Origin of the sequence: Nostoc paludosum FACHB-159 (genome assembly GCF_014698835.1) — a bacterium.
Classification (GTDB): Bacteria; Cyanobacteriota; Cyanobacteriia; order Cyanobacteriales; family Nostocaceae; genus Nostoc; species Nostoc paludosum.
Map to the genome: position 1 here is coordinate 1 of NZ_JACJTU010000042.1, position 57,671 is coordinate 57,671.

At 41.6% G+C, this 57,671-nt stretch carries 50 protein-coding genes, 2 tRNA genes and 1 pseudogene (1 of these 53 running past the window's edge); 27 read left to right on the forward strand and 26 right to left on the reverse strand.

Annotation, left to right across the window (positions count from 1 at the left end):
* Positions 1–107, reverse strand: a pseudogene (locus H6H03_RS29490) (photosystem II D2 protein (photosystem q(a) protein)); the annotation flags it as partial.
* Between the two features lie 360 nt (positions 108–467).
* Complete coding sequence (locus H6H03_RS41505; protein ID WP_277926192.1) at positions 468–593, reverse strand: hypothetical protein; 126 nt, start codon at positions 591–593, stop codon at positions 468–470.
* Positions 594–670: 77 nt separating this feature from the next.
* Here H6H03_RS41505 and H6H03_RS29495 point away from each other — a divergent pair, with 77 nt between their 5' ends.
* From H6H03_RS29495 to H6H03_RS29510, 4 genes are all read left to right on the forward strand, one after another.
* Positions 671–1,240: a photosystem I assembly protein Ycf4 gene (locus H6H03_RS29495; RefSeq protein WP_190958610.1), complete on the forward strand. Its 570-nt coding sequence runs from the start codon at positions 671–673 to the stop codon at positions 1,238–1,240.
* Positions 1,241–1,444: 204 nt separating this feature from the next.
* Entirely contained in the window at positions 1,445–2,260 is an 816-nt protein-coding gene (locus H6H03_RS29500; RefSeq protein ID WP_190958611.1) for a peptidylprolyl isomerase, read from the forward strand.
* An 85-nt stretch (positions 2,261–2,345) separates the two neighbouring features.
* The gene (locus H6H03_RS29505) at positions 2,346–3,551 is read left to right on the forward strand and encodes a beta-ketoacyl-ACP synthase (RefSeq protein ID WP_190958612.1); all 1,206 of its coding nucleotides are present in this window, start codon (positions 2,346–2,348) and stop codon (positions 3,549–3,551) included.
* 124 nt (positions 3,552–3,675) lie between these two features.
* A complete protein-coding gene (locus tag H6H03_RS29510; RefSeq protein WP_190958613.1) occupies positions 3,676–4,965 on the forward strand; it encodes a Glu/Leu/Phe/Val family dehydrogenase in 1,290 nt (429 codons plus the stop codon).
* A gap of 117 nt (positions 4,966–5,082) precedes the next feature.
* On the opposite strand, the gene H6H03_RS29515 is transcribed toward H6H03_RS29510, so the two are convergent.
* Together H6H03_RS29515 and H6H03_RS29520 are read right to left on the reverse strand one after the other, a co-directional pair.
* Positions 5,083–6,198 carry a Gfo/Idh/MocA family protein gene (locus tag H6H03_RS29515; RefSeq protein WP_190958614.1) on the reverse strand — a complete coding sequence of 372 codons (1,116 nt, stop codon included), beginning with the start codon at positions 6,196–6,198 and terminating at the stop codon, positions 5,083–5,085.
* A gap of 190 nt (positions 6,199–6,388) precedes the next feature.
* Positions 6,389–6,862: a hemerythrin domain-containing protein gene (locus H6H03_RS29520; RefSeq protein WP_190958615.1), complete on the reverse strand. Its 474-nt coding sequence runs from the start codon at positions 6,860–6,862 to the stop codon at positions 6,389–6,391.
* 238 nt (positions 6,863–7,100) lie between these two features.
* Between H6H03_RS29520 and H6H03_RS29525 the strand changes: the two genes are divergently transcribed.
* The 6 genes from H6H03_RS29525 (at position 7,101) to minE (ending at position 12,785) form a co-directional block, all read left to right on the forward strand.
* Positions 7,101–7,565, forward strand: coding sequence for a DUF29 domain-containing protein (locus H6H03_RS29525; protein ID WP_190958616.1), 465 nt, complete (start codon positions 7,101–7,103; stop codon positions 7,563–7,565).
* Positions 7,566–7,763: 198 nt separating this feature from the next.
* Positions 7,764–8,426: a hypothetical protein gene (locus H6H03_RS29530; RefSeq protein ID WP_190958617.1), complete on the forward strand. Its 663-nt coding sequence runs from the start codon at positions 7,764–7,766 to the stop codon at positions 8,424–8,426.
* A gap of 247 nt (positions 8,427–8,673) precedes the next feature.
* Entirely contained in the window at positions 8,674–10,008 is a 1,335-nt protein-coding gene (locus H6H03_RS29535; protein ID WP_190958618.1) for a four-carbon acid sugar kinase family protein, read from the forward strand.
* 352 nt (positions 10,009–10,360) lie between these two features.
* Positions 10,361–11,392, forward strand: coding sequence for a septum site-determining protein MinC (gene minC, locus H6H03_RS29540; protein WP_190958619.1), 1,032 nt, complete (start codon positions 10,361–10,363; stop codon positions 11,390–11,392).
* A gap of 259 nt (positions 11,393–11,651) precedes the next feature.
* The gene (gene minD, locus H6H03_RS29545) at positions 11,652–12,458 is read left to right on the forward strand and encodes a septum site-determining protein MinD (RefSeq protein WP_096537093.1); all 807 of its coding nucleotides are present in this window, start codon (positions 11,652–11,654) and stop codon (positions 12,456–12,458) included.
* 36 nt (positions 12,459–12,494) lie between these two features.
* The gene (gene minE / locus H6H03_RS29550) at positions 12,495–12,785 is read left to right on the forward strand and encodes a cell division topological specificity factor MinE (RefSeq protein ID WP_073640149.1); all 291 of its coding nucleotides are present in this window, start codon (positions 12,495–12,497) and stop codon (positions 12,783–12,785) included.
* A gap of 364 nt (positions 12,786–13,149) precedes the next feature.
* Here the strand turns inward: minE and H6H03_RS29555 are convergent, their stop codons facing one another.
* Entirely contained in the window at positions 13,150–14,370 is a 1,221-nt protein-coding gene (locus H6H03_RS29555) for a glutathione S-transferase family protein (RefSeq protein WP_190958620.1), read from the reverse strand.
* Positions 14,371–14,375: 5 nt separating this feature from the next.
* The gene (locus H6H03_RS29560; protein WP_190958621.1) at positions 14,376–15,032 is read right to left on the reverse strand and encodes a class I SAM-dependent methyltransferase family protein; all 657 of its coding nucleotides are present in this window, start codon (positions 15,030–15,032) and stop codon (positions 14,376–14,378) included.
* 334 nt (positions 15,033–15,366) lie between these two features.
* Between H6H03_RS29560 and H6H03_RS29565 the strand changes: the two genes are divergently transcribed.
* Entirely contained in the window at positions 15,367–16,422 is a 1,056-nt protein-coding gene (locus tag H6H03_RS29565; RefSeq protein WP_190958622.1) for an isopenicillin N synthase family dioxygenase, read from the forward strand.
* 277 nt (positions 16,423–16,699) lie between these two features.
* Here H6H03_RS29565 and H6H03_RS29570 read toward each other — a convergent pair whose 3' ends face one another.
* Positions 16,700–18,034, reverse strand: a complete 1,335-nt coding sequence (locus tag H6H03_RS29570; RefSeq protein WP_190958623.1) for a hypothetical protein — start codon at positions 18,032–18,034, stop codon at positions 16,700–16,702.
* Between the two features lie 881 nt (positions 18,035–18,915).
* Here H6H03_RS29570 and fmt point away from each other — a divergent pair.
* The gene (fmt, locus tag H6H03_RS29575) at positions 18,916–19,920 is read left to right on the forward strand and encodes a methionyl-tRNA formyltransferase (RefSeq protein ID WP_190958624.1); all 1,005 of its coding nucleotides are present in this window, start codon (positions 18,916–18,918) and stop codon (positions 19,918–19,920) included.
* 124 nt (positions 19,921–20,044) lie between these two features.
* Here fmt and H6H03_RS29580 read toward each other — a convergent pair whose 3' ends face one another.
* Positions 20,045–20,413, reverse strand: a complete 369-nt coding sequence (locus H6H03_RS29580) for a DUF6464 family protein (RefSeq protein WP_190958625.1) — start codon at positions 20,411–20,413, stop codon at positions 20,045–20,047.
* Between the two features lie 237 nt (positions 20,414–20,650).
* Positions 20,651–22,162: a hydroxysqualene dehydroxylase gene (locus tag H6H03_RS29585; protein WP_190958626.1), complete on the reverse strand. Its 1,512-nt coding sequence runs from the start codon at positions 22,160–22,162 to the stop codon at positions 20,651–20,653.
* Between the two features lie 187 nt (positions 22,163–22,349).
* On the opposite strand from H6H03_RS29585, the gene H6H03_RS29590 reads away from it, so the two are divergent.
* From H6H03_RS29590 to H6H03_RS29600, 3 genes are all read left to right on the forward strand, one after another.
* Positions 22,350–23,252, forward strand: a complete 903-nt coding sequence (locus H6H03_RS29590; RefSeq protein ID WP_190958627.1) for a class I SAM-dependent methyltransferase — start codon at positions 22,350–22,352, stop codon at positions 23,250–23,252.
* 386 nt (positions 23,253–23,638) lie between these two features.
* The gene (gene modB, locus H6H03_RS29595; protein WP_190958628.1) at positions 23,639–25,438 is read left to right on the forward strand and encodes a molybdate ABC transporter permease subunit; all 1,800 of its coding nucleotides are present in this window, start codon (positions 23,639–23,641) and stop codon (positions 25,436–25,438) included.
* A 325-nt stretch (positions 25,439–25,763) separates the two neighbouring features.
* The gene (locus H6H03_RS29600) at positions 25,764–26,246 is read left to right on the forward strand and encodes a nucleoside 2-deoxyribosyltransferase (protein ID WP_190958629.1); all 483 of its coding nucleotides are present in this window, start codon (positions 25,764–25,766) and stop codon (positions 26,244–26,246) included.
* A 245-nt stretch (positions 26,247–26,491) separates the two neighbouring features.
* On the opposite strand, the gene H6H03_RS29605 is transcribed toward H6H03_RS29600, so the two are convergent.
* From H6H03_RS29605 to H6H03_RS29620, 4 genes are all read right to left on the reverse strand, one after another.
* Positions 26,492–26,863 carry a four-helix bundle copper-binding protein gene (locus H6H03_RS29605; protein ID WP_190958661.1) on the reverse strand — a complete coding sequence of 124 codons (372 nt, stop codon included), beginning with the start codon at positions 26,861–26,863 and terminating at the stop codon, positions 26,492–26,494.
* A gap of 502 nt (positions 26,864–27,365) precedes the next feature.
* Complete coding sequence (locus H6H03_RS29610) at positions 27,366–28,502, reverse strand: cystathionine gamma-synthase (protein WP_190958630.1); 1,137 nt, start codon at positions 28,500–28,502, stop codon at positions 27,366–27,368.
* 13 nt (positions 28,503–28,515) lie between these two features.
* Positions 28,516–29,877 carry a cystathionine beta-synthase gene (locus H6H03_RS29615; protein WP_190958631.1) on the reverse strand — a complete coding sequence of 454 codons (1,362 nt, stop codon included), beginning with the start codon at positions 29,875–29,877 and terminating at the stop codon, positions 28,516–28,518.
* A 225-nt stretch (positions 29,878–30,102) separates the two neighbouring features.
* Positions 30,103–31,284, reverse strand: coding sequence for a pyridoxal phosphate-dependent aminotransferase (locus H6H03_RS29620; protein WP_190958632.1), 1,182 nt, complete (start codon positions 31,282–31,284; stop codon positions 30,103–30,105).
* Positions 31,285–31,599: 315 nt separating this feature from the next.
* Here H6H03_RS29620 and H6H03_RS29625 point away from each other — a divergent pair, with 315 nt between their 5' ends.
* Both H6H03_RS29625 and H6H03_RS29630 read left to right on the forward strand, forming a co-directional pair.
* Complete coding sequence (locus H6H03_RS29625; protein ID WP_190958633.1) at positions 31,600–32,199, forward strand: MBL fold metallo-hydrolase; 600 nt, start codon at positions 31,600–31,602, stop codon at positions 32,197–32,199.
* Positions 32,200–32,408: 209 nt separating this feature from the next.
* A complete protein-coding gene (locus tag H6H03_RS29630; RefSeq protein WP_190958634.1) occupies positions 32,409–33,671 on the forward strand; it encodes an NAD(P)/FAD-dependent oxidoreductase in 1,263 nt (420 codons plus the stop codon).
* A 102-nt stretch (positions 33,672–33,773) separates the two neighbouring features.
* Here the strand turns inward: H6H03_RS29630 and msrB are convergent, their stop codons facing one another.
* Together msrB and H6H03_RS29640 are read right to left on the reverse strand one after the other, a co-directional pair.
* A complete protein-coding gene (gene msrB / locus H6H03_RS29635; protein WP_190958635.1) occupies positions 33,774–34,268 on the reverse strand; it encodes a peptide-methionine (R)-S-oxide reductase MsrB in 495 nt (164 codons plus the stop codon).
* 224 nt (positions 34,269–34,492) lie between these two features.
* Positions 34,493–35,026, reverse strand: a complete 534-nt coding sequence (locus H6H03_RS29640) for an MgtC/SapB family protein (RefSeq protein WP_190958636.1) — start codon at positions 35,024–35,026, stop codon at positions 34,493–34,495.
* A gap of 279 nt (positions 35,027–35,305) precedes the next feature.
* Between H6H03_RS29640 and H6H03_RS41510 the strand changes: the two genes are divergently transcribed.
* The 6 genes from H6H03_RS41510 (at position 35,306) to H6H03_RS29665 (ending at position 40,636) form a co-directional block, all read left to right on the forward strand.
* Positions 35,306–35,440 (forward strand): hypothetical protein, encoded by a 135-nt coding sequence (locus tag H6H03_RS41510; RefSeq protein ID WP_277926193.1) that lies wholly within the window; start codon positions 35,306–35,308, stop codon positions 35,438–35,440.
* A gap of 84 nt (positions 35,441–35,524) precedes the next feature.
* Entirely contained in the window at positions 35,525–36,682 is a 1,158-nt protein-coding gene (ssuD, locus tag H6H03_RS29645) for an FMNH2-dependent alkanesulfonate monooxygenase (RefSeq protein ID WP_190958637.1), read from the forward strand.
* A 103-nt stretch (positions 36,683–36,785) separates the two neighbouring features.
* The gene (gene ssuE, locus H6H03_RS29650; RefSeq protein WP_190958638.1) at positions 36,786–37,352 is read left to right on the forward strand and encodes an NADPH-dependent FMN reductase; all 567 of its coding nucleotides are present in this window, start codon (positions 36,786–36,788) and stop codon (positions 37,350–37,352) included.
* A 270-nt stretch (positions 37,353–37,622) separates the two neighbouring features.
* A complete protein-coding gene (locus H6H03_RS29655; protein ID WP_190958639.1) occupies positions 37,623–37,862 on the forward strand; it encodes a hypothetical protein in 240 nt (79 codons plus the stop codon).
* Between the two features lie 31 nt (positions 37,863–37,893).
* Complete coding sequence (locus H6H03_RS29660) at positions 37,894–39,219, forward strand: FAD-binding oxidoreductase (protein WP_190958640.1); 1,326 nt, start codon at positions 37,894–37,896, stop codon at positions 39,217–39,219.
* A gap of 61 nt (positions 39,220–39,280) precedes the next feature.
* On the forward strand, positions 39,281–40,636 hold the full coding sequence (locus H6H03_RS29665; protein WP_190958641.1) for a (Fe-S)-binding protein: 1,356 nt from the start codon (positions 39,281–39,283) through the stop codon (positions 40,634–40,636).
* Positions 40,637–40,774: 138 nt separating this feature from the next.
* On the opposite strand, the gene H6H03_RS29670 is transcribed toward H6H03_RS29665, so the two are convergent.
* Positions 40,775–40,999: a hypothetical protein gene (locus H6H03_RS29670; protein ID WP_190958642.1), complete on the reverse strand. Its 225-nt coding sequence runs from the start codon at positions 40,997–40,999 to the stop codon at positions 40,775–40,777.
* Between the two features lie 657 nt (positions 41,000–41,656).
* Here H6H03_RS29670 and H6H03_RS29675 point away from each other — a divergent pair.
* The gene (locus H6H03_RS29675) at positions 41,657–41,878 is read left to right on the forward strand and encodes a hypothetical protein (protein ID WP_190958643.1); all 222 of its coding nucleotides are present in this window, start codon (positions 41,657–41,659) and stop codon (positions 41,876–41,878) included.
* A 97-nt stretch (positions 41,879–41,975) separates the two neighbouring features.
* A complete protein-coding gene (locus H6H03_RS29680; RefSeq protein ID WP_190958644.1) occupies positions 41,976–42,149 on the forward strand; it encodes a hypothetical protein in 174 nt (57 codons plus the stop codon).
* 136 nt (positions 42,150–42,285) lie between these two features.
* Here H6H03_RS29680 and H6H03_RS29685 read toward each other — a convergent pair whose 3' ends face one another.
* The 4 genes from H6H03_RS29685 to H6H03_RS29700 all read right to left on the reverse strand — a co-directional run bounded on the left by H6H03_RS29685 (position 42,286) and on the right by H6H03_RS29700 (position 47,888).
* The gene (locus tag H6H03_RS29685; RefSeq protein ID WP_190958645.1) at positions 42,286–44,475 is read right to left on the reverse strand and encodes a xanthine dehydrogenase family protein molybdopterin-binding subunit; all 2,190 of its coding nucleotides are present in this window, start codon (positions 44,473–44,475) and stop codon (positions 42,286–42,288) included.
* A gap of 219 nt (positions 44,476–44,694) precedes the next feature.
* Positions 44,695–45,651 carry a hypothetical protein gene (locus H6H03_RS29690; RefSeq protein WP_190958646.1) on the reverse strand — a complete coding sequence of 319 codons (957 nt, stop codon included), beginning with the start codon at positions 45,649–45,651 and terminating at the stop codon, positions 44,695–44,697.
* A gap of 727 nt (positions 45,652–46,378) precedes the next feature.
* Complete coding sequence (locus H6H03_RS29695) at positions 46,379–47,353, reverse strand: FAD binding domain-containing protein (protein ID WP_190958647.1); 975 nt, start codon at positions 47,351–47,353, stop codon at positions 46,379–46,381.
* Entirely contained in the window at positions 47,340–47,888 is a 549-nt protein-coding gene (locus H6H03_RS29700) for a (2Fe-2S)-binding protein (RefSeq protein ID WP_190958648.1), read from the reverse strand. Before H6H03_RS29700 ends, H6H03_RS29695 begins: the two co-directional genes overlap by 14 nt.
* A gap of 411 nt (positions 47,889–48,299) precedes the next feature.
* On the opposite strand from H6H03_RS29700, the gene H6H03_RS29705 reads away from it, so the two are divergent.
* Positions 48,300–49,490 (forward strand): FAD-dependent oxidoreductase, encoded by a 1,191-nt coding sequence (locus H6H03_RS29705; protein WP_190958649.1) that lies wholly within the window; start codon positions 48,300–48,302, stop codon positions 49,488–49,490.
* Positions 49,491–49,631: 141 nt separating this feature from the next.
* Here H6H03_RS29705 and H6H03_RS29710 read toward each other — a convergent pair whose 3' ends face one another.
* From H6H03_RS29710 to nadA, 6 genes are all read right to left on the reverse strand, one after another.
* On the reverse strand, positions 49,632–51,914 hold the full coding sequence (locus H6H03_RS29710; protein ID WP_190958650.1) for a peptidoglycan DD-metalloendopeptidase family protein: 2,283 nt from the start codon (positions 51,912–51,914) through the stop codon (positions 49,632–49,634).
* Between the two features lie 801 nt (positions 51,915–52,715).
* Positions 52,716–53,177 (reverse strand): tRNA (cytidine(34)-2'-O)-methyltransferase, encoded by a 462-nt coding sequence (locus tag H6H03_RS29715; protein WP_190958651.1) that lies wholly within the window; start codon positions 53,175–53,177, stop codon positions 52,716–52,718.
* A gap of 557 nt (positions 53,178–53,734) precedes the next feature.
* Positions 53,735–54,874, reverse strand: a complete 1,140-nt coding sequence (gene gshA / locus H6H03_RS29720; protein WP_190958652.1) for a glutamate--cysteine ligase — start codon at positions 54,872–54,874, stop codon at positions 53,735–53,737.
* A 684-nt stretch (positions 54,875–55,558) separates the two neighbouring features.
* Positions 55,559–55,630: transfer RNA gene (locus H6H03_RS29725), tRNA-Thr, on the reverse strand.
* A gap of 82 nt (positions 55,631–55,712) precedes the next feature.
* Positions 55,713–55,795: transfer RNA gene (locus tag H6H03_RS29730), tRNA-Tyr, on the reverse strand.
* 123 nt (positions 55,796–55,918) lie between these two features.
* Positions 55,919–56,893 carry a quinolinate synthase NadA gene (gene nadA / locus H6H03_RS29735; protein ID WP_190958653.1) on the reverse strand — a complete coding sequence of 325 codons (975 nt, stop codon included), beginning with the start codon at positions 56,891–56,893 and terminating at the stop codon, positions 55,919–55,921.
* 150 nt (positions 56,894–57,043) lie between these two features.
* On the opposite strand from nadA, the gene H6H03_RS29740 reads away from it, so the two are divergent.
* On the forward strand, positions 57,044–57,671 hold the 5' portion of the coding sequence (locus H6H03_RS29740) for a TIGR04168 family protein (protein WP_190958662.1). The gene runs 302 nt beyond the window's last position; the window shows 628 of its 930 coding nt (coding positions 1–628); it begins with the start codon at positions 57,044–57,046; its stop codon lies off the right edge, out of view.

Genomic DNA, 57,671 nt, shown 5'->3' on the forward strand with positions numbered 1-57,671 from the left:
AGTAATCCTGACCAACCTACGAATACAAAGCGATCGCGCTTGAGCCAGTCGTCTACTACGTCAAACCACCCTCTTGTACTTGGGGCGCGTCCAACTGCGATGGTCATCGGACTAAAATCCTCTTTTTTTACTAAAATTGCAACGTTTTTGAACCAGCGCCACCTTAAAGCTTTGCTTTCTCAGCGACTGCTGTGAGGAATTAACGTTTTTTTGACAATTTCAACAGCCTATAAAGCTACTGAATTTCTGAGAACTTGCTGTCTAGTGAAGTCAGCATTTCTCAGAGCTATGCCATTACACGTACCACTGGCTAGTAACTTAGCTTGTGGTAACTTAATGATTCTTAACTTATCATATTAGTTCGGTTTTGGCCAGACACACGCAAGCGGATCGGGTATTCAACACGAACGTATATTTATATATGAATATCAGAATTTTTACAATTTGACACAAGTTTTCTCAGAAATCTAAACAATTGTAATTGGGAATTGGGCATAGGGTATGGGGCATTGGGCATTGGGAGTTAGGAGTGGGGAGTTAAGAGTTAGGAATTTTCTCCTCCTCATCCCCATCCGCCATGCCCTATGCCCCATGCCCTAATCCAGTTGCAATATATCCCGATTCAATGGCAGACTTTTAAAGAGAGTATCTCACAGGCAATGGTAGTTCAATGACGGCATCAACAACGATTAACAAAGGCGATCGCCTGCTACATCAAAACGTTCTCGGTTCTCGTCGGTTTAGTAACTACTGGTGGGCAACTATCGTTACCTTAGGAGCAACAGGCTTTCTACTGGCTGGCATATCCAGTTACCTAAAAATTAATTTACTCATAGTTACCGATCCAACTCAACTGATATTCCTCCCTCAAGGATTGGTGATGGGATTATATGGCACTGCTGGCTTGCTACTAGCCACGTACTTATGGTTAGTGATTTTATGGGATGTGGGAGGCGGTTACAACGAGTTTAATCAGGAAACCGGGACATTTAAAATATTTCGTTGGGGATTTCCTGGCAAAAACCGTCGCATTGAAATTGATGGTCGCATAGAAGATGTTCAGTCTGTGCGAATAGCTGTCAAAGAAGGTATTAATCCCCTTCGTGCCCTCTATCTCCGCGTTAAAAATCGGCGAGATATACCCCTAACAAGGGTTGGACAACCATTATCTTTAACAGAGTTAGAAACAGAAGGCGCAAAGCTAGCTCGCTTTTTGGGAGTATCGTTAGAAGGGCTTTGAGGGACTGGGTACTGGGGACTGGTGACTGGGGATTAGGGGATGGGGAGTAGGAGTGGGGAGATGAGGGAGACAAACCAACTCAAAATTCAAAATTCACGCATTAAAAAACTTCTGCCTTCTGCCTCCTGCCTTCTGCCTCCTCTTTATCCAATGCTCAATTCCCTTTAAAAGGATAAGATACTTAAGTTGAATCAGTAACTAGCAATGCGGTTGAAAATTTCACAATTTTTGCTTTCTGTTGCGATCGCCAGTGCCTTGATGTTGGGAGCATGTTCAACACAGCAAGTCGCTTCTAATAGCACTTCTTCCCCAACATCGGCAGCTACCTCAAACGCAAGTGAGGCAACTACTAAGACAACTACTGAAGCAACGCCTGTATCTCAAAGTACTAATGAGAGTGTTCCTGGATTCGCCAATTTACCAAGGCTCGAAGGCAAGGCTACTGTAGTACTTACAGTTAAAGGCTCACCGATTACTATCGAAGTAGACGGTACAAATGCCCCAATTACAGCTGGCAACTTTGTAGATTTAGTGCAAAGAGGTGTCTACAATGGCTTAGCTTTCCATAGAGTCGAACGCGGAACTCCAGAACAACCCCAGCCTTTTGTGGTTCAAGGCGGCGACCCTCAAAGCAAAGACCCAAATTTTCCCGTAGATCAATTGGGAACGGGTAGTTATATTGACCCAAAAACGGGAAATGCTCGCTATATACCCTTAGAAATTAAGCCAAAAGGCTCAAATACACCGATTTACAATCAAACATTTGATGCTACTGCTCAACCGGTTGTATTGCCCCATAAGCAAGGTGCGGTAGCAATGGCGCGATCGCAACAACCAGACTCTGCTTCTTCACAGTTTTATTTTGCTCTAGCAGATATAGGATTCCTGGATGGTAAATACGCAGTATTTGGCAATGTTACTCAAGGCTTTGATGTAGTCAACAAAATTCAGCAAGGCGATCGCATTGACTCTGCTAAAGTTACCCAAGGTGCCGAAAATTTGAAAACACCAGCACAGTAAGAGGATAGAAAGCAGAGGGGACAAGGAGAATAATTCATCACTCTTGTAGAGACGCGATTCATCGCGTCTCCTAATTCCCAAATTTGTGAAAGTAGTTGTTACTGGTATTGGTCTAGTTTCTGCTTTGGGTGGAAGTTTAGAGGAAAGTTGGCAAAATTTGCTAGCAGGTAAATCTGGAATTAGATTACTTCAACCATTTCCAGAACTTAGACCATTTCCTATGGGTTTGATTGGTCAAAAGCCAACTGATTTGGCAATGCTAACTCAGTTGGTTGTTACTTCTGCTTTGCAAGATGCTGGCTTATTTCCACCTTTAGCGGATTGTGCTGTAGTTATTGGCTCAAGTCGCTCTCATCAAGCATCTTGGGAAGTCTTGGCGCGGCAGATGTATGAGGACACAGCCACTGAAAAAGACGCACAGAATTTCTCCTCGTCCCCGCGTCCCCGTGTCCCCGCGTCATGTTTAGAAAATTGGCTTGATACATTGCCTCACATGAACGCTATCGCCACTGCGCGACAAATTGGTGCGTCTGGGATAGTCTTGGCGCCAATGGTAGCTTGTGCTACTGGAATTTTATCTATTGCCCAAGCAGCTTTACTTATACAAACTGGGCAATGTCAAAGAGCGATCGCAGGCGCAGTGGAAGCACCAATTACACCTTTGACTTTGGCAGGATTTCAGCAGATGGGTGCTTTGGCAAAAACTGGCGCTTATCCTTTTGATGTCCATCGAGAAGGCTTAGTTTTGGGCGAAGGCGCAGCTGTGTTTGTCTTGGAATCAGCAGAGTTGGCAAAACAGCGTCAAGCAAAAGTGTATGGTGAAATTCTCGGTTTCGGCTTAACCAACGACGCATATCATACTAATTCTCCCGAACCTGAGGGAAAAAGTGCGATCGCTGCTATCAAACAATGTCTAGAACGTAGTTGTTTATCGCCAGCTGATATTAATTACATTCATGCTCATGGCACAGCTACCCAGCTAAATGACCAAATGGAGAGCATGGTAATCCAGCATTTGTTTCCCCAAGGCGTAGCAGTTAGCTCCACTAAGGGAAGCTCAGGTCATACACTTGGAGCATCTGGAGCCTTAGGTATGGCATTTTCGCTGATGGCTTTAAAGCATCAAATATTACCGCCTTGCGTTGGCTTGCAACAACCAGAGTTTGATTTAAACTTAATTACAGCAGCAAATCTCAGTAATATTAGCCATGCTTTATGTTTGAGTTTTGGCTTTGGTGGACAGAATGCAGCGATCGCTTTAGGAAAGCGATTGTCTAATGGCAACTTTTAATGCATATCTTCTTCAAGAAAACTGTAACAAAAACTACAAAATTCCTATTTTTCTAAAAAAGAGGGTAAGCTAGGCAATATATAAGATCCGGTTCGCGCAAAGACCGCGATTGGGAGAAAATTTTATGACTTTAGCATCTGTGTTGCCGTTGGAACCTGCTTCTCCAGCGCATATTTGTCCATTCGATCAAGCCTGTAGTTACCTCGAAGCTGCGGCTAAGGAATTAAGGTTAGATCCGGGATTGATAGAAATTCTCAGCCATCCACGCAAAGTGGTAACAGTTTCAGTTCCTGTGAAACTAGATAACGGAGAAATAAAAGTTTTCGCTGGACATCGGGTGCAGCACTCTGATGTTTTAGGCCCCTACAAAGGTGGAATACGTTATCATCCGGCTGTGACATTGCGGGAAGTTTCAGCCCTAGCAATGCTAATGACTTGGAAATGTGCCCTATTGGGTATTCCTTACGGTGGCGGTAAGGGTGGTATTGCGATCGATCCAAAACGTTATAGTGTTGGGGAACTAGAACGGATCAGCCGTCGTTATATCAGCGAGTTAATTAAAGATATTGGGCCTTCCGTCGATATTCCTGCACCAGACATGGGTACTTCTGCCCGTGAAATGGCTTGGATGATGGATACTTACTCCGTGAATGTCGGTCATGCTGTACCAGGGGTTGTCACTGGGAAGCCGCTTTCTGTCGGTGGTTCCAGAGGACGGGAAATGGCAACTGGGCGCGGGGCGATGATTATTGTACGAGAAGCGCTAGCAGACCAAGGTAAATCTTTGGTGGGAGTGCGAGTAGCCATCCAAGGTTTTGGTAATGTTGGCGGTGCGGCAGCTGAATTACTATATGAAGCGGGAGCGAAAATTATCGCTGTTTCTACGAGTACTGGGGGACTATTTTCCGAAGATGGTCTTGATATTCCCAAGTTAAAAGTCTACGCCGCCGAAAATCACAAGAGTATAGTCGGTTTTCCAGAAGCAGTAGCAATTAGCAATGCAGATTTATTAACTTTGCCTTGCGATGTCTTGATACCAGCAGCTTTGGAGAACCAAATCACTGAAGAAAATGCGAATCAGGTGCAAGCGCAGATTGTTGCGGAAGCGGCTAACGGCCCGGTGACTCTTGAGGCTAGCTTGTCCTTAGAGGCGCGGGGTGTGACGGTGCTACCAGATATTTTGGCCAATGCTGGCGGTGTAGTAGTGAGTTATTTGGAATGGGTGCAGGGTCTTTCTTACGTATTTTGGGATGAAGAACGTGTCAACCGCGAAATGGAACATTTGATGGTGCACGCTTACCGCCAAGTGATTCAGCAGTCGAAGAAACGGCAAGTTTCTTTGAGGTTGGCAGCTTATACACTGGGAGTAGGTAGAGTGGCTCAAGCCCTGACTGACAGGGGTCTTTATCCTTAAGGTTTAGGAATATGCAACGGTTTTCAATTAAATAGACGATATGAGTAGGGGCACAATATATTGTGCCCCTACAATAACTTTTGATTTGTGTGTGTCAAAGATACTTAAGCTTGATGACTAACCAGAAGGTGTAGCAGCATGAATTAAGTCTGGACTTTCGCCAGCAGGAGGACGCTTAATACTTTGAGATGATGTGGGACGTTGATGGCGAGCGCGAGTTTCTATTTTTACGGGTTGACCAATCTTAATTGACTCGTAAAGCGCTTGAATGATACTAACATCAATCAACCCTTCAATCCCAGATGGTTCTGGATCTTTATCTTCAAGAATACAATTAGAGAAGTAAGTGAATTCAGCTGCTAATTGATCGCGATCTTCAAAGGTACGCTCTTGAGTCTCACCATTAATTGTTAAGTAATGCTTGATTTCTCCCTGCCAAGGATAGGCAGGTTGTACTCGCAGATCTCCTTTAGTACCTACAATTTGATAAGTTGCAACACTAGCTGCCCCAAAGCTACAGGTAAAGGTTGCCAATCGTTCATTGGGGAAACGTAAGATGACACTAGTCATTTCTTCAACTTCGCTGAAGCGTTGTTCTCCCTTATTAGCAGCTACAGCAAATACTTCGATTGGTTCATCTTGAAATAGATAACGCGCAGCATTAATACAGTAAATGCCAATGTCGTCGAGCGTTCCACCACCTGTTACATTTCGTAGACGAATATTCCCTTCTTGTACTTGTTGAGTAAAAACAGAATTGAAAATTCGTGGTTCGCCAATTTGCTTTGAACGGAGAATTTCTACCGCTTGTAAATTTGCTTCTTCCAAATGTAAGCGGTAGGCAATCATCAGTTTCACGCCGTTATCATTGGCAGCTTTAATCATTTCCTCACATTCTTGTTCGGTGACAGCCATTGGCTTTTCACACAACACATGAATTGCCTGATTAGCAGCCCGTACAACGTATTCACGATGCAAGTGATTGGGCAAGGCAATATAAACTGCATCAACCTCACCACTTGTCAGACAGTTTTCATACTCTTCGTATGAATAAGTCAGTTTTATGCCGTACTTTTTGCTCAATTCTTCTCTTTTAGTGGGGTCATCAGAGACTAGTGCAACTAATTCTGAGTTTTCCGCGTGGGCAAAGGAAGGTAAAGCAGCATCTTGAGCAAACCAACCTAAACCAACAACAGCATAACGAATTTTACGCTTACCATTTGTAGCAGTCATTTTTGTACCTATTGATGAACAAATTTTGTGAATTTTAATGGACTAGCTATCAAAAAAATCTCGAATAAATAGCATTCCAAGTGGAAGACGAATAAATGTAAAGACACCAGATTGAGATTTACTGGTGCTTGCGAGTCGAGGTTTTAATTGTTTACAAGACTGATTTTGATGTGGAATTCTGAATGTTACATTATCTCGCTAAGGCGGCTTCAATTTCTGGTTCTAATTGAGCTTTAGTTTTCTGAAATTCCTGACCTAATTCAGTTAGCTCTTGCTCATCCATACACTCGCGGACAGCAGCAAAAATTTCGCTTTCTTCCTCTTCCACATGGTACTGAACTGCTTCTTTTAATTCACTCATTTTTTCTTTAAACTCAGGAGCAGTAGGCTTAAGAACCTTAATTTCTTCCAAAATTAAAGAAACTTCTTCATGCTCTTCTTCAGCTTCTTCAACATATTGTTCAGTTTCATCGTATTCTCGCAAAGCTGGGTAGAAGACTAATTCTTCAGTTCTAGCATGTAAATTCAGTGCTTTATATAGTTGATTGAAGTGTTCTTGTAATTTACTTCCCTTCGCTTTTTCAGCTTGTGCAAAAAGTTGCTCAACTTGACGATGCTCTGCTTCAATTAGTGAGAGAATGTCTGTTGCTTTAGTCTTAGCCATTTTTATCCCTCAGTAATAATCGATTTATAGGGCTGAAAATGTAGAGGTCGAACTATAGGTTCTCGTAATATTCTCAAAAATTTGACAAATTAAAACCTCATTCTTTTAGTAAGCTTTTGTTTAGACTTAAGGAATATTTATGGCATTGCAGCTTGACTGAAATTCATAACCTCGGCATGAGGGATAATGAGTATGTAGTATTAGCAGCCACAACTACTACTAGGAGCTAAACAAGTTTATGGTGATACAAATACAACCAACAACTCAGACTTTATACGACCAAGATTATTACCTTTGGCTGAGGACAACAATCAATCAACTTCGCGCAGGACAGTTTTCTGCTGTGGATTTAGATAATTTGCTCGAAGAATTAGAAACTATGGGTAGAAGCGAAAAGCGAGGGATAAAAAGTTTGTTGATTCGACTTTTTGAACATCTGCTTAAGCTTACATACTGGGATAGAGAACGGGAGCGAAATGAAGGGCATTGGAAGGGTGAAATTAGGACATTTCGTAGAGAGATTAAGGAGCGACTCAAAGAGAGTCCTAGTCTTAAGCCTTACATTTTAGAAATATTTGATGAATGTTATCAAGATGCAAGGACAGAAGCAAGCGATCGCTCTCAACTAGCTATTGACATATTCCCCGTGATACCCATTGGCTCTTTAGAACAAATTTTAGATGAAAATTGGTTTCCTGAGTGATGCCATTTGGCAAATATCACAATAATTAAACACCAGGCTAACTCAATGCCCGACTCAACGATGCATGGCTAAATTTAAATGTTCTGCCTATTCTCTAACGAAAGATTTAGTTTAAACATAAGTAACCACTTATTGCTTCTCTACCAAACCCGATTAAAATAAATACGCAACTTGGGTTTCCATAGGAGTTATCCAGCCGTGCAGCCGGACTTAATAGGCTTGGAAATTAGTAAAGGGGAACTGAGACGCTTGACTGGGTTCGACCCAGAAGACGTTTTTCGACCCTCTGTTTTGCGAGATCGCAAGAAGCGATTAGGGTTTTTGATTAATGAAATGCTGGTGACGCTGGCGCTAACGCCAATTATCGTTGGCTTTGTTTATGCGTTTATTATTTTGCCAACAATTGGGTCTTCAATTAAATTCGGAATTCTTTTACTAATTCTAGTGCCAATCCCGATATTGGTGGGGCGATCGCTCTGGCGACAGTTGACCTTTCCTGAAGCACTGACAATACTTTTAGATGAAGTTGATAAATATCATGACCTGGTTAGCGCCATAGATATTAATGACCAATTGGCAGCATCAGGAAACGTAGAAAGCAATATCCATGACCGAGATCGAGTCACAGCCGCCTTGCAACTAATTCGAGAAGATTTAGTCCGCGCTCTGAAAACGGAACGAATTTTGCGAGATAATAAAAATTTGCTTGCTAGTAATCAAGAGTTATTTGTCAATAATTTAGCTAGTCTCCAAGCTTTACAAGTTAGTAGTCAAGCAGGTGAATACGCTCAACTTTTAAATCAATCATTGCAGATTGCGATCGATGTGCAAGCAGAAATTAGAAAATTGCACAAAAGTTGAGTTGAGTTTTTCTCGGCTGATGTATGACAAGAGGCAAGAGGCAAGAGGCAATAGGCAATAGGCAATAGGCTTTAAGTCTCTTGGCGCTGGGGTTTTACCATCAGTTTATGTTCTCAACTATGGTTCAACTGCTATATTTCCTAAAAAAACCATCGCCTGATTGACCAATAATTCCTTGATGATAACAGCCCCCATAGCTTTGTGAAATCAATCCAAAATCCAAAATCTAAAATCCAAAATCATCTCAATGAGCAACAAACCCAAAATAATTGTCCTAGATGACGATCCTACAGGTTCTCAAACAGTCCACAGCTGCTTGCTACTAATGCACTGGGATGTGGATACTTTACGCAGTGGGTTACAGGATGATTCACCGATTTTCTTTGTGTTGACTAACACGAGATCCCTAACACCAGAGTCAGCTGCATCTGTGACCAAAGAAGTTTGCCAAAATCTGAAAATTGCTTTAAAAGCTGAAGGAATTGACGATTTTTTGATTGTCAGTCGCTCTGATTCTACCTTGCGCGGACATTATCCCATTGAAACAGATGCGATCGCTCAAGAACTCGGCCCTTTTGATGCCCATTTTCTCGTACCTGCATTCTTTGAAGGTGGACGCATTACCCGTGAGGGCGTGCATTATTTAATCATTGATGGTGTACCCACCCCAGTCCATGAAACAGAATTTGCCCGTGATTCGGTTTTCAGCTACCATCATAGTTACTTACCCAAGTACGTCGAAGAAAAGACCCAAGGACAAATTCAGGCTGAAGCAGTAGAACGGTTTCTCCTAGCTGATATTCGCGCTGGTAGTCTGGAACGCTTGCTAAAACTGAGTAATAATCAGTGTGCTGTCGTTGATGGTGAAACTCAAGCCGACCTCGATCGCTTTGCACTAGATATATTAACAGCAGCAAGCCAAGGTAAACGCTTTTTATTTCGTAGTGCTGCCAGCATTTTAACGGCTTTAGCCGCTTTACCTCCCCAACCCATCGCTGCTGAAAACATGGCACAGTACGTGCGCCAAGGCAAACCAGGTGCGGTGATTGTTGGCTCCCATGTGAAAAAAACTACTCAGCAGTTAGAGGCTTTGTTGCAAGTAGAGGGAACTGTGGGAATTGAAGTAGATGTAGCGCGACTACTCGATAATCAAACTAATCAATCGGCTGTACTCCTGGGAGAAATTCAGGAAAGTACGCGGTTAATACATGAGGGTGGTAAAACACCAGTGGTTTATACCAGCCGTCAGGAACTAAATTTTCAGGATGTCAAGACACGATTGGAGTTTGGAGCCAAGGTTTCAGCCTTATTGATGGATATTGTCCGCAGTTTACCATCTGATATCGGATTCTTGATTAGTAAGGGTGGCATTACCTCAAACGATGTTTTGAGTACTGGACTAGCTTTAACTTCAGCCCGCTTACTCGGTCAAATTTTACCTGGTTGTTCAATGGTGCTAACACCATCCAATCATCCCCAATTTCCCGATTTGCCTGTGGTGCTGTTTCCTGGTAATGTCGGTGATGCCGATGCTTTGGGAACAATTTTTCAACGGTTGACTAAAACAGCTTTAAGTGCTTAGTCAAGATAATAATCCTTTTGAACTACTCAGGTCTTTTTTGTCTAATAAGTCATTAGGCAGAATTAATGACACACATTATTTTTTGTTCCCCCAACCCTGTTCCTCTCTCCACAAATCAACTTATTTTTGTCCAACTATTTACTAATTAAAAGAATGATTGCAATATACAAAGCGCCCAAAATCTTATCTAATCAAGCTTTTTTGCCCAGACGCTACGCCTAGCTTGCTTCAACCTGGTAGTACACAATCGTAAATCTCAAATCCAAAATGTTATAAGGATGTTGTCGTATTTTGCAAACGATCTAATATTGGTAATTATTCGGTGTGTCCCTTGTCTTTTGGCTAGTATTGCATGACTTCTGATTCCACATTACCCAATCTAAAGTCAAATTCTGCACCTCCTAATGCAGAACCAAACTCTATTCATTCCCAGGTAGAGAAAAGTGCTAATGTTTCCGATTTAGAATCGGATTCTATCCTCCCGGATGCTGAGTTAAATTCTGTACTGCTGTATTTAAAATCCAATGCTGAGCTTGCGGATGTAGAGTCAACTCCTGCAAAGCCAGATATAGAGTCAAATTCCGCAAATTCTATATTGACTGATTTAAATAGCAGTGACTCACCATTAATAGCACAGCGGGTAAATCAGAATATTCAAGTCCAGCTGAAAAGTGAAGGGGGACGACTGTTATTAATTTTACCGCCGGAATCTCAAGTCCCTGCATCCGAAGTTAGTTGGTCTGATATTTGGCAGCAAACCAGACAGCGCCTGAACGCTGGCGATCGCTTCCGCATATCTAACACCCCCGTGCATCTAATGGCACAAGACCGACTAGTAGATGCCAGACAACTACAAGAACTCGCCGAAGCTTTAAGTGATGTTCAGCTGCGATTAGTATCAGTTTCGACTAGTCGTCGGCAAACTGCGATCGCTGCTGTCACCTCTGGTTACTCAGTCGAACAACTACAACCTGTAACTTCGCTAACTACAGAGCCAAAAGCTACAGCCATACCCCAGGCGGATGCCCTTTATTTGGAAATGACTGTACGCTCTGGAGTAGAAATTCGCCATCCTGGTACAGTAATTATCTTGGGAGATGTCAATCCAGGTGGTATTGTAGTTGCAGATGGAGATATTATCATCTGGGGTCGTCTACGTGGAATCGCTCATGCTGGTGCCGGAGGTAATCTTTCGTGTCTGATTATGGCCTTGCAAATGGAACCAACCCAATTGCGGATCGCAGATGCTGTGGCTAGGGCACCAGAAAAATCGCCGATGCAGTTATCTCCAGAGGTGGCACATATTACGCCCCAAGGAATTCGCATTGCTAGGGCTACTGATTTTTCCAGAAACCAATCGATCAAGACCGATAAGCAACCCTGAATATTTACTTAAAAGATTTAAGGATATCAGGATAAAACATAGCGATTTTCATGTAGATAGAATACACTACTTTAATCCATAGCCCTTTTCCTGTGGCAAAGTGTATTGTACATAACCGAAAAACGCTATAAAAAAGCACTCATAGCTGATTCTCGCCTTAGAGATTCAGACATTTCTTCATACTTGATACGATACTTCATACTTTATACTGCATTTACAGTTTTATATTTCCTGAACCCTCATTGACCGCATTTCTATCATGACTCGCATTATTGTGATTACCTCCGGTAAAGGAGGAGTGGGTAAAACCACCGTTTCAGCAAATCTGGGCATGGCTTTAGCCAAAATGGGCCGTCAAGTTGCCTTGGTTGATGCGGATTTTGGTCTGAGAAATTTAGATTTGCTGCTAGGGCTGGAAAACCGCATCGTCTATACTGCGGTGGAAGTCCTGGCAAGAGAGTGTCGTTTAGAACAAGCCTTAGTTAAAGATAAGCGGCAACCCAATCTCGTACTTTTGCCAGCAGCCCAAAATCGTTCTAAAGATGCAGTCACACCAGAACAGATGAAGTTATTGGTGAATGCATTAGCACAAAAATATCAATATGTAATTATTGATAGCCCCGCCGGCATTGAAAATGGATTTAAAAATGCGATCGGCCCGGCAAAAGAAGCCCTAGTTGTCAGCACACCAGAAATTTCCTCAGTTCGTGATGCAGACCGAGTAGTTGGATTACTAGAAGCACAAGGGGTTAAACGTGTTCATTTAATAATTAACCGCATCAGACCCGCAATGGTGCAGGCAAATGATATGATGTCAGTGCAAGATGTTCAGGAACTTCTCGCCATCCCCTTGATCGGGGTAATCCCTGACGACGAGCGTGTTATTGTATCTACCAATCGCGGCGAACCTTTGGTATTAGGGGAAACTCACTCTCTAGCTGGCACAGCCTTTGAGAACATTGCTCGGAGATTGGAAGGGGAAAACGTCGAATTTCTTGATATCGACTCCTCCCAAGATAACTTCTTCGTGCGTCTGAGAAAGTTGTTCTCGACAAAGATTGTTTAACTTAATTTCCCAGTCTCGGCCCTAGACCTATTCGTAATGATTGAACTTCTAGAAAAACTTTTTTCTCGTGGCCCTGATAGCAGTCGAACTCAAGTGAAACGTCGTCTGCAATTGGTCATTGCCCACGATCGCGCTGACATCGACCCCCAAACGTTGGAAAAAATGCGGCAAGAAATCCTAGATGTCGTCTGTCGCTATGTCGAAGTTGAGACAGACGGCTTAGAGTTTTCTTTAGAAAGCAACCAACGAACCACAGCTTTAATTGCTAATTTGCCCATCCGCCGGGTCAAAGGCGGCATACCTGAATGGGAAAGAGGTGATAAGTAGCCGTAATTTTAATCTTAGTATTTGTAAAATTAAAATCACGTTATAGTTTCAGCAAATAAAGTGCGTTCGCCTTAGTTTTAAGCATCACGAATTGCTTTAACTAGCTCGTATTTGTTAATTTTGCTACAAGCCTTAATATTCAACGCTTTCCCTGGTGATATATAGCAAGCAATAGGCAACAGGCTTGCGAAAGTTTCTTTGTCTGAGGATTTTACGAGCGCGTTATGTCCTAAACTATGCTTCAACTGCTATAGTCAAAAACCATACCCTTCGTGGGCATGGTTTTTCTAAATTACAAAATGGGCATAGATTTACTAACCAGATATCAAGAATATTTTAATTCTGAATTCTGAATTCTGCCCTCCTAATAAATAGATGCTAACACTTTATCTGCTGCTGCCCGAAATGCTGTTGCTGCACCAGCACTCATATCTCGCGGCGCACAGATGCGATTTCTCACATAGGCAAGAGTAATGGCTCCAACAGCAGCTGAGGTTGGATCTATACTTTCTTTTCCACCAACTCTACCCCAAGGTAATGGGACATTATTTCCATTAATTAGATAGTCTGCCAGCAATCTGAGGTGAAAATCAACTGCTTGTGCGATCGCCGAAATATCACCATTTGCTGCTAAAGCTTGCACCCCTGAATTTTTCAGAATATCTTTGATTGCAACTTCGTGGTTATCGCTCAGTCGTTCAGCTGCTTCTGCCCGATATTGGATTTCCTGGCTAGCTGCTGCGTCCAGTGGTAATGGATTTCCCACCGGTGATGCACCCCATCTACGGCGCAGAAGTAAATTATTTGTGGTGTCATCAGACTTCACCCTCTGATATGCAGGACGCTGATTGAGTGCCTCAAACCAAGCATTGATCCGGGGGAAGCGGGGATTTCCTTTAATGTGATAGTCGCGGTATACAGGCAAGTTAGCCGCTAATCTATCTAGATGAGGGCTATACATAATATCTACCAAGCTAAAACTTGAAACAAAGTAGGGGCCAGGATATTTACCCAAAGCTTGCTCAAGCTCATCTAATTTAGCTTCAAATGCTGCCTGGAAATTTGCTAACTCATCAGCATCTGTAGGCGTTTGTCTTAAAAATTTATAGGCAATCTCTCTAAATCCATTGGTTTCGGCATCTTCAACCCATTGTCTAGCAATAGCGTTTTCCTGTGGATCTTCAGGAAGTAGGGGGGGACTGCTAAATCGTTCTTCTAAAGCCAGGAGAATATCTTTAGATTCGTAGACTAACTTACCCTCAATTGTTGCACCAGGAACAAGGGCTGTGGGAACCAAGTCTATATACCACTGGGGCTTATTACTTAAATCGATGAATTCCGTTGTAAATGGAATTTCCTTTTCTTCCAGTGCAAACCAAACTCGTTCGCAGAAAGGACACCAGGAATTAGTATCTCGATAAAGCAGAACTGGCGGTTTTGTATTTGGGGAAAGTTTATCTAAACCGATGGGGATTGGTGCAGTAGAAGGAGATTGTCCTGGTCTTTTCACCCTACGAGCAGAAGTATTTTTTCTAGCAGTCTCTAACAGGTCTTCCCAGCTGGATATCGTATTTTGAATAGACATATTTTTTATCTCGCTTTATTAGCAACGCCAGAAAACACAAATAACTGTTGTTCTTTGGGTACAGTCAAATTTTCGCCAAGGTAACGGTGAATACCTACACCCATATTTCCTGTAGCAGTGATTTTGAAGTTCAATTCCTCAAATCCTGACGCAGCAAAAGTTTTTCGCACATTGTCAGAGTAGGGAATACCATTAGAATGCCCGCGAGTCCAGATAACAAAAGCACCTTGTTTGCTCAGAAAACTCAAGTTATCCAATAAGCGATTCAGTTCGCTTTCCTCAGGCAAATTACCAAAGACACCACACACAAGCACAATATCTGCTGGAACTGCTCCTACATAGTTAGCGGCGATAGTTGCATCACCATTGATAAACTCAATTTGTTTGCCTAAACCCAAAGACTCTATAGTTGCTCGTCCACGCTCAACTAGATTTGGATTTATTTCTACAAGTCGTGCGTAAACATCCTGCTTACGAGGGTGATTTTTTAAAGTTCCTAGTAAATCTCGTCCATCACCCGCGCAAACACTCACTATATGAATAGAGCCATCAGGTGATGCATTCAAACTATAACCAATATATTCCTGCACGATTTCTAGACGCTGTTGCAATACTGGCTCAGTGTTATAGAGGTCGTGCCATTCAAACCAGTCTCTTGGCATAAAGGCGATTCCCATTTTATGCAAATTACCGTAGAATAAAACTACGATAAATCGATAGATAATTAGTAGTTAATGAATGAACGCAGGCTACCATAGAACTCGATGTAAAATCAAGCCTTGTTAGAGTAGGTGAGGTTTAAGCATCAGATGGCGTTGGTAGATCGGGGATCGCGATCGCACTACCTTACCGACTAGATCCAATCAGCTTCACGCAAGTCCCAGAGCCTTTGGCGATCGCCGTATCGATCGAGATAAAATGTTTGACCAATGTGTGTGTACGCGATAATCGTGTTTAGATGAACCTAAAACCACACACAACCAGGAGGATAACAATATGAAAATCTCACCAGTTGTGGATAAAGAGCTTTCGCAGATTCCCATCATTGATATTAGCGCCTTGGTTTCTAGAACAGATGAACGCTACACAGTCGCTTCTCAAATTAAACAAGCATGTTGCGAGTGTGGGTTTTTCTATATCGTTGGACACGGTGTAGACGAGGATTTACAACAACGCTTAGAACTACTTAGCCGAGAATTTTTTGCCCAGGATTTAGAAAGTAAATTAAAAATCCGCATGGCTTTGGGTGGTAAAGCATGGCGGGGGTATTTCCCAATAGGAAGCGAATTAACATCCGGTAAACCCGACCACAAGGAAGGTATTTACTTTGGTGCCCAACTGGGAGAAGAACATCCACTAGTGCAAGATGGTACTCCCATGCATGGTTGTAACCTCTTCCCAGCTAATATTCCACTCTTCCGTGAGACAGTACTTGAATATATGGAGGCAATGACCCACCTTGGACACACGCTGATGGCTGGTATTGCTCTAAGTTTGGGACTGGAAGAATCTTATTTTGCTGACCGTTACACAGCAGACCCACTAATATTATTCAGAATTTTTAACTACCCTGCCTATTCATCGCCGTCAGATTCGGAAGATAAATGGGGAGTTGGCGAACATACTGACTACGGTATCCTAACTATTCTTAAACAGGATCATTCAGGTGGATTGCAGGTGAAATCAAAATCAGGCTGGGTTGCTGCATCTCCTATTCCTAATTCCTTTGTGTGCAATATTGGCGATATGCTAGAGCGAATGACGGGAGGTTTGTATCGTTCTACGCCTCATCGTGTTCAGAATTTGTCAAGCCGCCATCGCCTTTCGTTCCCCTTCTTTTTCGATCCAAATTTCAATGCTGAGGTGAAGCGGATTGAATTAAACGGGTTATTGATAAATGACGACAAAAAACAACGCTGGGATGGCGCTAGCGTTCACGATTTTCAAGGAACTTACGGTGATTATGTCTTGAATAAGGTATCTAAGGTTTTTCCAGAGTTGCAACGAACGGTTTTATCTAACAAAGTAATCGAGCCGGTTAATTTTAAGTAGAGCGATAGTCACTATAGATTAGGACATAATAGACTTCTTGCATAAATAATTTTTTGTCTCACGCAAAGGCGCAAAGACGCAAAGAAGAAGTCGAAAATAAGGACTTTTGCAAGAGGTCTAATGACAAGCTTGAATGCCAAGAATAGTAGGACTTTTACCTCCTGCCTCCTGCCTCCTGCCTCCTGCCTCTTGCCTCCTGCCATAGCTTTAAAGCTAAATAAAAAAATTCCCGTTGCCATCACAAGTGACAACGGGAGTTGAGCAAATTTTCTATCAACTATCGATAAGCAACTTGTGGGCCTGCCCAAATTTCTGTAACCTGTTTTCCGAAAGTAATAGGTTGGTCGTCCTCTGTTGTAGTGACAGTCTTGCCATCATTAGCAACTTTGACCAAAGGCCAGTTTTCCTCGCCTAGTTCGCCTGCACGAAATAGGACATGATCGGGTTGGCTTTTACTCCAACCTAACAAGACTGCAATCTTCTCATCGTCATTTTCCTCATTAGCGGGAGCAACAGTGTTAGCGCGATTTTTTTGCCGATCCCAAATCACGGCGCTATCTGTAGAATCACCTGTGTTAAATACGCCTTCAAATTTGCGTGCTAAAAAGCGATCGCCTTTTTCCGACCAACTAACAGGAACTAACACCCCAATCTGACCGCTGGTATCAGTTTCTTCTGCTGACATCGCCTTGAAAGCTTTGGCTTTTAATAGGGGATCGCTAACAGGAGTAGTTGAAGCCATCACCCACAATTTCTTAGTTTGCATATCTTGTACAAACAGAACGCTGGTGACACGGCTGTTATACATTTGGGGTTTTACTTCTAGTTGTACTCGGCTATAAACAGCATATTTACCATCTGGAGAAAGCACCGGTACGCTGCGGTAGTGGCGCACTCCAGAACCACCGTTAGAACTAATAGCCTCTTGAGTAGTTGTAATCCATTTCCAAGGAATAGGATGAGGACTACCAATGGGATCTATTTGTTCTGCTTGGGACTCATCAACTGGTTCAGGATTAGGTATTTCCGTTGTTATTGTTGGTTGTGGCTCTCTTAAAATTGGTGCTACTTGAGTTGCTATCAATGATTCAGTAAAAGGTTTTTCTGTAGGTAAAGAAATTTTTTCTTCTTTCAAAGATTTGATATTAGCAGCTTTGAGTTTTTGCACTAATTTAATTTGACCAACAGGAACATCTGTTAATGGTGCAAGTTCGACTTCTGCCAAAGGATCGGGAACATTTAAATTTAAATCGCGGCTTGAGAGAGAACTATCTGCTTGTGCAAAAGACTCAATTTTATACTCTTTATCCTCTGGTAATACTTGCGGTTCCCGAATAGCGCTGCTTTGTGTTGGCACAGAATCGAGTTCTTCTGCTGATGAGTTGACTCGATCTACTGTTAATGTCTCAGCTATCTCAGGTTCCCCAACTAAAGCTATTTCCTTTGATACAGGCTCAGATTCAGTAATTGAAGTTCGTTTAACTACTTCGGATTTTACTGGAGCCGAGTGACCGGATGCCCCTAACAAGGGTGCGATCAATATCACAACGACAACGTAATTGAGAAATGGTTGGGCGCGGAACCATCCTGACAGCAAAAGGGATTTAAGCATTTGTAGACTCTCTAGAGGGGCGGTTGCTTATGTGAGGAGCAATACCTATGCAGCAATGGAGCAGGCGATAATTATATGTATAACAAGAAACTAAAAGCTTTTACTAAATAATTTCTTCATTTGCAGAAAATGATAAAAAAGTATCATTAGGTACACCTTTTCTTTTTACATTACTGAATATTTTTTTCCGAAAATATGCGAGTATAGTAACTGTGCTGATAACTCAGTAGTTACTACAGATATCAGTTATGGTGTAGACAGAATTAATCACACCATAAAACCTGTGTTTAAGGGGTATTTAGCTTAAATTTCGAGCTAACTTATATAGCCAAGTTATAGCAGCTAAAATGCACTGTTGAAGTTCATGATAGCAATCGCTAGCAACCATCAACTAAAGCAGTTTACAGACTCTATTCAGTGCAAACCCCGGTAATGGTAGTGAGGCGTTACGTGAAAAGCTGGGAAAGCAGACACATAATACATCATACTCAGAAAATATTGCTGCCAGCAACCCTAAGTTATAAATTGCAATCTCAGGTACAGAAACACTTGGGACGCAATGCTTTTGTAAAAAAGCAAGGAAATTAAACGCTGAAATTTGGCAAAATTATCAGCACAAGAGCAATATCTACTGGGTAGATGTTCTAGAAACTCGCAAGCACGCAGACCTTTGAGCTAACTAGAGGGAGATGCAGCTTATATGAACTTTTATTGTTGCTAACTTAATGTAGTTAAGTTAATCAAGCAGTATATAGTTTCAACAAATACGATAACATCTTACCACCAAAGACCCAAATTATAAATATCTAACATAAAAGTTGTCACTTATCAGGGGCACACTTACCATTAACTAGTGATTAGTGACTAATGATTAATGGCGAATGAAAATCGTATTTTTTGGTACTCCCCAGTTTGCTGTCCCAACTTTAGAAAAGTTATTAGACAATTCCAAATTTGAGGTGTTGGCAGTTGTTACCCAACCAGATAAACGTCGAGAGCGTGGAAATAAACTGACTCCTTCACCTGTAAAAGCGATCGCCACTGCTCATAATTTACCAGTATGGCAACCAGAGCGGGTAAAGAAAGACACTGAAACATTGAATCAACTCAAACAATCAGATGCAGATGTGTTTGTTGTTGTTGCCTATGGACAGATTTTGTCCTCAAAAATCCTCAATATGCCAAAATTGGGTTGTATTAATGTGCATGGCTCGATTTTACCGAAATATCGAGGTGCAGCGCCGATTCAATGGTGTTTGTATAATGGTGAAACGGAAACTGGGATCACCACCATGTTAATGGATACAGGCATGGATACTGGTGCAATGCTCCAAATAGCTACTACACCCATTGAATTACTAGATAATGCCCAAGATTTAGCTCAAAGGCTGGCTGCAATTGGTGGAGATTTGTTGGTGGAAACTTTGTTGAAGTTGGAAAGTAAAGAAATTCAACCAATACCCCAAAATAATTTAGAAGCTACTTATGCACCTTTGATTCAAAAACAAGATTATGGTTTAGATTGGTCAAAAAGCGCTATCCAATTACACAATCAAATTAGAGGCTTTTACCCTAACTGCACAGCTAGCTTTCGTGACAACCCGGTAAAAATCACCGCTTCTGTTCCCCTTGCTACAAAAGGCGATCGCCAGCTACCACCAGAGTTACAAGAACTAATGCATAAATTACCTGATTTGTCAAATATATCAGATAGGCCAGGAGTTGTAGTAAGTATTGCTAAAGGAATTGGGGCAATTGTCCAAACTGGGGAAGGTTTGTTGCTGTTGCGAGAGGTTCAGCTAGCTGGTAAACGTCCCCAGTCCGGATGGGACTTTGTTAATGGTAGTCGCTTAACTTTAGGGGAAGTGTTTGGTATGGGAAGTTGAGGTACGGAGGGGTAGAGAGACAAAAAAGACAAGGAGAATAACTCCTCACTCCTAACTCTTGTACAGACGCGTAGACGCTCGAAGAGCGGCTTCTCCTAAGAGTATAATTGCGTCTGTGCACTCATCACGCACTCTTAACTTCTAAGTTTTCATAAAAGCGGCAAGATTCGCAAGGCCCATCTGGGTTGACTGCACAGCGAATGATTTCTGAATGGGCATTGTAGCGACAAGTTGCATCGCCAATTACCCAACGTCCTTCTACCAAACTTTTCTCCGATGGCCGTTTCGCAGACTGGACATAAATGGCAATATTATGCAAACGATAGCGTCCTGCCTTAAGTTGATATCGATGACGGCGTTCTAGAACCGCGTAGGTTTTACCTTCAAAATCCAGATAGTTTCCAGGTTGGGGTGTCCAATCAAGTTGCACTCTACCGAGGGACTCACGCGGATGCGTGAGAATCACCTCAGTTTGTAAAGAGTCTGGCTCCATAAGCTTATGTGATTTGATTTACATTATAAGGATGTTATCGCAATAACTTTCTTTAGCTTACCGAATTCAGATTACAATTAATAATTCACGATATAGCAGGCAATAGGGAACAGGCAACAGGTAACAGTCTTGAAAATCTGTTGGTTTCTTGATTTTACAAACAGTTTATGTCCTAAAGTATGCTTCAATCGTTATATTTGCAAGAAGTAGGGATGTACATCTGTACATCGCTAAAAGCTACGGCAACCAAAATTCAGGCAGGATAGATTTGGTAAAATCACGTACTGTTTGGTTGAGCGATCGCGCCACTTCTATATGCGCTTCATCCGCTTCCACAGGTAAAATCTCAGATGGCTGACCTTCTCCTAAATAAGACACCACCAAATTCGCCGCCTCTAAACCAGTAACGTAAGCTTTTTCTTGAGACCAGGAACCATGACGGTTAATAATCCAATCTCCACTCATAAACACATTCTCAAAACTGGTTTTAGCTTGCAACATATGACGGTAGCTACCAGGTGCAAAGTGAGTCACCGCTTGAGGTAGGCGAATTACACTGCTATCAATTAGCTTTGCTTGGCGAAATTCTGGTATGCAAGTTGCTAAATAACGCTGAACTATTGGTAAAATCTCTTCATCGCTCAAACTCAGAAATTGATTTGCGTGATAAAAATCGGCTTCAATTACTGTTCCTGGTTCATTGCGATATTCATCATGTAGGGCATTCAAATCAAAAAATGTCCAACCTGTAGTTGCATCGAATCCAAAGCAAGCATTGGAAGGACGAGGAATATTAATTTTGCGATCGAACCATAACCGAGTTGCTAAAACATCAATTGCTCCTAAATTGCTCAAATTCCGAAATTCTTCACGACTTTGTAAATTCGGACTAGTTGAAACAATTTTCTTCATACCTGTAATTCCGACTGCAAAAATCACAGCATCGGCATCAAAAACTTCATCACCGCAAACCACGCCTTTTACTCGATGATTATTATCAACAATTAAGTCTGTTACCCGTCGCTTGGGTAATACTCGCGCACCAGCTTTTTCAATACGTTCCACCCAAGGACGAAATATTTTTTCTCCTACAGTTCCCCGACACCAAACCACATCAAAATCCGGTTGATGAGCCAAAATGAAATAGTAAAGCATCCCTAAAGTTGCAGCGGCTGAACATTGTTCGCCAGGGGCAAACAAACCTACCAATAACATTGGTTCAAAAGCGTCGCGGTAAAGTCTTGCAGAAACATTAAAATCTTTGAATAGTTCGCGGGCAGTGAGAAAATCATAACGCCGCCAAGCTGCATCAGAATTATCAAAATCAACAACAGCATAAAGTAAAGGTAAGGCGCTGAGGCGGTCAATTAGTGGCAGCCGTTTAAACTGAGTGTAGAGAAAAGTCCCCAGAGGTGCTGGGAGTCGCGGTAAGTCTTGAAAAATTGGTGATTCAACTTCCAATCCGGCAGGCGAATATTGGGAAGAACGAGTCCAAGTAGTAAAAGGATTAATTCCTAATTCATTAATGAGTGAGAAAATATTTCTGTAAGGATACCAGAAACCATGAATGCCAGCTTCTACAGATTTTCCTGCGGGTGTTTGCCAACCTGCTACCAGTCCGCCGGGATAAGAACCTGCTTCTAGAAGTGTCACATCATAGCCTTGTTTTGCCAAATGGTAAGTTGCTCCTAAACCTGCCCAACCCGCACCAACAACTACCACTCGTTTTTGTTGTGACCCTTCCACCATCGTAGCCTCCGATTCTTCCCATCCAAGAATTTATGATAGCGTAGCTTCTCCGTAGGACTACACAATCAAAAATATCAAATCTAAAATTTTATTATGAGGAAGCAGTTGAGTAAAAACTCCTTGCGGTTAATGCTGAGCTAAGAGTATAACAGAAAACAGATTTAATTATTTATGGGGATTAATCCTAATGGCTCAATTAGCAAATCTAAAATTCAGTCTAGATGACTATGAATTACGAGATGGAATTTATTTTCCTAGCGACTACAAAGATTTGAACAGTACTCAACACAAAAAAACTTGGGATAAAATCGGTAAAACATACTATGGTTCCCAAAAAATTGAAGCAGTCGCAGATGAATCGCCCATCAAACAAGATTACACTCTGCTAACTGGTACGCCTGGAGGTACTTGGAATAAATTTCCATTGAATAAATCTGTTGATTCAGTTCTGGAGATTGGTTGCGGTTATGGTCGCGCACCTTTACATCTCTCTAAAGCTAAAAATTTGAGATGTGAAAAATATTATGGGATTGATATTTCTGAAACTTTATTGCGACGATTAATCAAAGTTAAACAAGAGTACAATTTTTTCCCAGAAGCTGAGTTTAATATAATTTGTAATTCTGCTGAAACATTACCTTTAGCAGATAATTCTATAGATTTAGTAATTTCTAATTGTGTATTTATGCATATTCCAGATGCACAATTAAGAAATTTATTAGCAGATATATCTCGCGTACTCAAACCTGGTGGAATTTTTGTTTTTAATCATTCATTTCACAATAAGTCTTGCCCTTCTCATATCATCCATAATTTTGTGAGAAAGTTGAATCCATTTGTGAGAAATCCAGTTTATCTCAAGCAATATTCAGCTGCTGAAATAGAGGAAATGTTGGCAAGTGCTGGGATGAAAACGAAATGTCCAGAGTATATTGTTGAACCAACAGAAGAATATGCAATCTTGCCAGAAACTATTAAAGGAATTCGGGTGCCGTTTGCTAAAGCTATCAATCAAAGTCTCAGACCGCCAGCTAGTTTAAAAGCAACTTTGGCTTATGGTTTTAGCGCCTACAGCACTAAACTGGACTAATTCAGAAACTAGCAACACATCCTTGGGTAAAGACGCGATGAGCCGCGTCTTTACAAAATGGTCTATTTGTTGCATTCTTTTTTCAAATTGGTCTGATTTGTGAAAATTAGCGATCGCCAATATCCCTGATTTCTTACTAGAAGTCAGGGATCTAACTTTTCACGCCATCTAGAAAACCTCTCTCCAAATCTCTCCCTTTCTAGGCTATGGTGCAATACAGTTCGGTTAAGGTTTTTTGATGAAAATTCTAGATCGCAAAGACGCGATAAATCGCTGTCTCTAGAATAATCAGCATTTCTAATTCATATCAGGTGGAATTTACCAACTTTGGTTTTAAAAAGTTGGTAAATTAGGGATTAGTTGAGCTAATTTTTCCTTACGCAACTATGCCGTTGGATTTATCGCCGCTTTGGATATCACTCAAAACTTCATTACTTGCTACTTTTATTACTTTCTTTTTGGGCATTGCTGCTGCCTACTGGATGCTGGGATATCGTGGCAAAGGTAAATCTTTGATTGAGGGTATCTTTATTGCTCCTCTAATTTTACCGCCGACAGTTGTAGGTTTCTTGTTGCTGCTGTTTTTTGGCAAAAATGGCCCTGTAGGGAAATTGATGCAGACTTTTGACTTGACCATTGTCTTTACTTGGTATGGTGCAGCGATCGCCGCTACAGTTGTTTCTTTCCCGCTAATGTATAAAACTGCACTGGGAGCCTTTGAACAAATCGATAGCAATCTGCTGCGGGTAGCCAGAACCCTTGGTGCAACAGAAAGGACAATCTTTTGGCGTATTAGTTTACCCCTAGCACTACCTGGTATTTTAGCTGCCACAACCCTCGCCTTTGCCCGTGCTTTGGGAGAATTCGGCGCAACATTAATGCTGGCTGGTAACATTCCCGGACAGACGCAGACAATTCCAATGGCAATTTATTTTGCTGTGGAAGCAGGAGCGATGGACGAAGCGTGGTTTTGGGCGATCGCAATTATGGTGATTTCTCTATCTGGAATTATTGGGGTTAACTTCTGGCAGGAAGTGAGGGAGAAGAGGAGGGCAGGGGGCAGGGGGCAGGAGGCAGGAGGAGAAGTTTTTTATCGGCCGGACTCTAATTTTGAGTCGTGTGGATTGTTTGTTGACATTGAAAAAATACTTCCTAGTTTTCATTTAAAAGTGGCTTTCACCAGTAATGAGCAGCCTTTGGGTTTATTGGGGGGTTCAGGTGCAGGTAAGAGCATGATTTTGCGTTCCCTTGCGGGGATAGAAACGCCGACAAGAGGGCGGATAGTTTTAAATGGCAGAGTGTTGTTTGACTCGGAAAAAGGAATTAATGTACCTAGTCGCGATCGCCGCATTGGTTTTTTAGTGCAGAATTATGCTCTGTTTCCGCACATGAGTGTCGCGCAAAACATCGCTTTTGGTTTGCCTAAAGGATTGTCGGCGGGAAGTATTAGAGTACAGGTAGAAGAACTATTATTAAATATGCAGTTGCAGGGATTAGGCGATCGTTACCCACACCAACTTTCAGGAGGTCAACAACAACGGGTAGCCTTAGCAAGAGCATTGGCCAGTCAACCAGAAGCATTGCTTTTGGATGAACCTTTTTCGGCACTCGATACTCATCTGCGTAGTCAATTAGAGCAGCAAATGACAGAAACTCTTGCTGACTACCAAGGCGTGGCTTTATTTGTCACCCATAATATGGAAGAAGCTTATCGGCTTTGCCCGAATCTGTTGGTATTAGAGCATGGCCGAGTCGTCCATCATGGTAGCAAATACGATATTTTCGAGCGTCCTAACACTGTGGGTGTTGCTCAAATCACTGGGTGTAAAAACTTTTCCCGGATTGTTCTTCAGTCAGCGCAACAGGTAGAAGCAACTGATTGGGGTTGCACTCTCCAAGTCGTGGAAGCAACGAACAGTCAACTGTCTCACATCGGCATTCGTGCCCATCAAATTATCTTAACTAGCGACTCATCGTGTGAAAACACCTTCCCTTGTTGGCTAGCACGGACGAGTGAAACGCCCCATCGAATAACATTGTTTTTGAAACTGCATTCTACTGCTAATAATTCTCAAGATTACCATTTGCAAGCTGAAGTGTTTAAAGAAAAATGGATAACTATCAAAGACAAACCTTTTCCTTGGTATGTGCGTTTAGATCCTTTGCGGCTAATTTTAATGGAATAAACGCATAGATGTAGAGTAGGGAACAGGCAATAGGCAATAGGCAATAGGCAATAGGCAATAGGCTTAAAAACCTTTTTGTGTAGGTATTTGTGTAGGTATTTTACGATTAGTTTGTGCCCTAAACTAGCGTTAAATTGTTATACGATTACGACTTATACCAATTCTCTATAAGCTTGCACACCTTTATCTTCTTTGGCGTTCTTCTCTGCGAGACGCTACGCGTTGGCGGAAGCCTCTTTTAGAGAAGGCGGTTCGTTTTTTCATAACATCAAAAAAATTTCCTCCCCTATTGCTCACTCCCCACTCCTACTTGAGTCAGCCTCTTATGCTCATTTACTTTGCTGCACCTCTGTTTTCACAAGCTGAACTACACTTTAACCAGTACCTCACTGAAAAACTCGAATCGCTCGGTTATCAAGTCTTTTTACCACAGCGCGATGGTGCAGAACGGCATAAGCCACCTTACGACAAAATGACCAAAGAGGAACGTAGATTGGCAATGTTCCAACTGGATACAGCAAAAATTATGGAGTCTGACGTATTTTTATTTGTATTAGATGGACGTGTACCTGACGAAGGAGCCTGTGTAGAGCTTGGAGTTGCATATACCCACAAAAAACTTCAGCATCCAAACAAGTTGATAATTGGCTTGCATACTGATATTCGCGCAGCATTCATCGGCTCAAAACTCAATCCAATGATATGCGTACCTTTGGAATACATTGCAATAACAGAGAAAGAATTGCTGCAAGTGTTAAGACATTATCACGATTTTCAAGTTCTGCCTAATTTTACAAACCAGATTTAACTGTAATTTGCTGTGATTTTTAAAGCCTATTTAAATTGTGAATTTTGAATTCTGAATTAGGTTTTTATAGCAATAGCCAAAGTGGTTAGGACATCGACAGATGATAAAACTTAGACACAAAAAGACTTTTCACCTAATCCCTAATCCCCAGTCCCCAGTCCCTTGCTATACTTCAAGCGCCCAGACCCAAAGAGCCTGAGCGCTTGAATATTAGGTTGCAGAGAAACTTCTGCGAAGTGGGAGAATTATGCGGTCATCATGTGCATAGATCTGCAAGATTCTGCACATTTGCGGCAAGCAGCAGCACATTCCATCATTTTGGCATCGTCGCTCATCATTTCACAAGCCATAGCGCAGCGATCGCACATTTCTGCACACAGCATACAAGTGCGTTCCATGAACTCAGAACCGCCCATCATCATGTTCATACACATCATGCACATTTCAGCGCAATCACGCATCATGCTCATCATGCTCATCATGGTTTTATCCATGTGCATACCACCTTTGCTCATGCAGTGAGTCATGGTTTCCATGCACATTTTGTGACAGTTCATACAAGCATCTATACAAGCTTGCATTTCTGAAGTCATGGTTTCAGTCATCATCATCATCATAGGAAATACCTCTTGATTTATTGATGCATTAACAACGTCCTTGTTAGGACTACTTATAACAGTAGCCCTATCTTTTTTAGCAGTCAATGGGGCTTTTTCTTCAGAATTTATAAGCCTACTATCCCGATATAATTACCGGAAATTTAGATTAATTCTCCAGTTATTTAGTGTTGTTTTTGCAAAGATTCATACATGTTAAGGCTTGGATACTCCCGTTTTTAAGTGGAGTTTATCGGACAAATCAATTTTACGTTGGGGATCAAAAGTGAGAGCTAAATATTCGAGAGAAAATAATGTCATTTTTTTTAACAAATGCCTAAAAAAATATTTATTAACTTATATTAATTCAAGAATTATTAAGTTATATTAGCTTGAAATTAGACATGCTTCAAAGTTACACAACAACAGCATGAAAATCTCTTGACCCGTGCATACACACTATAGGAGTAAAGCATTCTGCGCTTTACTCCTACATCCACTCTGCACTGCCTACTTCCTAATTTCAAGAAAGAGCATTTTCTAAATCAGCTTGTAAATCTTGCTGATGCTCAATTCCTACTGAAAGACGGACTAAATTATCCTTTATTCCCCGCTTAAGTCGTTCTGTTTCTGGTAGAGAACCGTGGGTCATTTTCGTGGGATAACAAAGCAGCGACTCAACTCCTCCCAAACTTTCAGCCAGCAAAAACAACTTAAGTCGAGAAGCAAATTTTTCAACCTCAGCAAAACCGCCTTTTAATTCCAAACTAATCATCCCCCCAAAGCCAGACATTTGCTCTTTTGCTAGTTGGTGTTGTTCGTGGGTAGGTAAGCCTGGATAATAAATTCGCTCAACTTTAGGATGCTTTTCTAAAAATTTAGCCAAAAATAAAGCGTTTTTTTCATGTTCTCGCATTCTCACAGCAAGAGTTTTAATTCCTCGCAGCACTAACCAACTATCAAAAGGACTGGGAATAGCTCCGATCGCATTTTGATAAAACTTCAGTTCCGTGTATAGTTGCTCATTAGATGTAATAACTGCGCCACCAATAATATCACTGTGTCCCCCTAGATATTTCGTAGTGCTGTGAACTACAATATCAGCACCTAAATCTAACGGTCTTTGAAAATAAGGACTAGCAAAGGTATTATCAACTACTAAAATCAGATTGTGTTTGCGGGCAATATTCGCTAAGGCTGCAATATCAATAATTTTTAACAAAGGATTGGTAGGAGTTTCAATCCAAATTAACTTAGTATTTGGTAGAATTGCAGATTCAAAATCAGCGATATTATCAATATCTACATAGGTAGTTGTCACACCCCAATTTTTGACAACCTTTTCTAACAAACGATAAGTACCACCATATAAGTCATCGCCAGCAACAATATGGTCGCCACTTTTGAGCAGACTTAATACAGTGGTGGTTGCAGCCAAGCCAGAGGCAAATGCTAAACCAAATTTACCATTTTCAATAGAAGCTAAAGCCTCTTCTAAAGCAGTGCGCGTAGGGTTTCCTGTGCGAGAATATTCATATCCCTTGTGCTGACCTATGGCTTCTTGTTCATAGGTGGAAGTCAAATAAATAGGGACAATTACTGCACCTGTTTGGGGGTCTGATTGCTGACCTTCATGAATTGCTTTAGTTTCAAATTCCATTATTTTTCCTTGATTATTCTTGGGTTTGGCTAATCCAATATCTAATTAAATCTGCTCTGGTAATTAATCCAATAGGAACATCACCGCGCTTAATAATAATGCCTGTGGTTCCTGATAAAAGCAGCCGATAAGCTTCTGAAACATCAACTTCTTCATCAAGAATTGGTAGTGGTTTACCCATCACTGCTGAAACTTCCTGATTGGAAAAGTTAATACCATCATGTAGGAATTTCATTAAAGAAGCTTCATTAATACTTCCTACTACATGATGATTATCAATCACTGGTAGCTGAGAAATATTTAATTTTTGCAGATAGTTTGTGGCTTGGCTCAAAGTATCACGGGGACTAACAGCAACTAGCGAAGGAAAATCTGTTTTTTGAGCAAGAATTTCTCCAACTTTAGTACTTTTGACTGCTGTACCTTCCCAAAACCCATTTTCCTGCATCCACGCATCTGAGTAAATTTTATTAATATAATTTCTTCCCGTATCTGGTAATAGCACTACAATATACTTTGGCTCTGTTAATCTAGCTGCGTATTTCAATGCTGCGGCTACTGCTGTACCACACGAACCTCCTACTAATAAGCCTTCTTCCCGTGCTAAACGACGAGCCATATTAAATGACTCCTTATCACTAACCCGAACCATTTCATCTACTATTTGACGATTAAAAGTTTTGGGAATAAAGTCTTCGCCAATTCCTTCAACTTTGTAAGATTTGGGTGTGTCACCGGAAAGAATTGAACCTTCCGGATCTGCACCAACAATTACGATATTTGGATTTTGCTCTTTGAGATATTTGGCAACTCCGGAAATTGTACCACCTGTTCCCATTCCGGCAACAAACACATCCACTTTACCATTACTATCTGACCAGATTTCTGGGCCTGTAGTTAAATAATGTGCTAAAGGATTATTTGGGTTTTCAAATTGATTTGGCCTATAAGCTTTGGGTATTTCTTTGGCAAGTCTTTCCGCTACACCGTTATAACTTTCTGGTGAGTCAGGCGGTACAGATGTGGGAGTAACAACTACTTCCGCACCATAAGCTTTGAGCAAATTGATTTTATCCTGACTCATTTTATCAGGCATGACGAATATACAGCGATATTTTTTTACTGCTGCAATTAAAGCTAATCCTACGCCAGTATTGCCTGCGGTGGCTTCAATAATAGTACCACCAGGTTGGAGTTGACCTATTTTTTCTGCGGCTTCAATCATAGTTAAGGCAATTCTATCCTTGGTGCTGCCGCCAGGATTAAGATATTCTACTTTGGCATAAATAGTTGAGTGAATATCTTCGGTAATCTTGTTAAGTTTGATTAATGGAGTTCTACCAATTGCTTGCAATATATTTTCGTAAGTAGTCATAATAGCAGCTATTAATGAGTTATAAAATGCTGTCTTGGTTATCTTTGCGTACTTTGTGTACTTCGCGGTTTGTTAAAAAAATTAATTTCACGATTCAAATATGTTGCTATAATTGGTAATCATTATTACAAAAACTAAAGAGTTCCAATTATTGAATGTTGGATACATTTAGATGTAAAAACGAACTGCAAAGGACGCAAAGGTCGCAAAGATAAGAAAATCCTCTTAGGATGTTGGTTGTAGAGTTGGTTGGAGTTTGAGTAATCTATCGCTTGCTGCTTGCAATGTTTCAAGTCTTTTGCTAAAGCAGAATCTAATCAATGAATGTCCTTTTTCAGGTTGGTGAAAAAAGCTGGAACCAGGAACTACAGCAACACCAATATCTTTAATTAAATGGTAAGTAAATTCAACGTCGCTTTTGTAGCCGAATTGGGAAATATCTGCAAGAACATAATAGGCTCCTTTGGGAAGGAAGTAGGGAATACTAACTCGATCTAGAATTTGTAAAATGTTGTCTCGCTTCTGTTGATAGAGTTTGGCTAATTCTTGATAATAGGATGGCGGTAGTTGCATGGCGGCAACTCCGGCTCGTTGCAATGGTGCAGGGGCACCTACTGTTAAGAAATCATGGACTTTACGAATGGCTGCCGTTAATTCTGGGTTTGCTAGAATATAGCCGACTCGCCATCCGGTGACGCTGTAGGTTTTGGATAGTCCGTTAATGGTAACTGTGCGTTCTTCCATTCCGGGAAGAGTTGCTAAGGCGATATGTTGAGCGCCATCGTAGAGAATGTGTTCATAGATTTCGTCAGTAAAGGCTAGTACATCCCACTTTTGACAAAGTTCGGCAATTAGGATGAGTTCTTCACGGGTGAAGACTTTGCCGGTGGGGTTGTGCGGTGTATTAATAATAATGGCTTTGGTATTAGCGTTGAAAGCTTGACGCAACTGTGTTTCATCAAATGTCCAATGTGGAGGATGTAGTGTCACATAGCGGGGTGTAGCGCCAGCTAGAATTGCATCGGGGCCATAGTTTTCATAATAAGGCTCAAATACAATTACTTCGTCACCAGGATCTACTGTGGCCAGCATTACAGCTGCCATTGCTTCTGTGGAACCACAAGTCACAGTGATTTGAGTTTCGGGGTTGATATCTAAGCCGAGATACCAGCGAACTTTGTTGGCGATCGCTTCCCGAAATGGGCGATCGCCCCAAGTGATAGCATATTGGTTAACATCAGCCTCTATTGCTTCATAAGCTGCCTGCTTCAACTCCTCAGGACAAGGAAAATCAGGAAATCCCTGGGCTAAATTCACCGCACCATATTGCAGTGCCACCCTTGTCATTTCTCGAATTACCGACTCCGTAAACTGGCCTGCCTTGGCTGATATTTTTTGGCGCTGCATCTGACTCACCCCTTTGCCTCTTATACGATAATTTCTGTAAACCCAAATAAAACCGTAATATCGATAGATTTATCGTAGTATACTCAAATTCCCAATCGAGAGGAAGGAGTGAGAATTAGGCATGGGAAGAAGACAAGGGGAAAGAGAAAGGGGTAAGGGGAAAGATTAAATTTATTCCTTTTCCCTTTTCCCTTTAACCTTTTCCCTTTTCCCCTGTTCCCCCTGCCCAATCCCTAATCCCCAGTCCCCAGTCCCCTATATACTAAATTATTGAGATTAATAGTCAATTATTGAAGGTACTAATCCAGAATCATCATGAAATCTTTGCACCGTCCCGATCTCTATAGCTGGTCTAGTTTCAATCCGGCAAGAAATATTGATTTCAATGGGATTGCCTGGATTCGCCCAGATGGCAACATCTTGATTGACCCAGTAGCGCTATCAAACCATGATTGGAATCATTTGCAATCCCTCGGTGGTGTGGGTTGGATTGTGTTGACGAATTCCGAACATGTCAGGGCAAGTAAAGAAATTGCCGATCAAACTTATGCCAAGATAGCCGGTCCTGTGGCGGAAAAAGACAGTTTTCCCATACACTGCGATCGCTGGCTATCTGATGGTGAAGAATTTGTACCCGGACTAAAGGTGATTGAACTCCAAGGTTCTAAAACGCCCGGTGAACTGGCTCTATTACTGGAGGAAACAACGTTGATTACAGGGGATTTAGTACGGGCACGCAAGGCAGGTAGTTTGACAATATTACCTGATGACAAGCTACTGAATCGAGAGCAGGCTATTGCTTCTGTGCGGAGATTGGCAGAACTCAGCCAGGTAGAAGCTGTGTTAGTGGGGGATGGTTGGCCTGTGTTCCGCGATGGACGCGATCGCTTAAAGGAACTTGTGGCAACGTTATAAATAGCTGGAACGATGCCTTCGCCTTAGGCATCATTCCAGCCAAAATTTATACATTTTTTTAAAACTATTATTGAGTGTTATGAGAAGTTCCTTTTTTTTTTAAGCAATGTGGAAGTTTACAATCAGTGGCAGATGCGACACCGAACTGTTATCAATATATTGGTAGTTAGCAATTTGACTGACTAGCTACGTAAATTGAGAGGGGAAGGATGAACAGTTGCCGCGTTGTCGTTGTTGGCGCTGGATTCGGTGGGTTGCAAGCTGCAAAATGTTTAGCTGATTCTGGTATAGATGTACTATTAATCGATCGCAACAACTATCACACCTTTGTACCGTTGTTGTATCAGGTTGCCACAGGTCAATTAGAACCTGAGTACATTGCTTACCCGATTCGGGCAATTTTACGGCGATTCTCTTTCTTACGGAATAAAGCTAAGATTCAGTTTTTAATGGCTGAAGTTAAGCAAATTGATTTTTCCAAACGAACTATTGAAACAGAAACTTGTTTAATTAGCTATGACTTTCTTGTGCTAGCAACTGGAAGCCAAACGCAGTTTTTGGGAGTTCCTGGGGCTTCAGAATATGCTTTTTCCATGAGAACGTTAGAAGAAGCAATAGCCATTCGCAATCAGATTTTGTTTTGTTTTGAGCGAGCTATTCAAGAATCTGATTCATCACGACGCGAACAACTGCTGACGTTTACAATTGTCGGCGGTGGAGCAACCGGTGTTGAAGTGGCGGGTGCTTTAGCAGAAATGCTTCGAGGTCATTTGCGTCGAGATTATCCCACACTTTTGCCCCAAGTGAGGTTGATTCTAATACAATCTAGCGATCGCTTATTGGCCGAACTGCCAAAAAAGTTAGGAGCTTACACTCATAAACGATTACATCAACTAGGAGTAGAGGTTTATCTGCTTTCCAAAGTCACTAGAGTGACTTCTGAATCTGTATATCTGCAAAACGATGAGGTAATTCCAACTGCAACCGTCATTTGGACTGCGGGGGTAGAGGCAAATTATCCCACAATATTAGACGAGCCTTCTTTGGCAAATAAACGCAAGTTAATTGTTCATCCCACCCTGCAATTGCTAGAACAACCTAATGTTTATGCCATTGGGGATCTGGCATATCTAGAAAAGAACGGCAAACCATTAGCTGGATTTGCATCAGAGGCACTTCAACAAGGCGTGGCTGTAGCTCGAAATATTCAGCTGCAATTTCGAGGTAAATCACCACAACCTTTTAGCTATTTCCACAAAGGAATATTAGTGATTATTGGTTGCTATTCAGGTGTGGCAAAAATTGGCACATTTGCCATTACAGGCTGCTTGGCTTGGCTGATGTGGCTGGGAGTTCACTTAATATATCTTCCTGGCCACCGCAGTCGCTTATTAGTGTTACTTACTTGGCTTCATACTTATTTATCACGCGATCGCTCAGTTCGCTTAATTCTGTCTGTGAAAAAACGTTAGTGAAGAGTGAGGAGTTAGGAATGAGGAGTTAGGAGTTAGGAGTTAGGAATTATTCTCCTTGTCCCCTTGTCCTTTTCTCTCCCCATCTCCCCATCTCCCGATTTATGCAGGAACAAACTTCAGCGAAACACCGTTCATGCAGTAGCGCTGGCCTGTGGGTGCAGGGCCATCATCAAAAACATGACCCAGATGACCACCACAGCGACTACAATGCACTTCAGTTCTAGTCATAAACAACGACCTATCTACAGTAGTAGCGATCGCACCTTCAATTGGTTTATAAAAGCTAGGCCAGCCAGTACCGCTATTAAATTTGGTCTCAGATGTAAACAACGGTTGTTCGCATCCAGCACAATAATAAGTGCCTTCATCGTATTGTTTATCGAGAGGGCTAGTGTGAGCGCGTTCAGTCCCGTGTTTACGCAATACGCGAAACTGTTCTGGCGTTAAAATCTGACGCCACTCTTCCTCAGGTTTGCTAATTTCAAATCTACTGTTAGAAGTTGTCATTTCTTCTGACCCCCATTTGATATACCTTGATAACAAAGCTGTGCCAACTATTACTGCACTAGCCTGTAAAAAATACCGCTTGTCCATATATCTATTATTTTCTATTTCCTGGCTCACTGGCCCATCAGCTCCAGTACGGTATTCCCGGCTTTAATTATCAGAATTAGCGATCGCTCTGAATTAACCCTGATAATCTGATTAAAATTAGATGAGAAACAACAAATTACTCATAGAAGACTGGACGGAAATCCGATCCACTTGACTTGATTCCCCGCTTTAAATAAAAATCTACTAAAATTCTGCATTTCTCTTCAATCATCATTTTCATCATCTGAACTTGTTAAATCTTGAGTACTGCCCTGCTTATCCTGACCGATCGGAAACATAAATGAGCGATTGAGCCGCTTCACACCACTCAGGGTGACTAGGGTCAGTAACCCTCCTAATAATCCCATTTGCCACAGACCGCAGCCGATGGCAGCCCCCAATCCCGCCGCTGTCCAGACACACGCAGCTGTAGTTAACCCGCGTACTTTTGGTGTCGCAGATTTTCTGGGAGACTCTTGTAAGATTAATCCAGCTCCCAAAAATCCTACTCCTGTAGCTACACCCTGTATTGTCCTACTCAGTGCATTGATAGCAGCATAGGGACTATCACCCTCAGCTTGCAAAGGAATCATCACGAATAGTGCCGCACCCATACTCACTAGCATAAAAGTTCTCATCCCTGCTGGCCTACCTCCTTGCTGACGGTTAAATCCAATCATGCAACCTACCAGCAGCGCCAAAGACAGTCTCAACGCTATATGCGGCCAATCGTTGGCAGTAATAAACATCGGCCCCATTATCTTATTTCTCCTAGAGACACAACGGAATTGGACGCCTATTGCTAGTTGACTGGATAACTACCCACGTCTAGAGATAAAAACTTAACTACAATAAATCAATAGGTTTGGCGTACATTAAGAACAATTTAACAAAAGGTTATCAATAAGCAAAATAATATACCGAAAGCTGTAATTCCTCGATTCCTCCGAGAGGTAGAGGCAGGGGGGCAGGGGAGCAGGGGGGCAGGGGGGCAGGGGAGCAGGGGAGAAGTTAGAGTAAGTCTTTTCCCATGCCCAATGCCCAATACTTCTCTACGAGAGGCTGCGCCAACGGCTGCGCTCAGTACAAGTGCCCAATGCCCAATGCCCAATGCCCAATGCCCAATGCCCCATACCCAATGCCCTGTGTTTCTTAAAAAACTTCTTGCTTAGTAAAGTTGAATATGTGATACTCTAAAGCTGTAAGTAAAGTACGGTATTTTTATCAAATTACCGTAGTTTAAAAGGATAGAATTCATGCAGCTACTATGGTTCATCCCAACCCACGGAGACGGACGCTATCTTGCAACTGCTACAGGCGGAAGGGCAGTGAGCTTTGCCTATCTGCGGCAGATTGCCCAAGCGGTGGATGACCTTGGTTACACGGGGGCTTTGTTGCCAACGGGTCGCTCTTGCGAAGATGCTTGGATTGTAGCGTCAACGTTGGTATCACTAACACGGCAGATGCGTTTTTTGGTGGCAATTCGCCCTGGCTTAGTGTCACCTGGAGTAGCGGCGCGAATGGCGGCGACATTCGATCGCCTTTCTGGTGGACGCTTGCTGATTAATGTAGTTACAGGCGGCGATCCCGTAGAGTTAGCGGGAGATGGCTTGCATTTGGATCACGATCGCCGTTATGAATTAACAGATGAATTTTTGACAGTATGGCGAGCGATCGCTAGCGGCGAACAAGCCAATCTTGAGGGGGAGTATCTCAAAATTCAAGATGGCAAACTGTTGTTTCCACCAGTCCAAAAGCCATATCCACCCTTGTGGTTTGGTGGTTCTTCTCCCATTGCCCAGAAAATTGCTGCCAAACATGTGGATGTTTATTTAACTTGGGGCGAACCACCAGCGCAAGTAGCCGAGAAGATTGCATCAGTTAAGAGACTTGCCCAAGCAGAAGGCCGGACATTGCGGTTTGGTATTCGCCTACATGTAATTGTGCGGGAAACCGAGAGTGAAGCTTGGGATGCGGCGAATCAATTGATTAAATATGTAGATGACGAAGCGATCGCTAAAGCCCAAAAAGCTTATGCACGGATGGATTCAGAAGGGCAACGGCGGATGACTCAACTACACCACGGTAGTCGAGAAGCATTAGAAATTAGCCCGAATCTGTGGGCAGGAGTTGGCTTAGTACGGGGTGGTGCCGGAACAGCCTTAGTCGGCGATCCGCAAACTGTAGCCGCTAGGATATTGGAATACGCTGATTTGGGTATTGAATCCTTTATTCTTTCTGGCTATCCCCACCTAGAAGAAGCTTATCGAGTTGCAGAACTTTTATTTCCCCATTTGCCTTTAACGAATCTACCCGCAGTAGAAAAGCAACATGTCTTGAGTCCATTTGGCGAGATCGTCGCAAATGAAGATTTTCCTGGGCACCATAAACAGAAAGCTACATCCATATCCTAGTAAAGTTTAGGGTATTGGGCGTTGGGCATTGGAATGCTCTCTAGTCTTTAGCCCCCACTCCCCATTCACTATTCCCCATTAATAAATCAGGAGTTTAATTTAGATGACAAAGATTTTGGCGATCGCAGGTAGTCCGACTCATCCTTCTAGAACTTACGGTGTTGTTGAATACGCTGCTAAGCTTTTACAACAACAAGGTTTGCATGTAGACATTATTTCAGCTAGGGATTTGCCTGCTGAAGATTTAGTTTTTGGACGATATGACAGCCCTGCTTTAGAAGAACCCAAAGCTTTACTTGCAAATGCAAATGGTGTGATTATTGCCACGCCAATTTACAAAGCTGCTTATACAGGAGTACTCAAAACATTCCTAGATTTGCTGCCGCAAAAATCATTAACAGGTAAACCTGTATTACCAATTGCCCTTGGTGGGACGATCGCTCATTTATTAGCAATAGAATATGCTCTCAAACCCGTGTTATCTGAATTAGGAGCGCGGCATATTTTAGCTACTGTTTATGCAGTAGACAAACAAGTTCAACGACAACCTGATAATAGCGTCGTGTTAGAAGAAGAAATTGACCAAAGACTCAAAGACGTTCTCAAAGAATTTGTGAAAGCTGTAGAATACGATGCCGCAGCCCCTCAAGAATTGGTTCATGCCAATTAAATAATCAAGTTTATACCTCCGTTTTTCGTAGCAGTGGGTTAATTCATACCCATCTGCTACCTTTCTGAAAAAGTTAAGAATAGAAACATACTTTATTATCAATAATTATAATTTTTTAGTGATATTTAAATAAATAAACTACAGTTATACCTGTTTTTTTCTTGAATTAATAACCCTGTAATTTCTAATTTTTGGCGTTGCTGAATCAGAATATAAAATGCCAAAATTACCTTTGTTTTTCTTTGTACCTTTGCGTCTTTGCGCCTTTGCGTGAGACTAATTCATATTTCTACCCAGCAACGCCTAATTTTTATTAGATCAAATATCGATCGCGTGAATGCTTCTGGTTTAGAAGAAGCCAAAGTAGTTGTAGCTTCCATCGCACTAGCTGAAGCTTATTCATCCCCCTGGCTTCGCTTTGTTTCTTTTGCCCTTACCGTAGGTGCGCCTTCGTTAGAGACTCACATCATATTAATGGCAATACGCTTTTTTGGTCAGCTTAGCCAGTAAATTAGATGTAGGGCGTAAAAAAATAAACTCAATGAAAGCGATGTCTAACGACAAGCCGCAAGGCGTCTGCGCTTCTGAACTTGCATCCATCGTCGGTGAAGAAAATGCTGTTTGCCTTTGGGAAAATGTCGAACTAAATCAGCAAAAACGTATTCAACAGGCTATAGCTTCTGGAAACCTTCCCAGTTGTATTGTCTATCCAAGTACCCAAGAACAGCTAGCCGCAGTCCTCGCTATAGCTTACACAAATAACTGGCGCGTTCTTCCCTGTGGTAGTGGTAGTAAACTTTCTTGGGGTGGTTTAGCCAAAGGCATTGATGTTGTAGTCAGTACAGAACGCATCAACCAATTGATTGAACACGCTGTGGGTGATTTAACTGTCACTGTAGAAGCTGGGATGAAATTTTCCGATTTGCAAGCACTTTTGGCAAACTCACGGCAATTTCTCGCCCTCGATCCCACAGCCCCAGAGTCAGCAACTATTGGCGGTATCGTCGCCACAGGTGATACAGGTTCTCTCCGACAACGTTATGGTAGCGTGCGCGACCAATTACTAGGTATTACTTTTGTGCGTGCTGATGGACAAATCGCCAAAGCCGGGGGAAGAGTAGTCAAAAATGTTGCCGGATATGATTTGATGAAGTTGTTTACTGGGTCTTACGGCACACTAGGAGTTATTAGTCAAGTAACTTTTCGACTGTATCCATTACAAGAGGCATCGGCAACGGTGGTGTTAACTGGTAAAGCTGAGGCTGTATCTCAAGCAGCTGATACTCTGCGAGGTTCAGCGTTAACACCAGTCCAGGCTGATTTGCTATCAACTAAATTGGTATCCAGCTTAGGTTTAGGTCAAGGACTGGGATTAATTGCTCGGTTTCAAAGTATTAGTGAGAGTGTTAAGGAACAGTCAAACCGAGTTTTAGAAGTAGGGCAAAAGTTAGGGTTAGATGGAGCAATTTATGTAGATGGCGATGAAGCTAATCTATGGGCAAGATTGCAAGAACGAATACATTCTCGCGTTCAAGAATCTGTAATTACCTGCAAAATAGGAGTGTTACCTACTGCTGCGGTGAAAATTTTGTCTCAGGTAGAGTTGGGTTTAATTCATATTAGTAGTGGTTTGGGTTTGTTAGAATTAGAGGATAAAAATCAGGTTTTGCAAATGCGCGATGGGCTACGCCTACGCACTCAAGCTGATAGTGGTTTTTTAACAATTCTGGAAGCACCAGCAGCGGTTAAAGAACAAGTAGATGTTTGGGGTTATACGGGGAATGGTTTGGCATTGATGCGCCAGATTAAGCAGCAGTTTGATAGTAAGAATATTTTAAGTCCTGGTCGGTTTGTGGGTGGGATCTAGGTTGAAGAAAACGAACCACAGAGACGCTGAGGACGCTGAGATAGAGAGGGGAAAGAGAAAAATGCAAGTTTCAGAAAATTCTGTTAATAATACGGCTAGTTTGAAGAATTTGAAAGGGTTTGATGAGAGTCATCCACCCGATCCGAAGTTGATTGATAGTTGTGTCCATTGTGGATTTTGCCTCTCGACTTGTCCGAGTTATCGGGTGTTGGGTAAGGAGATGGATTCCCCTAGAGGACGCATCTATTTAATGGATGCAATTAATGAGGGTGAGATTGCTCTCAATACGGCAACAGTAGAACATTTTGATTCTTGTTTGGGATGTCTTGCTTGTGTGAGTACTTGTCCTTCTGGCGTGCAGTATGACAAGCTAATTTCTGCAACTCGTCACCAAGTTGAACGCAATTATCCCCGCAGTTTACCAGATAAATTATTTCGGCAGTTAATATTTTCTCTGTTTCCTTATCCCAATCTTTTACGAATTTTATTAGTTCCGTTGTTGGTTTATCAAAAGTTGGGTTTGAGTAAGTTAGTTCAGACTACTGGTTTACTCAATAAAATATCTCCTCGTTTGGCAGCAATGGAATCTATTCTGCCAACAATTACTCTCAAATCTTTTCAAGATAATTTGCCTAGTGTGATTCCTGCTAAAGGTGAAAAGCGCTACCGTGTTGGGGTAATTTTGGGATGTGTGCAACGGTTGTTTTTTTCTCCAGTCAATGAAGCGACGGTGCGGGTTTTAACGGCGAATGGTTGTGAAGTTGTGATTCCCAAATCTCAAGGTTGTTGTGCAGCGCTTCCCGAACACCAAGGACAAGCAGAACAAGCGAAGGCTTTAGCAAGGCAGATGATTGATAGTTTTGCCAAGACTGATGTAGATTTTGTAATTATCAATGCTGCTGGTTGCGGCCATACTTTAAAAGAATACGGTCATATATTAAAAGATGACCCAGAATATCGCGAAAAAGCAAAGGATTTTGCAGCTAAGGTGAAAGATGCTCAAGAGTTTTTGGCAACTGTTGGATTAACAACCAAACTATCACCATTAACTGATAAAACTTTGAATTTAGTTTATCAAGATGCTTGTCATTTATTGCACGGTCAAAAGATTAGCGTCCAACCGCGTCAGTTATTGCGGCAAATTCCAGGGGTTAAGTTAAAAGAACCTCTAGATGCGGCTTTGTGCTGTGGCAGCGCTGGAGTTTATAATATGTTGCAACCAGAGGTTTCTGAAGAATTGGGTCAGCAAAAAGTACAGAATTTGTTGAATACTGGTGCTGAGTTAATTGCTTCTGCTAATCCAGGGTGTACTTTGCAAATTACTAAGCATTTGCAGTTGCAAAGTAAGCAGATTTCAGTTATTCACCCGATGGAGTTGTTAGATTATTCGATTCGGGGTGTGAAGTTGGAAGTTTGAAAAATAAATATAGATTTACCGTCGGGTAGTTAAAGTTTCGGGATGAAAAATTATAGCAAAGACGCGATAAATCACTGTCTCTACAAGAATAAATCTTTCGTAAAGACTGCGATAAATCGCGTCTCTTGTCAATTTTATCTATGAATTAGATGATTTATCCTGCTTCACTTTTTTGATTAATTCTATGTAGATATTAACCTCATTTACTTCTAAATCATGTTCAACTCTAGTTACTCTCCATTTCTCTTTTTTTAGGTAAACTTCCTCTCCTATTCTGGGAACAAATTGTAAATCATAGAACTTTTTGACAAAATCTTTTTGATTTTCTTCCCATAAGACTACTTTGGCTACTTCTTTGCTCATAGTTATCCTTTTTTGTTACTGAATAAAGCTCAGCACTTTGATGACATTCATTAGGTAATTTTATCTTACTAATTCAACTCAATAACGTAGTTAAAACCACATTATTTATTAACACTTATTTACCCAGTATTTTATTTACTCTAAATTCACAATAAAGATACCTAAGTTTCTATAAACGTTGCTGAATTGCGGTATGAATCCAAATGTAGAGACATTGTAATTGCAACGTCTCTACAAATATTTTGATATCATGCACAATCGTTTTCATACAAAAAATCAGCAACGTCTTTTTACTAAGTATTTACAGCTGCAAGAGAAGAATATTTCAGTTATTCATCCAATGGAGTTGTTGGATTATTCGATTGGGGGTGTGAAGTTGGAAGTTCAAAAAACAAAAATTTCAGTTACAGCTAACATAATATTAGCAGGTCAATAAAATATTAAGTCTTTGTTAAATGTCTCCTTAACTGTCTTAACTGTCCTTGAACTCTCATTAAAAATCTGAAATATTAACGAAGACATTAATTTTTAGCTCCTGAAATAGCCTGAAAACATACTTTTCAGGTGATAACTGAACAACAAATTACTTGTTGTCAATACTGAAATCTTGCAGCAGAATTCAGGAGCCACAACCCCTAAATAAAAAAGAGGTAATTTATGAGCGATATCAAACAAGTAGTGCCTGCTTCAGAATTCATGAAAAAGAACTTAGGAATTTCCTCAGCTCCCCTTGAAGCATACTTGAACTATGGATATGCTCTGCTTGCTATTGCTGGAGCCGATGGAGAGGTTTCAGAAGCTGAATTTAACTGGTTACTAAATCATCAGCGTGTAGTTGGCGCTCCTGAAGAAGCAATAGAGAAATACAAAACATTATGAATACAAAAATGCTAATTTAGAAGATCTGCTAAGCAAAATTACGGTTGATGTTTCTAATTGGTCGAAATCAAGGACATTGCTATATCATGCAATTCAAATGGCTCGCGCCGATGATAATTACTCAGTTGAAGAGCAAAAAGCTGTTAAGAAAGCAGCTAAATTGTTAAAGGTTGAAGATGATATTGCCCTTGCTCTCAGCAGGTTGGTAGAGGTAGAAGAAGGGATAACTGCATTACGCAAAGCGCTACTAAAGACTGAGATTTTAGCTTAATCGAGCAGAACGCGCACATCCCCAGATTGAGTAATCAGGATGAGCGCAGTATCATCAGGCGTAGGCTTGTTTTGAGGTATTCACTTGTGAATTTACAAGCCCTAACTATAGGGTCAGCTGAGTTAGGGTACTTCACTTACAACAACTTATCTGGTGTAATTGGCAGGTCACGAATCCGTTTACCTGTGGCATGATAAACTGCATTCGATATGGCTGCGGCTACGCCAACAATGGGAAGTTCTCCCAGGCTTTTAGTTCCAAGTGCATTGACATAAGCATCTTGTTCTTCAACAAATTCCACTTTCATATTTGGAATATCTTTATGAACGGGAATCAAGTAGTCTGAAAGATTAGCACCAATTATTCTGCCTTGGTTAGCATCCATTATGGTTTTCTCCATTAATGCCATGCCAATTCCCCAAGTAATACCACCAATAACTTGACTGCGTGCTGTCTTGAAGTTGAGAATTCGCCCTACACTATAAACGCCTACGCAACGTCTAATTTGAATTTCTCCTAAAAGTTCATCAACGGCAACTTCTACAAACATGGCGCCAAAAGAGTGTTTGGAATAACTTTTACTCTCTGGGTTGGGTGAGGTTTGTTCTGTGACTTCTAAACTTTCTAATCCCTGACGGCGCAGAATATCGGTGTAGCTGTCTCTCTGGGAGGGGTTTTGTTTTAAAAATATTTGCCCTGATTCAACTGTAATATCTTCTGTCTGAGATCCATACAGAGGGGAATTTGGATCTACGATCGCCATTTCAATTATTCTATCCCGTGCGGCGATCGCTGCTTTATGCACCGCCGGAGAAACGCTGCCAACTGTAATTGAATTGCCTGTAATAGGCGCTTTAGGGTAATTGCTATCACCTAGTTGAAACTGCACTGGTAAACCTAATGCCTCAGCAGCTACCTGACTCATGACTGTATATGTGCCAGTACCGATGTCTTGAGTACCAGTTTGTAGTTTTACTTCTCCAGTAGCAAAAATTTCGACTTTCACTGATGCTGAACCAGAGTTGCTAGGAAATGTCGCACTCGCCATTCCCCAACCAATCAAAAAATCACCTTCTTGCATGGAACGGGGAACTGGGTTGCGTTGTGACCAGCCAAAAATCTCTGCACCTTTTTGATAACATTGTTTCAGGGATTTACTCGACCAAGGTAATCCTGTATGGGGATCGATATCTGCATGATTTCTCAGTCTCAATTCAATGGGGTCAATATTTAAGGCAGATGCTATTTCATCCATTGCTGACTCTAGGGCAAACATTCCTGGTGCCTCTCCCGGCCCCCGCATAAAGGTTGGTGTACCAGCGTTAATGCGTCCCAAACGATATTTCACTTCCAAATTTTCACAAGCGTACATCATCGTTGTAGCTGCGCCAACCGGTTCTACGAAGTCGTCAAATTGGGATGTTAAAGATGTGCCTGTGTGAGTAATGACTGTTAGTTTACCTTCCTTGGTTGCACCTAGCATTAGGTGTTGTTGAGTTTGGGAACGGTAACCGCAGCTAGTATACATTTGCGATCGCTCTAAGGCAACTTTCACCGGTCGGTTGACTCGTTTGGCGGCGATGGCACAGAGAATAGTATGAGACCTTAAAAGTGCTTTACAACCAAATCCCCCGCCTAAGTATTTGGAGATGACGCGGACATTTTCTTGGGGAATATCCAGAACAGAGGCAATGGCTCTTTGGGTTGCAGAAATGCCTTGGGTGGTTTCATATAATGTCAAGTTATCCCCCTCCCACATTGCTATACTTGCAGAAGGTTCCAGGGGATTATGATGTTCCATTGGTGTGGAATAAACTTCCTGCACGAGAATATCTGCTTGTGCTTTGCCTGATTCTATATCCCCTCTAGTGATTTTACCTGGCATGATGCCAAAATATAGTGTTTCTGGTTCAAAAATTTCTGCCTGTGCCAATGTTATTGTTGGCGCTGCTTCTTCGTAGATAACTTTAATTAAAGCAGCAGCGGTTTGGGCTTGTTCTAAAGTTTGAGCAACTACAATGCCCAGGTGTTGACCATTGTAATAGATATTGTCATCTTTCTCAGTTGGTTGAGTTTTTGCAGGAGAAAAAAAGGGTATTTTAATTAACGATGGTGTTTGCTCGTAAGTAACGACATCTATTACACCAGGCGATGCTAAGGCTTTTGATGTGTCTATTTCGATAACTTTACCATTGGCGATCGTACTTTCAAAAATTACGCCATAAGTCAAATTCTCTATAGGCACATCAGCTGTATATGCTGCTTCTCCCGTTACTTTAAATCTACCATCAACCCGATCTACTGGTTCACCAACAATTTTACTCATACCGTTGCTTTTCCTCTGCTGGAAAATTAAATTTAGTAGAGGTTTGCATAAAATTTAAATCCATAGATATGCAGAATTTTTTTATACCAATTCTCTACAAACTTGGACTTAATAGTTACTAATTTACCGAGCATTATCTTTCTTTGTGTCCTTGGCGATGGCACTTGCTCATCCCGAAACTCACAATAAAGCGCTACCTCATAAAATTAGTATAAGAAATTATTGTTGGGAATTAATCATAGTTTGTAAAATTAATGGGTCTCTTATATCATGCTGCATATTGTAATCAATTGTACCAAACTCTACTTGTAACATCAGGCGGTCTTGAGCAATGGGAGTAGTGCCTTTGTGGAAACAAAAAGTATCTTCAGCAAAGCCAAATCCTGCTTTGCCATAAATAGTTACTAATGATTTTTCTTGATAATACTTAATAATCTCTTCATCAGTTTCACATTTAGGTAACAATAAATGTGAAAGTTTTTTCTTATTGTGGCTGCCTCTAACACAAACGTGGGGGCCACCTAATGCATCAACATCCGTTAAATAAAAGAAAAATTTTAAAAAGCGATAATCATCAAGATCGTAGTGAAACATTTGAAATGTTTTCATCTTTTCAAATGTTGTTGTTTCCCCAGCAAAGCTCCACCATAATTGATTAGATAAATGTACGGGGTTACATTCTAAATACTTACCAGCTATTGCCAATAGTATAGGATCGTTTTGCAGTTTTTTAATAGCAGGACAAAGCAAAGCTGTATTAAAATAGCCAGCTAGTTTAAATATTTGATCGTAATGCTTTTCTGCTGCTTCCTTCTGATTATAAAAGAAGCCTAAATGAGGTTTATAATCACCATAACAAGCATGAGAATCAGCAAAATTAGCGATTTGATTTACTATATCTTTTGGAAGGTTAAGACCCAAATAAAATCCATTTTCCTTCAGATTATTAACTACCAAATCAATATCAATACCTGGAAATAGAGTGGAGCTTTTATTGACGAATCCTTGAGAAAAATATTCGTTTCTATGAGGCAAAAAATCTTTTACAAGTCTCCCTAAAGGGAATCTGCCAACTTTACGCATCAACAACCAACGAGGGTTTTTAGTTAGCCCTATATAGTTTTCATAACAAATGTTATATTGCAATGGAAATTTTTTTTTAATGTTTTTTAGCATTATAAATAATCTTTATTAATAGCAAATTCCTAGTAAATATAAATATTTATAAATTCTTCTTAAGGCTAATACTAAGCTTTTACTTTCATAAACTCAATAGTTACTGAAATCAATAAATTAGAGATGGTGTAACTCTAATTAACAATTTTTGCTGCTGTGAAAATAAGCTTATATCCTTTCACGCAACAATTTGCTAATACTTGACAGCACTCAAATAAACTTGTCTATAATCAAGCCATCAAATTGACTTACGGGCATAATTCAGGGCTTAACAGGTAATAGTCATCACTACTCAAACATAGTCTTAACTTCTCGATCGGCTAATTGAGGGATAACGACTTCTTAAGGCTAGTATCAATTTATGAGCTAGCTTTTTACCTTACAGGCAATGAGACAAATATTACAACCTAAATCATTGCTAATTAGTGATATCGATCGCACTTTTGTTGTGACCAATATCAGTATTATAATTCTAGTTACGACTTATTCTTGCGCTCCAACCTCCACCTCTCTATGGGTTAGGCTTGGGACAGTCGAGGAGATAAGCCAGACGAATTTTGCGTTTTAGTGGAAGGTAGCATACAACTGCTGTGTAGAGTTCAACCCCCAATACTTGTCGGTTAAGGAGAAAAGGGGAAGGGGAAAGGGGAAAGAAAAAACCTTTACCCTTTACCCTTTACCCCAAACCAAATTCCGAGTTCAAAATGCTTAACTGAGCAGTATTGGTTCAACCCCTACAAGATGTTGAAAGTCCGCGAATTAAAACACGTTTGACTAATTCAATTTTGAATTCATTGTCTGTTTGCGGTTTAGCTTGTTGAATTGCAAGTTCGGCTGCGGCAGTGAATGTAGCCTTATTAATTGCTTTTCCTTTGAGGAATTCCTCAACTTCCCATGCACGCCAAGGTTTAGGCGCTACTCCTCCAAAAGCGATACGTGCTGATTTGATAATATTTTGTTCTATTTGTAAGGCAATAGCTACGGAAACGAGAGCAAATTCATAACTCGCCCGATCTCTAACTTTTAAATAATGAGATTTATATGCAAAATCTGGAATTTCAATAGCAACAATTAATTCTCCAGGTTGTAATAAATTTTCTGTTTGTGGTGTCTCACCTGGTAAAAGATAAAAATCATGAATTGAAATTCGCCGTATTTTTTCTGCGCTTTGAATGCAAATCACTGCATCTAATACTGTCAAAGCTACAGCTAAATCTGAAGGATGAACGGCGATACAATGTTCGCTAGCCCCAAAAATAGCGTGCATCCGATTATAGCCTGAAATTGCGGCACAACCTCTACCTGGAGTGCGTTTATTACAAGTAAAAACTGGGTTACGAAAGTAGCTGCAACGAACTCGTTGCAGTAAATTCCCGCCCACAGTTGCCATATTTCGCAATTGTGGCGAAGCACTTTGTAGCAAAGCCTGGGTAATTACTGGATAACACTCTTGAATTTGGGGGTGAAAAGCTACATCACTTAATCTACAGATTGCACCAATGCGAATTCCATGAGTTTGAAATTCAATATCTCCTAGCGGTAAACTATTGATATCAATTAATGTATTCGCTACTTGTACCCCATCTTTGATTAATCCCAATAAATCAGTACCACCGGCAATAAATTCCGCAGTTTTGTCTTGTTTAATTGTGGCGATCGCCGCTGCTTGGGACAAAACTTTAGCATAACTAAATGGCTGCATCTTCCGTTTCCTCTAGGACATCTTGAATCGCTGCAATAATATTCGGATATGCACCGCACCTGCAAAGGTTTCCACTCATTTTTTCTCGAATTTCTGCTTCAGTTTTTGGTATTTCTTCTAATATCATTCCTAAGGCAGAGACAATTTGACCAGATGTGCAATATCCACATTGAAAAGCATCATGGGTGATAAAAGCTGTTTGTAGAGGATGGAGTTTGCCGTCTTCTGCTAATCCTTCAATAGTAGTAATTGCAGCGCCGATATGCATTATTGCCAATGTCATACAGGAGTTAATTCGCCGATTGTTAACTAATACAGTACATGCGCCACATTCACCGCGATCGCAAGCTTTTTTTGTACCCATCAAACCCAGTTTTTCCCGTAGTGCATCGAGTAAAGTCACGCGGGGTTCTAGCTTGACTGAGTAGGACAAGTTATTGACATTCAGCGATAATTCTACTTCTTCTGAACTCAATATTTTGAATTCTTGGGTAAGAGAGTTTGAAGTAATTGCAGTTACAAAATTTTCTTCCATATTTGATACAGATGCTCATAGTTATATTATTACCGAATTTGAAGCTTTAAACTTTAGACGTTCAATTAATTGAAATTTCATACAAACCCTTGTTTGTTCATTAAAATAGTAGATTACCTTAGATATGAAAGAGAAATTGGCGGAATTTATTACCAAAATTGAGGTAATGGTGTTTAATTGAAATTTGTGAAATTAGCAAAAATTCCATAGATATATATTTTTATTACCATAAGTAGCCGTGGGTCTGATGAAAACTCATCAGAACGCTAAAAAGTTGATTCTTGAGAAAGATTGACTAAAAAAGTACTTAATAGTAAAAATGACGACTATAGGTTTGCTTCAAATGCGAGGTTGCAGAACAAGTGAATTTATCGGTGGGGATATTAAAAATTCTTAATTCTGACTTTTATTATGAACAAAATTCCAACTCAGAAATTATCAAAGCCGATAGTAGAAAAAGTTGCGATCGTTGGTGCTGGGCCAGGCGGTTTGACTACTGCCATAGCGCTTCAAAGCCAGGGTATTGACGTTCAAATATACGAAAAAGCACAAGAATTCCGTCCGGCTGGAACTGGATTAGGACTTGCTCCTAATGGCTTGAATTCTCTAGATGCGATCGCACCGGGAATAGTGGAAACCCTCAAAAGTTCAGGATGCCAAGTTATCCACACGGTTTTAAAGAATATCAAAGGAGAAACAATCCGGACTAGTCAAACTAAATATTTAGAGCAATATGGACAACCATTATTGACTGTTTGGTGGTATCATTTACAGCAAGTTCTAGCATCGAAATTGCCATCTGACATCATTCACCTCAATCATCATTGCATCGGCTTTGACCAAGATGATAACGGTGTGAAGATTCATTTTGATGGTCAAAAATCAGTAGATGCAGATTTGCTAATTGGTGCTGATGGCGTCAACTCTGTAGTTAGAGAAACTTTATTTGCCGAAGGTAAGCCTAATTATATTGGTAGTATGTGTTGGCGTGCCGTCATCAAGTACCACCACGAGTTATTTAATGACTATGAACTCATTTTCGTCATAGGTAATAAACAGTTCATGTACATTGTCAATGTGGGAGGTGGCTATACCAGTTGGATTAGTCGCAAGTTTTTGCCTGATTACTCTCTTTCTCAGAATGCCGATGAGGTTAAATCTCGCATTCTCCAAGAATTAGCTGATTGGGACGAATCCTTTCGGGCGGTGGTGGAAGCGACACCATCTGAGCAAATTTTGGAAGGGCCGATTTGCGATCGGCCGCCATTAACTCACTGGAGTCAAGGCAGAGTCACTCTCTTAGGTGATGCTGCCCATCCAATGGCACCAGCTATGAGCCAAGGAGCCAATACAACTTTTGAAGATGCATACGAACTGGCACAGTGTTTTTCACATTCAGCTACTCTCGAAGAAGCCCTCAGCAACTACGAACAGTCTCGCATCGACCGCACAAAAATTATTCAGGCTCGTAGCGCTTGGGGCGAAATGCGCTACTACGACCACACATTTACATCTCCTAGCCAGACCCCACAGCGCCAAATGACGCTAAATGATGATTTTCACAAATGGGTGTATAGTTACAAACCAACAGTAGCGAGTTAAATTTGAGTTTTATAGTATAATTGTACTATAAAAGTAATTTTTCATTGGGACTGCCCTCTACCTTTCTTTGACAAAAAGCAAAAGAGGGAGATAAACTCCCTCAATTAACAAGGCAATGATTTAGTTACAGATAGCCAACAATTACAGACGTGCTGTTGGTAACATAGCTATTGGGTTAACAGCACCCTTGCCTGCTGGATGAATTTCAAAGTGGGTGTGTGGCCCAGTGCTGTGACCAGTGCTGCCCATTAAAGCAATTGTTTCTCCCTGACTCACCTGCTGACCAGGTTGCACCAGAATCTTGCTGTTGTGAGCGTAGCGAGTCGTGCTGCCATCAGGATGGCGGATTTCCACGAGGTTACCGTAACCGCCATTGTTCCAGCCAGCTTTTGCTACGACCCCTTCAGCAGACGAGAAAACGGGTGTGCCAGTGGAATTAGCAATATCAATTCCTTTGTGCATTCTTCCCCAACGCCAGCCATAGCCAGAGGTAAGAGTGCCCTTTGCTGGCCATTGGTAATAAGCTACCGATGAACTAGATGGAGGGGGTGTTGTTTCGTCAATTGCTCTGGGTAAATATTGATCCACCGCTGCCAAAGGCGGTATCGCCTGTGGAGTAACTGTGGTTCCGCGCAACTTACCTAACGAATCCGAGGCGTTTACTTGTCTAGGAGGCGTTGCAACTCTGGTAGCAGATGGATTGCGAGGAGGAGTCCACTGACCAGCAGATCCTAGACTTGGTAAGAACTCTGGATTTATTGGCTCGTTAGCAGGTATGGTGGCACGGAATTGGGGCTTAATTGGTTGAGCGTAGTTACCTCTGGTAGGTGTCGGAACCGCAATTGGTATTGCTACGTTATTCGGCCGAGACACAGAGGTAGGTACAGGGAAATTACTGGGGGTAGAAACAGGAGTTAATGTCGCAGTAGTAGTGCTTTCAGTGACTGCGCTTGGCACTGCTAGATTCCCAGACTGTTGAGCGCGATATTTCTGCTGTAACCTCTGAATTTCTGCTTGTAAGCCCCGTAAACGGTCGTTATTGCTATTGTTACCCCTTGCTACCCTATTTGTTGGTTTTTCAGGCTGCTGGATTTGAACAAAGGCTCTTGGTACTGGGGTTTCACCACCCACGCCGTAAGCTCTAGGAGCGATGGGATCTGTTTGCAAATCGATCGCAGTATTTGTCTGAATTTCCTTGTTCGCAGTTACCGCTGTAGGGACGGCAACGCTACTGTTGTCAGCAATAATTGGCGATGGTGAACTCGGTAGATATGAGTTAGCACTACCAATGGTCACAGAGGAAGTAACTTTGGGAGTATTAGTAGGCTCTACAAAGCTGGGCTTAGTCGCTACAGCTACCTCAACTTGAGCAGTTGGAATAATCAGTTTTTGACTGATTCGCAGTTGATTAGGATTATTGAGGTTATTTGCCTTAACTAGTTCTGATACAGATGTATTGTATCTGCTGGCGATCGCTGCTAAGGTATCTCCAGGCTTAACTTCATAGGCTGTTCTAGTCGAGGACGCAATCAAGGTTGTTGGTGTAGTTGATGCAATTTCCTCTTGTGTCTTCTGTTTTAACCTCGATATCAGCTTGGCTTGGCCAGCATCACCAGAAGTCTCTGACTGCGCTAACACAGTTTTTTCAACTACAGTATTCCCAATACCAGTTTGTGATAAATTTTCGGTCTCTCCTGACCGAAATTGTGCCAGACTCTTTCTTAAACGGTTTGATTTTTCTTGTAAGCGATTTAGCGCAAACTCTTGTTGTGCCTTAAGTTGTGCATTTATTTCACTGTTGGCTGTCCCAGATGTTGCCACTGTTTGTGGTACTGTTTGCAATACACTTGTAGTGCCGACAACATCTTCAGCAATGGGGTTGGATAGCTTGTTGACTGTTGGAAAACTAGTCTCAGCTAAGCTATTGTTCGACGCCTGTGGCAGTTGGGATTTTGAGCCAGTGAGATTTTTATCAACTGGTGTTGCTTGGGAAAAGGTTTCTGATGCAGGAACTTGCAAAGACGTTCCACTGGCCGCGACTTGCCATTTAGCTTCAAGCCCACGCAACTGTGAGACTGCTGTTGGTTCCACGATAACAGGATTTTCCGGCACGCTCGGTAATGAGATTGCTTGGGATTCCAGCTTGGTGGAGGCGAATTTCACCTCAGTATCACGAACAGCAGGAATGGTTGAGGTTGCCTTTTGGCTGCCTACAGGTACCGCTGCTTGGGCTTGATCGCTTTGTCGAGTCACCAAAAGACTGGTTGCTCCCATAGAGATTGCCAAGCCAATCATGGCGGCTTTTGTCCGCACCCGGTGGTTAACTTTTGGATTAATTGAATTTAGCTGTTCTACCGGGGCATCATCGCTGCTGGGGCTATTTTTCAACACAGCTTTTACTCTCTTTTTCAATGCTCGTTTCAAAGACGACCTCCTTACGATCACTAGCGCTTAACTGACCTCGATTTTTCAGCTGGATATCTAGTCAACGATCTAGATCGCAACGAAAGATTGATCGAGATCACATTCACCAGAGATGCTTACGCAAGATTAACCTGCTTCTCTGATTTAGACAAGTTCACATGTGTTAGCAAAACTTAAAAATTGCTGTGTTTACTTGTCCGAACCACTCCTCACACCATTTAGGACGTTTTCTTTTTTCCGGTTCTCCGCGGCTGTCTTGCGTCAATCGCGGGGACTTGGCAAATAGTTAGTTTTGTCAAGTCAATAGTCGCTGCCGAAAATTCAATTGCTGCGACCTCTGGAAAAGTGATGCCCCCTGCTGTAGATCTTTTCAAGATATTTCTACACAATCCGTCTTCCCAACACGAGACTTTACGTTGATTATTCCCTAAAAAACAACCGTATTAACAATTGGCTAATTTTAGGGAGTAATTTTGGGGACATTCGAGTCAGAATAGCTCAAATGCGCTACATGACTTAGTTATAGGGCATTTGTTCCCCAATATGAGATGCCGCAAATTCATCAAAATCTATCATTCAAATTTGGCATTATCCCGAATTTTATATACAAATTTCTTATAACAAGCCTACCCCTCTTGTAAGTATCTTCCACTACATTTTATTCAAAAATACAATTTTTGGTGTTTTTTTTGACATTAATTCTGCCGTAACACCAAAATAGCCGCCGCTAAAAATCACCCATTTCATTGGTTTTCAGAAAATATTTAAGTACATATACTTAATAATAAATTAGCTAAACAACTATTGTAAATAGCCTAATTGACGGCGGCTTTCAAACAAACCGATAGCCACACTTACTGATAGATTCAAGCTCCGAACTCCAGGCTGACTCATCGGAATATACAGAGTAGCATCACAATGTGACAAAACTTCTGGTGACAAACCAGTGGTTTCACTGCCAAATAGCAACCAATCATCAGCTTGAAACTGAAAACTTAGATAATTAATATTTCCGCCGACACTGTAACCCAACCATCTGCCTCCACGCTCGTGATGTACTATTTTGAAGGCTTCTAACGATTCGTGATAGTGCAGCTTGACATAAGGCCAGTAATCCAAGCCAGCTCTTTTGAGGTAGCGATCGCTAATTTCAAACCCCAAAGGCCCCACTAAATGTAACTCCGTACCCGTAGCCGCACAAGTACGAGCAATATTACCTGTATTAGGAGGAATTTGGGGGTTAACTAAAACTACCTGAGGCATTGTCCGTATAATTTACGTATTGTATAAAATAATCTATTGTCAATGTAAAATCTACCAAAAGGCAGAGGTTATTCATAGGTTTTGTTAATAATAATCAAGCATTCCCCATCGATTAGATTTTTAAAACGAACCGCAAACCCTCTCAGAATAGTACCTGAGAGCGTATTTTACTGGAATCAGTAAATATTAAATTTTATGTAAAGTTAAGTGGCGGCTTGTGTTTTTTCTACCAAGTACTGTCTGCACAAAAATCTATCATTCGTTTGAAGGCAGCTGTTGATTGGGCATCGGGGATTCGGAGTGTTAGCTGTTGAGTTAGGAGCACAGACGCGATTAACCCCAGTCTTTCCAAGAGTTAGGAGTTATTCTCCTTGTCCTCGTACCCTTCGGGATCTTGCTAGGCGCAGCGTCTCCTTTAGGAGAACTTTGGATGCTTGCGGCAAGCCCTTCGGTTTCAGCAGTCGCTCATGTGGAAAACCCCCAAGATGGGGCTGCTTCACCGCAAAACGTCTAGGTTGGAAGCCTAAGTCCCCAATACCCAATCCTACAGTCTTCACCTACGCCAGCAAAGAGGAACACAATTTGTCTTCGAGTTCGATTTCTCGTTCTTGGGTGGTAGTAATAGCCTGGGTAATAACGCACTGGCTGTCAAAACCAACTCTGTGTAGCTGCAACCACTGTTGAGCTTCATTGCCTTCGCGGAGAATTTTATGCAAAGGTGAAAGGAAACAGCTAAAGCCTTGTTGCTTAGCGATCGCCCAAACATCTTTGTAAATTTGGGCAATCCAATCTCTAGCTGTGATGCTTCTGCCATCTTGCCAATGGGTTAGCTGAGCATCAAGACTAGTGGCAGCAGCAGCAGCTTCATTGTCAGCAGTCACAGTGACGAGTTCTTCAGGAGAAAATGAACTTTGGGTTAATGGGTCGATACTAGGATTTTCGATTATTTGTAACAAACGTGCTTCTAATAAAGCAGTAATCGCTAGTAAGGCTATGGGATCTGTAACTAAATCGCAAATTCGCAGTTCTAGCCGATTTAGATCGTAGGGACGGCGATCGCCATTTGGTCGCACTGATGCCCATAAATGCCTCACATTTTGCATTGTTCCAGCAGCCAGTTGATCTTCCACCCACTGGATATGATGGGCGTGGCTGGCAAATAATGGCACATGTTTAGGGGTTTGCGGGAACACACCCCAACGCGTGGAGTGATAGCCTGTAGCTTTACCATCCAAAAATGGAGATGAGGCACTTAAGGCTAAAAATAAAGGTGCTTCTAAACGAATCACCCGACACGCCCGCATTAATATTTCTGGGTCGCTAATGCCAATATTGATATGTACGCTAGCGGTGACTACCTTTGTGCCGTAGGTTTGCTCGATGTAGTCATGATAGGGGTTGGCTGGATCGGAACGCATAAAGCGATCGCTCCCACCCAAAGACAGAGTACTTCCCGGTATGAGGGTGTAATTGCCTAAGCGATTGAGGTAGTTTCGCAACGTCCGTCTGGGATGGAGTAGCGCACACAATAAATTCTCGTAACTAGCCGATGGCTGGGTTGTATATTCCACATTGCGGCTATCTGGCTCCCGAACAAATCCATCCAAAGCTGCAACAATTTTGTCGGAGAGACCAACGATTTCACCTTGAGGCGTGCCAGTATACATCTCAATCTCAAAGCCTTTTAATAACACCACCTTGTTCTCCTTGGCTCTCTGTTGCCTATAAATTGTATCGAATTAGACGAATCTCTGGATCTATCTTTGATCCAATCAAAGGTTAAGAATCATTGAACCTCCAACTCATCCCAAATCAGGACGACAAACTTGTGAGTTTATCCTCTGAAAATTTATTAATTTTAAGTATTAAATATATCTTAGCTTATCTACGCACTATATAGTTTTAGCTCGTCTGCGTTCATTGAATTCCTTTGTTTGATGCAATTAGCATAGACTCTTACGCTTTCACTTGTAGAGTTTTCTATTAGACATCGGCTGCTAATTAAAAACAAAAAGATTTATCTTTTAGATAGATATTCAGATTTTATGAAGCTGCAAATGAATTGCTAAAATCGGCTTAATTCATTTTCAGGAGAATTAAAAATGATAACTTGTGTCCTTATTGGAGATATGTCGTCTGATTCAGCAAGCGAGCAATATCCAACTATCCAAATTTGTATGATTGTCTGGCAGACTATGATAGTGAAGACATATTGAATAGTGTTTATTTTGACCCAATGTATGGTAACTCTTGTACAGTTTGTCATAAAACCATAGAAGAGCAACAACAAGAACAGGGCTAAAATTAACCCAAGGTATGAACTAAAAATCGGCTATCTTATGCGGCTTAGATAATATCACTGATTTTTCAATGCTTTAAAAAGCCCGTGACGAGGATTGAACTCGTGACCTCACCCTTACCAAGGGTGTGCTCTACCACTGAGCCACACGGGCGAAACATAAATTTTTTTCTTAGCTAGAATCTTTAGGATTTTTACTTTTACCTAGCTATTATAGCTTATGAATTCGTGAGAGGTGGGCCGGGCTGGATTTGAACCAGCGTAGGCGCTAGCCAACGGATTTACAGTCCGTCTCCATTAACCACTCGGACACCGACCCATTTGTCTCACGATTTAACATCATAGCACTAGGTTTTAGAATTTTCAAGTGGGTAGAAAAAAGAAATTTTTGGTAGAGACGCAATAAAACCACGTCTCTACAAATTGTAGAAATTTGTTCTAACTACACACTCATCTCCAACATTCGTTGCATTGGTCGCAGTGCAGCAAGGCGGATATCTTCGGACATGGTAATTTCGGGAGTGCGATTTTTCATCGCCCAGTAGAGCTTTTCTAGGGTGTTTAACCGCATAAATGGACATTCGTTGCAAGCGCAGTTATTCATTGGCGGGGCGGGGATGAAGCGCTTTTCGGGAGCTAGTTTTTGCATTTGGTGGATGATCCCAGGCTCCGTTGCCACGATAAATTCCTGAGAGGAACTGTTTTGACAATGTTTGAGCAAAGCTGCTGTGGAACCAATAAAGCTGGCGTGGCGCAATACACTAGTTTCACATTCTGGGTGGGCGATCGCCTCTGCTTGTGGGTGGGCAATTTTTAACTCGACTATTTTCTTTTCGGAAAACGTTTCATGGACAATACAGCTACCTTGCCACAGCACCAAGTTTCGTCCAGTTTGTTCCATGACGTAGCGCCCCAAATTTCGATCCGGGGCAAAAATAATCGGCTGGTCTTTGGGTATTTGCTGTACGATCTTCACAGCATTAGAACTAGTACAAATAATATCGCTCATTGCCTTGATTTCAGCAGAGCAGTTGATGTAAGACACCACTAGATGATCTGGATGCGCTGCTTTAAAAGCTGCAAATTCCTTTGGCGGACAACTATCTGCTAAAGAGCAACCAGCATTCAGATCTGGTAAAAGTACCAATTTATCTGGATTAAGTATCTTTGCTGTTTCTGCCATGAAGTGAACACCAGCAAAGACAATTACATCTGCACTGGTCTTTTGGGCTGCTTTCGCCAGCTGTAATGAATCGCCAATAAAGTCTGCAATATCTTGAATATCTGGCTCTTGATAGTAATGCGCCAGAATCACCGCGTTAAGTTCTTTTTTTAGACTCTCAATGGCGCCAAACAAATCTAATGGTAGTTCACCCGGTTGGGTTTTTTCTCGTTGAGCTAGTGCAGTGGTAAACACAGTTATGGGTTGCTCTTAGTTGCAATTTGTAGTCTTGTTGAATTAATTATAGTAGTTTTTACCAAAAATAGTGGGAAGTTGATTTTCTAGAGATAATGTCCAAATCCGGCTGAGTTTCCTATGCTGGAGATAGACGGCAAGGAAAGTGGCATGACCAGTCAGAAAACTCATTCGATAACCCTCAAAATTGCTGTAGTTGGAGATGTTCACGACCAATGGGAAGTAGAAGATGGCATCGCACTCAAGCATTTGGGTGTTGATTTAGTGCTGTTTGTCGGGGATTTTGGTAACGAGTCAGTGGAAGTGGTAAAAGCGATCGCTTCCCTCGATATCCCCAAAGCAGCAGTTATGGGCAACCACGATGCTTGGTTCACAGCTACGGAATGGGGACGCAAAAAGTGTCCCTACGACCGTTCCAAGGAAGACTGGGTACAGGAACAACTCGATTTATTAGGCCCTGCCCATGTTGGTTACGGTAAATTGGATTTTCCGGCTTGGGAATTAACTGTAGTGGGGGGTCGTCCTTTTACTTGGGGCGGCCCGGAATGGAAATTTGCGGATATCTGTCGCGAACGTTATGGTGTGACAGATTTGGAAGAATCTGCCGATCGCATCGTCAAAGCGGTTAAAAGCGCTGCTTACCAGACGATTATTTTTCTGGGTCATAACGGGCCTAGTGGGTTGGGCGATCGGCCAGAAGATCCCTGCGGCAAAGACTGGCATCCTATTGGTGGCGACTTTGGCGATCCAGATTTTGCTGAGGCGATTTCTCAGGCTG

Coding starts and splice junctions, on each gene's coding strand:
- H6H03_RS41505 (WP_277926192.1), bottom strand. CDS start 593: ATGGGGCATAGGGCATGGCGGATGGGGATGAGGAGGAGAAAATTCCTA.
- H6H03_RS29495 (WP_190958610.1), top strand. CDS start 671: ATGACGGCATCAACAACGATTAACAAAGGCGATCGCCTGCTACATCAA.
- H6H03_RS29500 (WP_190958611.1), top strand. CDS start 1,445: ATGCGGTTGAAAATTTCACAATTTTTGCTTTCTGTTGCGATCGCCAGT.
- H6H03_RS29510 (WP_190958613.1), top strand. CDS start 3,676: ATGACTTTAGCATCTGTGTTGCCGTTGGAACCTGCTTCTCCAGCGCAT.
- H6H03_RS29515 (WP_190958614.1), bottom strand. CDS start 6,198: ATGACTGCTACAAATGGTAAGCGTAAAATTCGTTATGCTGTTGTTGGT.
- H6H03_RS29520 (WP_190958615.1), bottom strand. CDS start 6,862: ATGGCTAAGACTAAAGCAACAGACATTCTCTCACTAATTGAAGCAGAG.
- H6H03_RS29525 (WP_190958616.1), top strand. CDS start 7,101: ATGGTGATACAAATACAACCAACAACTCAGACTTTATACGACCAAGAT.
- H6H03_RS29535 (WP_190958618.1), top strand. CDS start 8,674: ATGAGCAACAAACCCAAAATAATTGTCCTAGATGACGATCCTACAGGT.
- minC (WP_190958619.1), top strand. CDS start 10,361: ATGACTTCTGATTCCACATTACCCAATCTAAAGTCAAATTCTGCACCT.
- minD (WP_096537093.1), top strand. CDS start 11,652: ATGACTCGCATTATTGTGATTACCTCCGGTAAAGGAGGAGTGGGTAAA.
- minE (WP_073640149.1), top strand. CDS start 12,495: ATGATTGAACTTCTAGAAAAACTTTTTTCTCGTGGCCCTGATAGCAGT.
- H6H03_RS29555 (WP_190958620.1), bottom strand. CDS start 14,370: ATGTCTATTCAAAATACGATATCCAGCTGGGAAGACCTGTTAGAGACT.
- H6H03_RS29560 (WP_190958621.1), bottom strand. CDS start 15,032: ATGCCAAGAGACTGGTTTGAATGGCACGACCTCTATAACACTGAGCCA.
- H6H03_RS29565 (WP_190958622.1), top strand. CDS start 15,367: ATGAAAATCTCACCAGTTGTGGATAAAGAGCTTTCGCAGATTCCCATC.
- H6H03_RS29570 (WP_190958623.1), bottom strand. CDS start 18,034: ATGCTTAAATCCCTTTTGCTGTCAGGATGGTTCCGCGCCCAACCATTT.
- fmt (WP_190958624.1), top strand. CDS start 18,916: ATGAAAATCGTATTTTTTGGTACTCCCCAGTTTGCTGTCCCAACTTTA.
- H6H03_RS29580 (WP_190958625.1), bottom strand. CDS start 20,413: ATGGAGCCAGACTCTTTACAAACTGAGGTGATTCTCACGCATCCGCGT.
- H6H03_RS29585 (WP_190958626.1), bottom strand. CDS start 22,162: ATGGTGGAAGGGTCACAACAAAAACGAGTGGTAGTTGTTGGTGCGGGT.
- H6H03_RS29590 (WP_190958627.1), top strand. CDS start 22,350: ATGGCTCAATTAGCAAATCTAAAATTCAGTCTAGATGACTATGAATTA.
- modB (WP_190958628.1), top strand. CDS start 23,639: ATGCCGTTGGATTTATCGCCGCTTTGGATATCACTCAAAACTTCATTA.
- H6H03_RS29600 (WP_190958629.1), top strand. CDS start 25,764: ATGCTCATTTACTTTGCTGCACCTCTGTTTTCACAAGCTGAACTACAC.
- H6H03_RS29605 (WP_190958661.1), bottom strand. CDS start 26,863: ATGATGATGATGATGACTGAAACCATGACTTCAGAAATGCAAGCTTGT.
- H6H03_RS29610 (WP_190958630.1), bottom strand. CDS start 28,502: ATGGAATTTGAAACTAAAGCAATTCATGAAGGTCAGCAATCAGACCCC.
- H6H03_RS29615 (WP_190958631.1), bottom strand. CDS start 29,877: ATGACTACTTACGAAAATATATTGCAAGCAATTGGTAGAACTCCATTA.
- H6H03_RS29620 (WP_190958632.1), bottom strand. CDS start 31,284: ATGCAGCGCCAAAAAATATCAGCCAAGGCAGGCCAGTTTACGGAGTCG.
- H6H03_RS29625 (WP_190958633.1), top strand. CDS start 31,600: ATGAAATCTTTGCACCGTCCCGATCTCTATAGCTGGTCTAGTTTCAAT.
- H6H03_RS29630 (WP_190958634.1), top strand. CDS start 32,409: ATGAACAGTTGCCGCGTTGTCGTTGTTGGCGCTGGATTCGGTGGGTTG.
- msrB (WP_190958635.1), bottom strand. CDS start 34,268: ATGGACAAGCGGTATTTTTTACAGGCTAGTGCAGTAATAGTTGGCACA.
- H6H03_RS29640 (WP_190958636.1), bottom strand. CDS start 35,026: ATGGGGCCGATGTTTATTACTGCCAACGATTGGCCGCATATAGCGTTG.
- H6H03_RS41510 (WP_277926193.1), top strand. CDS start 35,306: ATGCCCAATACTTCTCTACGAGAGGCTGCGCCAACGGCTGCGCTCAGT.
- ssuD (WP_190958637.1), top strand. CDS start 35,525: ATGCAGCTACTATGGTTCATCCCAACCCACGGAGACGGACGCTATCTT.
- ssuE (WP_190958638.1), top strand. CDS start 36,786: ATGACAAAGATTTTGGCGATCGCAGGTAGTCCGACTCATCCTTCTAGA.
- H6H03_RS29660 (WP_190958640.1), top strand. CDS start 37,894: ATGAAAGCGATGTCTAACGACAAGCCGCAAGGCGTCTGCGCTTCTGAA.
- H6H03_RS29665 (WP_190958641.1), top strand. CDS start 39,281: ATGCAAGTTTCAGAAAATTCTGTTAATAATACGGCTAGTTTGAAGAAT.
- H6H03_RS29670 (WP_190958642.1), bottom strand. CDS start 40,999: ATGAGCAAAGAAGTAGCCAAAGTAGTCTTATGGGAAGAAAATCAAAAA.
- H6H03_RS29675 (WP_190958643.1), top strand. CDS start 41,657: ATGAGCGATATCAAACAAGTAGTGCCTGCTTCAGAATTCATGAAAAAG.
- H6H03_RS29680 (WP_190958644.1), top strand. CDS start 41,976: ATGGCTCGCGCCGATGATAATTACTCAGTTGAAGAGCAAAAAGCTGTT.
- H6H03_RS29685 (WP_190958645.1), bottom strand. CDS start 44,475: ATGAGTAAAATTGTTGGTGAACCAGTAGATCGGGTTGATGGTAGATTT.
- H6H03_RS29690 (WP_190958646.1), bottom strand. CDS start 45,651: ATGCTAAAAAACATTAAAAAAAAATTTCCATTGCAATATAACATTTGT.
- H6H03_RS29695 (WP_190958647.1), bottom strand. CDS start 47,353: ATGCAGCCATTTAGTTATGCTAAAGTTTTGTCCCAAGCAGCGGCGATC.
- H6H03_RS29700 (WP_190958648.1), bottom strand. CDS start 47,888: ATGGAAGAAAATTTTGTAACTGCAATTACTTCAAACTCTCTTACCCAA.
- H6H03_RS29705 (WP_190958649.1), top strand. CDS start 48,300: ATGAACAAAATTCCAACTCAGAAATTATCAAAGCCGATAGTAGAAAAA.
- H6H03_RS29715 (WP_190958651.1), bottom strand. CDS start 53,177: ATGCCTCAGGTAGTTTTAGTTAACCCCCAAATTCCTCCTAATACAGGT.